Below are 54,920 nucleotides of genomic sequence, written 5' to 3'. Positions count from 1 at the left end.
GACGTCTCCGTGCCGGCCGGCGCGCTGGACGCCTATGTGGCGCGCATCGAGGCGGGGCTGAAGAAGCTCGACGCCTCATATGCGCCCTATGTCTACGGCCATCTCGCCGACGGCAATCTGCACATCTCCCTCAATTGCGAAGGGCCGGTTCCATATGAGCGGCATGAGGCGATCGAGGACGTGCTCTATGAGGGGCTGCGCGAGGCCGGCGGTTCGTTCTCAGCTGAGCATGGGGTGGGGCTGGAGAAACGCGAGGCCTATGAGCGGCATGCTGATCCGGTTAAGCGGGATTTGGCGAAGGCGATCAAAGAGTTGATCGATCCGGGCAATGTGATGAATCCGGGGAAGGTCGTGGGCTGAGTTTGGCGGGGGCGCGCGAGAGGCTAGAGCGAACCTGCCTGTGTCGCAGCCCCTCTCCGGTCGCTTCGCGATCACCTCTTCGCTGTCGCGGGCCAGAAACACTACTCGCACTGGCGGCGCGGGCCGCCGTCGAAGGGCTGGTAGGTGTTGTCCTGCGGATCGTAGGAGCGGTAGCGGCTGAAGCAATCGTCGATATGGGCGGCCGAGATCTGCCGGCCCTGTGCCCGCACGGCCCCGGCCTCGGGCGAGATCTCTTCCGGCGGGCCGCCATAGGTGGTGACGTAGCCGTCGCCCGACGGGGCGTAACCTTCCATCTCGGCCTGGTCGTCGCTCGTCTGATCATCGGCCGCGGCGGGTTGCCGATCATCCGCTACCGCTTGACCACCCTGGCCTTGCCGATCGTTTGAGCCGGTCGAGGCGGTGCGGTCGCCCATCGGGTCGTAATAGGGTGAGATGCAAGGGCGCAGCTCGCCGCTGTAGGCGCGGTAGCTGTTTTCCGCCGGACGGTAGCTGCGATAGCGGGCCGAGCACCATTGCAGATGGGCCACGGGCAATTGCTGCTCGGCCTGCCGATCGGCCGGAGCCGGCTGGGAAGGCTGGGTCGCGTCAGGCTCGGCCGCGGGCTGGTTCGGCTGAGCGGTCGTGGGCTGCAACTGCTGCGGCTGCGCGGGTGCGGTCGGCGCCGCGAGCGTCGCCGTCTGCACTGCGCTGTCGGTCTTGGCCGGCTCGCCCCCTGGGGCGGGCGCGACGGCAGCCTGCTGGGCGGGAATGCGCTGAAGATTCTGCTTTTGCGGATCGACCGGCTGAGCGTCCTTGGTCCAGAGCTCGGAAACGCCGATCGCCGGGGTCGCCTGGCGCACTGGCTTGGCGGCGAGCAGCCAGGTGGCGAAGGCGAGCCCGCTGGCGAACACGGCAAGGGTCAGCACGAAGCCGCCGACAATTCCCAACAAAGCCTTCATGCCGAACTCCTTTAGTCCCCGCTGATAGAATGCGAGGCGCGGAATCCGGTTCCCACAGCAAGAGGGCGATGTTGCGACCCGGCGGTAACAAACGAAGGCCCCGCGTGCTCCGGGGAGGAGCACGCGGGGCTTCGAGAGGATCGCTAGGTGAACCCAGCTGGGGACTAGGCAGCTAAGGGACTTTACGATGATCCAAACGGATCGATGACAGTGTCGCGCCTTTGCTACGACGCCGCATCGTGCAAACAGAGGAATAAAAGCAGGTCGTTCACATGGCAGTCCCACGCCTCGGACTCGCAGCCGGCGGCGGCCGGTCAGGCCCGGCAGAATGCCCCAACGAGGCGGCCGGGCCGCGCCCGAGCGGCATGCGGGCACTCAGCAGTCCGCCACCACCTCGCTGTAGCTCCTCGCCTTCCCGTCCTGGCCGCGAATGCGCCACGTTTCGCCGTCCCGCCCCTCGATATGGCTCGCCGCCAGCGGCACCTTGCCGCCGCCATCCGGCAGATCGATGACATAGGTCGGATTGCAGATTCCGGATAAGCGCCGGCGCAGTTCCGCGACCAGCGCCTGGCCGTGGGCAATCGTCGTGCGGCGATGCGCCATGCCGCGCGCGAGGTCGCCGTGGTGCAGGTAATAGGGTTTTACGCCGAGACGGTACATCAGCTCGCGGCAGAGCTCCTCCAGCACCTCGACCTTGTCGTTGACGCCTTTGAGGAGAACGCTTTGGTTGAGCAGCACGAAACCTGCCTGGCGCATCGTGCGGCAGGCCGCCTCGGCTTCGGCGGTGAGCTCGCGCGGATGGTTGAAGTGCGTGACAACCGTCACCATCAGCCGGCCCTGCAGCGCCTCGACCAAGCCGGAGGTTATGCGCGACGGCAGCGCCACGGGCACGCGGGTGTGGATGCGCAGAAGCCTGAGATGCGGGATCGCCTCCAGCCGGGCGCGGATCTCGGCCAGCGCCTTGTCCGGCAGCGACAGCGGATCGCCACCGGTCAGGATCGCCTCGCGGATTTCCGGGTGCCCGGCGATGTAGGCCAATGCCGGCTCCAGCGCTTCGCTTGTGTAGCCGCGGCCGATCGAGGTCAGCGATTCCTTGCGGAAGCAGAAGCGGCAATAGACCGCGCATTGATAGGTCGGGAACAAAAGCACGCGGTCGGCGTGGCGGTGCGTCAGGCGCGGCACCGGGCTGAAGGCATGATCGCCGATCGGGTCGTCGAGCTCGCCTTCGGTGGCGACGAGCTCGCCCGGCGACGGGATCGCCTGGGCGCGGATCGGATCGTTGGGGTCGCTCCAGTCGATCAGATCGAGATAGGGTTTGGGCACGCGCACCTTGTGCGCGGCGGCGGCTTGCTGCGCGGCTTCGCGCTCGGCGGGCGAGAGTGGCAGTGATGCAAGGTCGCGGACTTGGCGCACGCCGGCGCGGATGTCGTCCTGCCAGGCGGCGTCGGGCGCGGCCGGCAGTTTGAGATTAGTGGTCATTGCGGTTCTCTGGTTCGCCGTCCCTATCGGCCGGATGGTCGATGTGGTCAACCGCATACCGCCTTACGCCGTGTTGGGAACTTGGAACTCTCACCGCTTGAGCTTCGCAATCGCCTCCGCCGTCACCGGCGTGAAGCAAGCAGCTCGGCGAAATCCTCGGTGTAGACCGTGAGCTTGATGCCCGTGACTGTCTCGTAGAAGTCGACGAGCCGCTTGCCGCAAGGCATTCAACTGCCGCAAGGCTAGATATCGGCGTAGATCTCCAGCACATTGCCGTCGGGATCGCGAAAGAAAAGCGTGCGGTGACCCCAGGGCCGGTCGGTCGGCCCACTTTCGATCGCCACGCCCTTCTCACGCAACGTCTCGGCGCATTGGTCAACCTGGCTGGGCGTCACCCGGAAGGCGAGCTGCATGGAGAGCGCGCCCGCCGGGGTCGGCAAGTCGTTGAACATCACGCCGCGCTCAGTGAGCGCCAGCAGGCACGAGCCGACCTGGTAGGCGATCCAGCTCTCGCCCAGGCTGGAGTGGACGCGAAAGCCCATCACGTCCTCGTAGAAACGCCGCATCTCCTTCATGTCGCGGGCGAAGAGGACGGTGTAGTCGATATTCCTGATGTTTTTCAGCGCATTCATTTGCGGAATCCTTTGTCTGGCGCCGCGTTCCGACGCGGCGTGATTGTCGATGCGCTGCCTCATTATACTGGTAGCAAGGTGGTACAAGATGAGCGGCGCTGCTAGTAGCGTCGCCACCCCCTTCGAGGCACGAGCATGCTGGAACAGACCACCGAGATGGACAGGCGTAAGGAACTCGGCCGCTTCCTGCGCGCCATGCGCGAACGCGTCGAGCCGTCACGGCATGGCATCCGCACCGGCACTCGGCGCGCAAGCGGGCTGCTGCGTGAGGAAGTCGCGCTGCTCGCAGGGATTAGCGCCACCTGGTATACGTGGCTAGAACAGGGCCGCGAGGCCAATCCTTCCGCGCAGGTGCTCAATGCGCTGGCCAACGTGCTGGACCTCGTGCCTGTGGAACACCAGCACCTGTTCAAGCTCGCAAAGCCGGAATGGCGGCCTGAGGCGACGCCGCTCGAAGGCCCCTCGCCCGATCCGCGCATTGTCGGATTGCTCGCCACGCTCTCGCCCAACCCGGCCTATGCGCTCAACCGCGCCTGGGACTTCATTGCCTGGAACGACGAGGCGGCGGATTTGTTCGGCGGCTTCGATCAGGAGGATCCCGCAAGGCGCAACCTGTTGGCGCGATTCTTCCTCGATCCCGCCTGGCGCGGCCTGTTCGCCGACTGGGAAGTGGTAGCTCGCTCGGCGATCGCGCAATTCCGCGCCGCGACCGTCGAATACGCGTCTGCTGCCGACATCCGCGCCGTGCTCGACCCACTCAAGGCGCTGAGCCCCGACTTCGCGCGCCAATGGGCCGAGATGCGGGTCGAGGAAGCGCCGATCTGGTCGAAGCGGATGGTCGGTCCGAGCGGCGAAATCGTGGTCTATGATTATTTCATGCTGACGCCCGTGGGCGTGGGCAAGGAGATAACGCTGAGCCTTTATCGGAAGCGTGGATAAGGAGCTCCCCGGCACTACACGGGGAGAAAGACGCTGCCGCAATCGACCAGCGCCCTCCTTTCATGCAATCTCCTCCGGCGGCGATCATGGGAGATGATCCGCCGCCGAGGGAGGATTGCCATGACCGACACGCCAGCGGCGGTGCCGCGCTATGAGGATGCCGTTGCGCAATTCCGCATCGAGGACGAGATCGCGCGCCTCCACGGCGATCCGGCGACCGGCATCAACGCCTATGTCGAATGCTGCGGCCGCTATACCGGCGAAAACCGGCTGGCGCTGCGCGCGATCTCGGCTGCCGGTGAATTGCGCGAATACTCCTTCGACGATCTGGCCGACATGGCGGGCCGCGTCGGCACCCTGCTCAAAAGTCTCGGCGTGCGCCCTGGCGACGTCGTCGCCGGCATGCTGCCGCGCATCCCTGAATTGGTGGCGCTGATCCTCGGCACATGGCGAGTCGGCGCTGTGTACCAGCCGCTGTTCACCGCTTTCGGGCCGAAGGCTATCGAGCATCGCCTGAACTACAGCAAGGCGAAGCTGGTGGTGACCAACCCCGCAAACCGCGCCAAGCTCGACGAGGTGGAAAACCGTCCGCGCATCGCCACCATCGTTGGGCCCGGCGACGCCCTTGCAGCAGGCGACGTCGATTTCCGCGCGGCGCTCGCGGCTGCCTCCCTCGATAGCGAGCCGGTCATGCGCAAGGGCACCGACCTGTTCATGATGATGTCGACTTCCGGCACGACAGGACATCCGAAGGGGGTGCCGGTGCCGCTCAACGCGCTGCTTGCTTTCGGCGCCTATATGCGCGACGCGATCGGGCTTCGGCCCGACGACATCTTCTGGAATATCGCCGATCCCGGCTGGGCCTATGGGCTCTACTACGCCATCACCGGGCCTTTGCAGCTCGGCATCGCCACCACCTTTTACGAAGGCGCGTTCAACGCCAAATCGACCTACGACATCATCGAGCGTCTGGGCGTCACCAGCCTGGCCGGCTCGCCGACAGCCTATCGCCTGCTAATGGCGGAAGGGCCCGGGGCCGCGGCCCGCGTCAAGGGCATGCTGCGCGTGGTGAGCAGCGCCGGCGAGCCGCTCAATCCGGAGGTGATCCGCTGGTTCGACGCGCATCTTGCAGCGCCGATCCACGATCATTACGGCCAGACCGAGAATGGCATGATGGTCAACAACCATCATGGTCTGGCGCATACGGTCCGCGCCGGCTCGGCCGGCTTTGCCATGCCCGGCTACCGCATGGTGGTGCTGGACGAGGCAGGCAACGAACTCGGCCCCAACCAACCCGGCGTGCTGGCGGTCGATATCGCCAACTCGCCGCTGCGCTGGTTCGACGGCTACCACCAAGCGGAAACGCCGGCGATCGCGGGCGGCTACTACCGCACCGGCGACACGGTGGAATATGAGACGGACGGCTCGGTCTCCTCATCGGTCGGGCCGACGATGTCATCACCTCGTCCGGTTACCGCATCGGACCCTTCGATGTCGAAAGTGCGCTGATCGAGCATCCGGCGGTCAACGAGGCGGCCGTCGTCGGCGTGCCCGATCCGCAGCGCACGGAGATCGTCAAGGCGTTCGTAGTGCTGGCGCCCGCCTTCAAGGGCAGCGAGGCGCTAGCCGAGGAACTCGCCCAGCATGTGAAGAAGCGGCTGTCTGCGCATTCCTATCCGCGCGAGGTCGAGTTCGTCAGCGAACTGCCGAAGACACCGAGCGGCAAGATCCAGCGGTTCTTGTTGAGGAAGGCCGAGGTGGAGAAGCGCAAGGCGGAATAAAGATTTGGCTCTCCATGATTTCCGCCACGCAAAAGCCGCCAAGTCGGGCGATGGCTCCCAAGGGCTTTGATCGCTGATTTGGGGTTGCAGCATGCGGTTGGTCTTGACGCTTCTCATTGCGCTGGCGGGCAACGCGGCATATGCCGCCTCGCCGGAAGATGATTATATCGCCGCGCGCGACAAGGCGATCGCCGATATCACCGCGCAGGAAAGCGCCAATACGGCGATCGAAACTATCGATGCCCAGAACGAGAAGGCGCTAGCCGACCTCCAGCAGCGCCTCGCCACCATTCTCGGTCCGCTCTCCGTCAAAGGCTTTCCGGCGACCGGTACCATCAATGTTCAAAGCCTCAACGCTTCCGATATCGGCTACGGCATGCTGGACGGGCTGCGATATGCGCAGAGCGACGACGGCCCAAGCATCGTCGCCTCGACGCGCGGGTTGACCGAGCGCTGGCTCAAGTCCAAATCGTCCGAAGCGGAAGCGGATTTCAAGCTGCCCGCCGACATCGGAGCGGCGTTGAAGCTCGACAGTTTTTACACCCAGGCCATCGGCAGCGACGCGGCATTCTCGGGCACGCTCGACTTTTCGCTGAAGAAGCCCGACGGCGCCGATGCGGTGGTCGCGCGGCTCGGTGGCTGGACCCAGGATGTCGGACCGATCTACGATCAGCACGTCGTCGTGGCAGTCGTCAAAGGCGACCGCGTGCTGATTGCCGAGGCACCCGCCTCGCCCGCCGTGCCGAAGATCGCGGCCTGCGATTCAATCTGGGCAGCCGCCGACGCCGCCGCGCAGAAAGCCCAGCAGGCCGACCAGGGTTCGGACCAGGACGATCCGCAGGCCTCCGATCCCGCCAACGCCGCCTGGGAAAAGGGCGACGCCGACTACCGCGCCTGCATGGCCCAGCGCCTGCCCGGCGACCCGTCCTTCCCGGCGCTGCTCAAGCAGGCGCAGGACCTTGCCGACGACATGGCTGGGAAATAGTCCGCCAGGGCAATTCCAGGAAAGCGCAGCGGCTCTCGAAGTGAGCGGTTTCAAACCATAAGAGATAGAGCGGGCCGGCGCTGTCGAAGCCGAGCCGCTCGAAACCCTCAGCCTCCGTTCGCCCGCATGTTGCGCCGAGAAACGCGCCGCGCGACGGGGCGCGCCGCTTCCGCGATGATCCCGTTGGTTTGAGGCGCGGCATCCATGCGCGACCTTGCGTCGGTCACCCGATGCAGGCGCTCATAAGGCAGCAATTCCCGGATGCGGGCGTTGAGCACTTCGACTTCGGCGCGCAAATCCTCGCATTCCTGCTTCTGGATGTCGAGCTGGATCTGCTCCGACGCCTGCTGCAGCGAAAGCCGTGAGAAATTGGTGCTGACCTCGGACAGGTTCTTCTTGTCGGCTTCGCTCTCGTCCTTGAGAACGGCGAGCCTTTTCTCCGCAATCTGGCGTTCGGTGACGGCGTCGTTCAGCTGCGCCTTTAGCCTGGTGATCTCGTCCGTGGCTTCGCCATTGTCGGTCGAGATCTTGTCCAGACGCGACTGCAGTTCCTGGATCTCGGCACGCAAACCGCGCATTTCCGCGTGGCTGCGTGCCAATTCGGCGGTGCTGTCGCTCTCGGCGATCCGCGCCGCCTCGATTGTTTCGGCAAGCCTGGCCTGCGCTGCTTCGAGCGCTTTCTGCAGCCGGGTTTCTTCCTTTTCGTGGTTGCCGATTTGAGCCATCAGCTCGGCGATGTGGGCGGTTTCACTGGCGTGGGTTGCCGCGAACTCGTCGAACTTGTGCCGGGCCTCCGCCTCGCGCTTTTGCGCCTGCTCCAGATCGACCGAAAGGCCGACCTGCTTTTCGCGCAGCAGCTTGTTCTCGGCGCCGCGCCTGTCGACTTCGACGGTCTTGGCCGTCAGGGCTTTAACGATCTCGCCGAACTCCGTCTCGCGCCTGGCGGTCTCATTGCCCATCTCCACCAGCTCCAGGCGCACCGCCGCAAGCGCCGAGCGCAGCTGCTCCCGGTCCTGGACGAGGCTCGCCTCGCGCTGCTGCCACGCTTCGGCCGCGCCGTCGCGTTCGCGCTGCCGGCGGGCGGCGTCAAGCAATTGTTCCGACAATGTCTTGTGTTCGGCGGTGAGAGCGAGGTTTGCCAGCTCCAGCTCGTTGGAGCGCAACACGTCGCGATGGAAGACGTTGAGGACTTCGCGCGTCATATGATGCGCAGTGGCGATCTCCGCCAGCTTTGCCTCGATCTCCTGCAGATGGCCCTGCCCGTCCCGGAAAAGCCCGGTGACGGCCTCCAGGGCGGCCAGCCGCGTCTGGGTATGCGGTGTCAGCCGCGATGCCGATGCGTCGGACGGCTCTTCGGCCGGCGGATTCTCGTCGCTTGCAACCAGTTCCCGACCGGCGACGGCGTCGTCTTCCGACGGCGGCTGTTCGTCATCTTTGAGAACGTCCTCGAACGCCTCCGCCAGATCCGATTGGAGTTCCTGAAATTCCTTATCGACGTCCTCGGCCCGCTTGATCAGAGACTTGAAATTCATCACGGCACATCCCTTACGCTCGACGACACATCTTTTACGCTCGCCCCCGGGCGTACTTAACGAATTACTAATCTATCGCGTTACCTTCCGTTCGGGAAGCCTGTGCAAAGGAAACCAAAATTAAGGTTATCGCCGGTCCCAATCTGATGCGGATCCGCGCTAGGTGAGCCCCTCTCCCGTTCCTAACATATGTTAGCTTTCTCTCCGGATAGGTGCTGAAAGCATGCGCAGCAGAAGGGAAAGACAGCGAGCTGCTTGTCATCATTCAGATGAGCGATGCGAAGACTTCTGGACGGAAAAAAGAAGCTCCCGCCGTATAAATTTTCTCTTCCTCGGCCGCCCATGATCGATCGAGTGGAGTTGCTTGCGCGAGCATCCGGTTGCCGTGGCTCTATGGGAGTCGACGCGGGAGGCGGATGGGCCGACCTCCCGCGTCGGTGCATCAACTCTTGATGTCGATGCGCTTGACCTGCGACTGCGCCTTCTCGCTCTTCGGCAAGGTGACGGTCAGCACGCCGTTCTTGAAGCGGGCATCCACCTCGTCTTCCTTGACCTCGTAGCCGACCGGGATGCGGCGCTCGAAGCGGCCGTAATAGCGCTCGGAGAACTGCCTATCCTTGTCCTCCGTCTCGGAGCGCTTCTCGCCTCTCAGCGTCAGCACGCCGTCGTCGAGCAGGACCTCGATGTCTTTCTGTTCGAGGCCAGGCACCTCGGCCATCACCTTGATCTCCTTCTCGCCGTTGGAGATCTCGACGCTCGGCCAACCGGCGCCGAGGGCGGAGACACCGCCAAGTGACGGCAACCGGCTGTCGAAGCCGCGGAAAACGTCGTCAAACAGGCGGTTCACCTCGCGATGCAGCGACAGGAACGGATCGCGCTCACCGTCGCGGAATATGCTTGGAAGCTGGTTGCCGTTGCTCCGGCCCCAGGGGATCAGATCACGGACACTCATGGTTTGCTCCTTTCTGTTCATCGGCTCGAAAAGCTCCTACGCGCCGCGCAGTGCCCGGCGCGTAGCGCGGATGCGCTCACAGAAGCCCTCAGGCGGCGTGCTTCTCGCCTTCGATCTTCTTTGTCGTGCCTTTGAGCGTTGCCTTGTCGGCCGCGATCTCGATCCGCCGCGGTTTCATCTCTTCTGGAATTTCGCGCTTCAGATCGATCGTCAGCAGCCCATTGACCAAGCTGGCGCCAACGACCTTGACGTGGTCGGCAAGCTCGAAGCGGCGCTGGAATGCACGGCCGGCGATGCCACGATGCAGGTACTCACCCTTGTCCTCGCCGGCTTTCTGGCCAGAGACCATGAGCATGTTCTGCTCCTGGGTAATGGCCAGTTCGTCCTGCGAGAACCCAGCCACCGCCATATTGATGCGGTAGTCGTCTTCCGAAGTCTTGGCGATGTCGTAGGGTGGCCAATTGTCGACGGTCTCGATCCGGCTCGCCGTCTCGAGCGCGTTCAGCATTCGATCGAAGCCGATGCTCGACCGGAACAGGGGACTGAAGTCAAACGTGGTTCTCATAGCTACATCCTCCATTGAGCAACATAGATACGAGGGGCGCCAAGGAAGCGGCGCCCCTTGACCTTGCCGGTCTCTCTCAAGCACCGGCGTAATCGATCTGGGAATTCAACACGGGCACGTCAAGGCCCCGCTCCGAAGCCGCCTTCAAGGTCGTGAAAGTCAGTCCCTTCGTCTGCATGCAGGCAGGCAAATCATGAGTTGGAGGCGGCCGCACAACCACGACCGCCTCGGGGAGCTGATCTTCAATGGATCGCGATGATCCCGTCGACGGCCCCCCACTCCGACGCCCTGATGAGCCGATGGTGAGCGACACGGACAGAATGCAAGGCGCCAGCCAGCTCGCGCTGCCAAAAGCCCAGAAAGCCCCTCAGCGCCGGGAAATCCGGGGCAAGATCATAGTCCTGCCAGACGTAAAGCTGGAGCAGGCTGGGATGGTCGGGCAGATGATAATGGATCTCGGCAGTGGTCAAGCCATACCCATTCATCTGCAAGCGGAATTCCCTGCTGACCGCCATCGCCTTCGGGCCTTCACGCGCTCAGCCGGTCGACCACCTGCCGGTGGTCGTCATCGGCAGGGCCGCTGGGCGGCGGAGCCAGCGCATCAAGCCGGCGCAGCGCATCCATGATGTCGTCGAAGGAGACCGGCCGCTCGGTGCCCGGCGGCTGGCGCAGCGCCGGCATCGATTCTACGGCGCAAGCATCGGACGCCCAGGACGAAAGGATCGCCCGCTTTTCCCATATATCGAGCGAGCCGTCCTCCAGCACATCCCGCGGGTGCTGAAAATGCCTGGCCGGCGACAGCAGCCGGTCGAGCGAAAGGTCTGATAGTTCGGGAGCTAGGGAAGGAATGATCGGCGAAAGCGTCTGTCGGTCCATTTCTGTCCTCCGTCTCCAAAAACTCCTTGCTTCGGGTTCCAATTTCTCAGCGGTCCCGGCGCTGCCGGGCACCGATAATCTTGTTCAACTCAATCGCGAATTCAAGCCTCTCCGTTATCGGAGCGGGCCAATTTACCGCATGTTTTCAGCGCGCTAGCACTCAACGGTCGAGAGTGCCAAAAAATTTGCGGTACCCCCTTGAAAGTAGATGAAGGCAAAATTAGCTCGACATGCGCGCGATGCCGAAAGGGTCGCGCGAGCCCCGCTCCGGTCCTGCCGGTCCGGAGCGGAGGAACTGCTCGCAATCTGTTTGTCCTGAAGGAGAACGATATGACGTTCCGTCCATTGCATGACCGCGTGCTCGTGCGCCGCATCGAGGCCGAAGAGAAGACGGCCGGCGGTATCATCATCCCCGACACTGCCAAGGAAAAGCCGCAGGAAGGCGAAGTCATCGCCGTCGGCCCGGGGGCCCGCGACGAGAGCGGCAAGCTCGTGCCCCTCGACGTGAAGGTCGGCGACCGCATTTTGTTCGGCAAGTGGTCCGGCACCGAGATCAAGCTCAACGGCGAGGATCTGCTCATCATGAAGGAAAGCGATGTGATGGGCGTGATCGAGCAGGCCGCGACGCTGAAGAAAGCCGCCTGACCGGGGCTTCGATCGAACCGCAACCCAGTCAATGAAAGCTGCCTAAACAAGGAGTGATCCAATGGCTGCCAAGGAAGTCAAATTCCATTCCGACGCCCGCGAGCGCATGCTGCGCGGCGTCAATATCCTCGCCGACGCGGTGAAGGTGACGCTCGGTCCGAAGGGCCGCAACGTCGTCATCGACAAGTCGTTCGGCGCCCCGCGCATCACCAAGGACGGCGTCACCGTCGCCAAGGAGATCGAGCTCGAGGACAAGTTCGAGAACATGGGCGCCCAGATGGTTCGCGAAGTCGCTTCGAAGACCAGCGACCTCGCCGGCGACGGCACCACCACGGCCACCGTGCTTGCCCAGGCGATCGTTCGCGAAGGGGCCAAGGCCGTTGCGTCGGGCATGAACCCGATGGATCTCAAGCGCGGTATCGACAAGGCGGTGGATGCCGTCGTCGCCGAACTCAAGGTCAACGCCCGCAAGATCACCAGCAACGACGAGATCGCCCAGGTCGGCACGATCTCGGCCAATGGCGATGCCGAGATCGGCCGCTTCCTGGCCGAGGCTATGGAAAAAGTCGGCAACGAAGGCGTCATCACCGTCGAGGAGGCCAAGACGGCCGAGACCGAGCTGGAAGTCGTGGAAGGCATGCAGTTCGACCGCGGCTATCTCTCGCCCTATTTCATCACCAACCAGGACAAGATGCGCGTCGAGCTCGAAGAGCCATATGTCCTGATCCATGAGAAGAAGCTGGGCAATCTTCAGGCGTTGCTTCCCGTGCTGGAGGCCGTGGTGCAGTCCGGCAAGCCGCTGCTGATCATCGCCGAGGATGTCGAAGGCGAAGCTCTGGCCACGCTGGTGGTCAACAAGCTGCGCGGCGGGCTTAAGGTCGCCGCCGTCAAGGCTCCGGGTTTCGGTGACCGCCGCAAGGCCATGCTGGAGGACATCGCCATCCTGACCGGCGGCACGGCCATTAGCGAGGATCTCGGCATCAAGCTGGAGAATGTCACGCTGGAGATGCTCGGCCGTGCCAAGAAGGTCGCGATCGAGAAGGAGAACACCACCATCGTCGACGGCGCCGGCAAGAAGGAGGAGATCCAGGGCCGCATCACGCAAATCAAGGCGCAGATCGAGGAGACCACCTCCGACTATGATCGCGAGAAGCTGCAGGAGCGGCTGGCCAAGCTCGCCGGCGGCGTTGCCGTGATCCGCGTCGGCGGCGCAACGGAAGTGGAGGTCAAGGAGAAGAAGGACCGCGTCGACGACGCGCTGCACGCCACGCGCGCGGCGGTCGAGGAAGGTATCCTGCCCGGCGGCGGCGTTGCCCTGCTCAGGGCGGCCAAGGCGCTCGATACAGTCGCCGTCGACAACCCGGACCAGAGATACGGCGTCGATATCGTGCGGCGCGCGATCGAGGCTCCGGCGCGTCAGATCGCCGAGAACAGCGGGTCGGAAGGTTCGATCATCGTCGGCAAGCTGCGCGAGAAGACCGAATTCGCCTATGGCTGGAACGCCCAGACCGGCGAATATGGCGACCTCTACAAACAGGGCGTCATCGATCCCGCCAAGGTCGTGCGCACCGCGCTGCAGGATGCGGCCTCGGTTGCCGGACTGCTCGTCACCACCGAGGCCATGGTGGCCGAGAAGCCGAAGAAGGAGGCCGCTCCGGCCATGCCGGCCGGCGCCGGCATGGACTTCTGAGACGCCGACGGGAGCCCGCTTCTGGCAACGGGAGCGGGCGTTTCGAAACGCACGATGGGAGGCCCTTATGGATATGATGAGCGGCAATGGCTCGGTTCCGGCACCGACGCGCCCGGCAAGCGAATTCCTCGCTTATGAAGCCGAATGTCGAAGCGCATTGAAGCCGTTGCTGGCAGACTTGCTCGACACGGCCGAATCCGCCGGATGGAACCGGCGGACCGTCGCCTCAACGCTGATGTTTCTTGCCGCACAGCACGTGTCGGCCACCGAAACATCCGCGGGCGGCTAGCGAAATCGGGCCCCGCCTTCAAGGCGGGGCCCATGTGACTGCGAACGGACGAGGATTGCCATGATTGCAGGACGATTGCGCGAATGCCTGAGAATCTTGCGATGGGAAGCTGCCGACGTCGCCGAGGAGCTTGGCTGGCCCAGAAACGACGTGACGCGCTGGCTCGAGGGGCGCGCGCCGGTGCCGCTGGCGGTCGCCGCCTGGATCGAGGCCCTCGCCAAGGCACACAAGGCGCTGCCCCCGCCGCGCCTTAACCGGCAGAATTCAGCGACGCACACGCCGGCAGGCCCGGTGGTTGTGCAGGCGTTCAACGGCGTAGGCCAGCCGCGACCGCACGGCGTCGTCCTGCAACCGCCCTACCCGCGCCGACATGTGCTGGCCGGGACGACCGGCCTTCGCCCGGGCGCCATGAGCATCCACTCGAATGAGGGTTCTGACCATGAACCACGACCGCTTTGAAGAGCCTGTCACCATCCTTGTCGGAATGGGTTTGCCGGTCCGGCTCGAGACCATGATGGAAGCCTATGCCCTGCTGCAGGACTGGCCGGCTGCGAGCAGGAGCAGCGCATATGCGATCGCGCTCAACGCCTGCAAAGCTGGCATTGCCGGCGAGATCGACGCGGAAATGGTGCGGACAACCCTTGTTGCCTTCGCCCGCCGCCACGATATCCTGGCGCCGGACATGGTTTCGCTGGCGCCCGCAGCGCTGGCAGGGCGCGCGTCCACAAGCAACAATGGCTGAAGATTTGAAACCGGCGCGTGCTGGCGCGACGGACAAAATAACCGAACCCAGGAATTTTGAATGACGACGGACACCAAGGCGAAGGAAACCAGGACATTCGAGGCGGACGTCTCGCGGCTGCTGCATATGATGGTGCACTCGGTCTATTCGGACCGAGACGTTTTCCTGCGCGAGCTGATCTCCAACGCGGCGGATGCCTGCGAGAGGCTGCGCTTCGAGGCGGTGAGCCGGCCAGAGCTTCTGGGCGACGATGCCAAGCCACGCATCACGATTGCCGCCAATCCGGACAACAAGGAGCTTTCGGTCGAGGACAACGGCATCGGCATGAGCCGCGACGAGATGGCGGAGGCGCTGGGCACGATCGCGCGCTCCGGCACCCGCGCCTTCATGGAGCGCGTCGAAGCCGGCAAGGCGGCGGAAGACACGCAGCTGATCGGCCAGTTCGGCGTCGGGTTTTATTCGGCCTTCATGGTCGCAGACCGTGTCGACGTCATCAGCCGCCAGGCCGGCAGCGACGAGGCCTTCCGCTGGTCGTCCGACGGCAAGGGCACCTACGAGATCGCGCCGGCGCCGCTCGAGGCAGCACCCAAGCGCGGCACGCGCGTGGTGCTGCATCTGATGGAGGACGCCTCGTCCTACACCACGCCCTATCGGCTCGAGGGCTTGGCGAAGTCGCAGTCCGGGCATGTGCCGGTGCCAATCACATTTGTCGAAAAGCCCGGCGCCGAACCGCGCGACATCGCCGACGGCACGGCGCTTTGGGTGCGGCAAAAGAGCGAGATCAAGCCGGAGGAATATACCGACTTCTACCGCAGCATCGCCGGCCAGTATGACGAGCCCGCCTCGACCATCCATTTCCGCGCCGAGGGCCGGCAGGAATACAGCGTGCTCGCCTTCGTGCCGGGATCGCGGCCGTTCGACCTGTTTGACCAGGACCGCAAGGGCCGCATGAAGCTCTATGTGCGGCGCGTCTTCATCACCGACGAAGCCGATCTGCTGCCGCGCTACCTGCGCTTCGTGCGCGGCCTGGTCGATTCCGCCGACCTGCCGCTCAATGTCTCGCGCGAGATGATCCAGGAAAGCCCGTTGCTCGCAGCGATCCGCAAGGGCGTGACCAACCGCGTTCTCGGCGATCTCGCCAAGACGGCCGAAAACGATGCCGAAGCCTACGCCAAAATCTGGGAAAATTTCGGCGTCGTCCTCAAGGAAGGTCTCTATGAGGACTACGAGCGACGCGAGCAACTGCTGAAGCTTGCCCGCTTCCGTTCGACGACCTCAGGCGAAGACAGGCGCAGCCTTGCCGACTATGTCGCAGCGATGAAGGAAGGACAAAAAGCGATCTTCTTCATGGCCGGTGACGATCGCGCCCGGCTCGAAGCGTCGCCGCAGCTCGAAGGTTTTCGCGCACGCGGCATCGAGGTGCTGCTCCTCACCGATCCCGTCGACAGCTTCTGGGTGACGATAGCGCTGGAATTCGACGGCAAGCCGTTCAAGTCGGTGACGCAGGGCGCGGCCGAGCTCGCCGATATTGCGCTGCCCGAAGATGCGACGAAGCCCGACGCGGAGACGTCGTCGGATATCGCCGCCTTCCTGGCTTTCGTGAAAACGACGCTTGGCGAGGAGGTTTCGGACGTGAAGTCCTCCGACCGGCTGACCGAAAGCGCCGTCTGCCTCGTCGCGCCGGAGCATGGCCCGGACCGCCAGTTCGAGCGCCTGCTCAACGCCGCCGGCCGGCTCGACAAGGCGGCCAAGCCAATCCTCGAGATCAACCCGCGCCACGAGCGCGTGGCGGCGCTGGCAAAGCTCGGCGACGACGAGAAGGCGTTCAAGGAAGACGCCGCGCATCTGCTTTACGACGAGGCACGTGTGCTCGACGGCGACAAGCCGGCCGACGCCAAGGCGTTCTCGGCGCGGCTTGCGCGGCTGATCGATCGCGGGCTGGCGAGGGGGTAAGCGCCGGCGCTCGCCCGACAGGGGGAATGCGCCGCCGCCCATTGCGTAGGGTCTTGCCCTACCCCCTCAGCCCGGGCGCTTCCTGGCCGGTGCGGGCGACATATTCGGTGTAGCCGCCGCCGTAGGTGTGGACGCCGTCGGGCGTCAGCTCGAGCACGCGGTTCGACAGCGCCGCCAGGAAATGGCGGTCGTGCGAGACGAACAGCATCGTGCCTTCATATTGCGACAGCGCCTCGATCAGCATCTGCTTGGTGGTTATGTCGAGGTGGTTGGTCGGCTCGTCGAGCACCAGCAGGTTTGGCGGATCGAACAGCATCAGCGCCATCACCAGCCGGGCCTTCTCGCCTCCGGAAAGCACGCGGCACTTCTTTTCGATCTCGTCGCCGGAAAAACCGAAGCAGCCGGCCAAAGCCCTGAGCGGCGCCTGGCCGGCCTGCGGAAACGAGTCCTCCAGCGTCTGGAAAACGGTGCGCTCGCCATCGAGCAGCTCCATGGCGTGCTGGGCGAAATAGCCCATCTTGACGCTCGGGCCGCGCGCGACGGAGCCTTCGTCCGGCTCGGAGGCGCCGGCGACCAGCTTCAGAAGCGTCGACTTGCCGGCGCCGTTGACGCCCATCACACACCAGCGCTCGCGGCGGCGGATCTGGAAGTCGAGGCCTGAATAGATCGAGCGGCTGCCATAGGATTTGTGGATGCCCTTCAGCGTCGCCACGTCCTCGCCGCAGCGCGGCGCCGGCTGGAATTCGAAGGCCACCGTCTGGCGGCGCTTCGGCGGCTCGACGCGGTCGATCTTGTCGAGCTTCTTCACCCGGCTCTGCACCTGCGCCGCATGGGAGGCGCGCGCCTTGAAGCGCTCGATGAAGGCGATCTCCTTGGCCAGCATCGCCTGCTGGCGCTCGAACTGCGCCTGCAGTTGCTTGTCGGCCAGCGCACGCTGCTCCTGGTAGAATTCATAATTGCCGGAATAGGAGGTGAGCGCGCCGGCGTCGATCTCGATGATCTTGGTGACGATGCGGTTCATGAACTCGCGGTCGTGCGAGGTCATCAGCAGCGCGCCGTCGTAATCCTTGAGGAATTTCTCCAGCCAGATCAGGCTTTCGAGGTCGAGATGGTTCGACGGCTCGTCGAGCAGCATGACGTCGGGCCGCATCAACAGGATGCGGGCGAGTGCCACGCGCATCTTCCAGCCGCCGGAGAGTTTTGAGACGTCGCCGTCCATCATCTCCTGGCTGAAGCCGAGGCCGTCCAACACCTCGCGCGCCCGACCGTCGAGCGCATAGCCGTCAAGCTCCTCGAAGCGGTGCTGCAATTCGCCGTAGCGCTCGATGATCTGATCCATGTCGTTGGCGCGGTCGGGATCGCCCATGGCGTGCTCAAGCTCGCGCATCTCGGCAGCGACCGCGCTGACCGGTCCGGCGCCCTCCATGACCTCGGCGACGGCGCTCAAGCCGCCCATATCGCCGACATCCTGGCTGAAATAGCCGATGGTGACGCCGCGATCGACCGAGACCTGACCTTCATCGGGCTGCTCCTGGCCAATGATCATGCGGAACAGAGTCGTCTTGCCGGCGCCGTTCGGGCCGACAAGCCCGATCTTCTCGCCCTTCTGCAAGGCGGCGGAAGCTTCGATGAAGACGATCTGTCGGCCGTTCTGCTTGCCGATATTTTCGAGACGGATCATGGGACGGTCCGGGAAACTTCGCTGACGTGGCGGGGATTTGCCCGGGGCATTACGCGAATGCGGGCACGAGGGGAAGAGGCAGAAGCGCCGCATGCCGCGCTCGGCCTATTCCCTTCGGGGCAGAACCCAGCCGAGGTAAAATTGATTCGCGTCGCCGACAGATCGAGCGCTTAGTGCTGGAGCCAACCACTTGATGGGCTCTGGCAAGGGAGGTCAACCATGGCCATGTACCTGACGCGCTTCAGCTACACGCCCGAGACATGGGCGCGAATGATCGAAAACCCCGAAGATCGCCGCAAGGCAGCCAGCTCATACATAGAATCGGTGGGCGGAAAGCTGCACGGGTTCTGGTACGCGTTCGGCGAGCACGACGGCTGGAACCTGTGGGAGGCGCCGGACAATGTTTCGATGGCGTCCGTCGTGCTCGCCATCGGTGCCGGAGGGGCGCTCAGCTCCTGCGAGACCACCGTCCTCCTCAGCGTCGAGGAGACGATGGACGCGCTGGGCAGGGCGAAATCGATCCGTTATCGGCGGCCGGGAGCGTAAAAAAAACGCCGCCGCGGGGAGTGTCACCTCGCGTCATGGAAGATGATGCCGAGCGTATGTCGCCTGCCCGAGCGCAGGCGGCTAACGCCGTGGCGCAGGTTGACGCGATAGTAACCTCGCGTGCCCTCCACCGGCCGGTTGTGCACGGCGAAGATTACCGCATCGCCGCGCTTGAGCGGCACCACCTCGGCGCGGCTTTGCATGCGCGGGCGCTGCTCGGTGAGCACGAATTCGCCGCCGGTGAAATCCTCGCCGGGCTCGGACAGCAAGATCGCCACCTGCAACGGAAAGGCAAGCTCGCCGTAGAGATCCTGGTGCAGGCAGTTGAAATCGCCGGGGCCGTATTGCAGCAGAAGCGGCGTCGGCTTTACCTGCCCCTCGTCGTGGCAGCGTTTCAGGAAGGCGGCGTGCTCGGCCGGATAGCGCTGGGCAACGCCCATCTTCTCGTTCCAGTCATTGGCAACGGGGGCGAGGCGCGGGTAGAGCGCGGTGCGAAGGCCCTCGATCAGGTCCGGCAGCGGATATTTGAAATACCGATATTCGCCCTTGCCGAAGCCGTGGCGCGCCATCACGACATGGCTGCGGAAATGCTCTTCATGCGGGTAGAGCGCGGCGATATCGGCGCATTCTTCCGCCGACAGCATGCCGGGCATGACTGCACAGCCATGGGCGTTGAGGTCTGACACCAGCGCGCGCCAATCTTCTGCTGCGACGCGGGATTCGGCGGAGCGGCTGGCGCGCTTGGTGTTGAGGGAATGGATGGTCATGAGTTGGCTCCTTCGCTTGGTGTCAAAGTGGGGCGAAGGATGAGCGTCGGCCACCCGATTCCTGCGGGGGGCGCCGGCTTTCCCTTCTCCCCTTGCGGGAGAAGGTGGCCTCGCGCAGCGAGGTCGGATGAGGGGTGCTGGAAGGAATGAGGCGGCGGCGATTTCAATCTTATCGCCAAGCTGAAACACCCCTCATCCGTCTCGGCGCTAACGCGCCGATCCACCTTCTCCCACAGGGGGAGAAGGAGAAGTCGCGCCTCACTGCCTCCGATACATCTCCAGCTCCGGATCGAGATCCACCTTCACCGCATTGGTGAATACGCAGGTCGCCACCATGATGCCGGCGAAGGCGGTGAGGTTGACGAGCAGCGTCTCGTCGTAGCGCGCCTTGAGCGCGGCCCAGGTTTCTTCCGGGACGCCATTGGCATCGGCGGCGATTGCCATGCCGAAGGAAATCAGCAGCGTCTCGTCGGCGGTCGGTTCGATCGCTTCGGGGTCGAGCCCGTTGTCGATCAATGCGCGGCGAAAGAAGGTCACGGGAATCTCGGCGCGCATCGTTTCGGCGACCGCTTTCGACAACAGCCAGATGGCGCGGTCGTCGAGTGTGGGCTTGAGAAGGTCGCGCAGCGTGAACCATTCGGCGTAGATGCGGTGGGCGGCCGGCGAGTGGAGCAGGATGCGCTTCATGTTGGTCATGCGGCCGCGCAGCGCGAGCTCGCGGTCGTGCTCGGCGCGGATGTCGTCCGAGGCGGTCGCGTAGTCGATCGACGAAAGATACGCCATTGCGCTCACCCCAGCGTGGAACGAAGCGCGGGCGCGCCGCGCAGCGTGTTGGAGACGGTGCAGATGTTTTCCGCGTCCGCCAGGATCCGTTCTTTCATTGCGGCATCAAGGTCGCCGGTGATCTCCAGTTTGACGATGAATGCCTCGACCCGCGAGGGCTCGTCCTTCGCCTTCTCGCCGCTGACATCCGCCCTCACCTCGCCGAGCCGGTCGGCGACGCCGAGGCGGGTGGCGGCGATGCGGGCGCTGAGCACCATGCAGGCGGCTAAAGAAGCATGGAGCAGGTCGAGCGGGCTGAAGCCGGGCGCGCTGACCTGCGTGACCACATCGACGGTGCCACCGGTCGGGGTGGTGACCGCTGGCAGGCCGCCCGGCGGCAGGACGGCAAGCGCGCCGGCATTGCGGGTTCTGACTTTCAAGTCTGCCATCGTGTCGTCTCCAGTTTGGAGGCCATTGATAGCGGACGGGAATTCACTGAGGCAATCGCCGAGGCAGGCCGTGGGCGATTGGCGTTTCCTCGCCTCCATGAAATGGGGGAGAGGTGGCTCGGCGAAGCCGAGACGGAGAGGGGGAGCGCCCTGCGAAGCCCCCTCGCCGTCCACTTTGCGGACACCTCTCCCCCGCCTCTGGCGGGGGCGAGGAACCCGGGTTCTGAGAGGCTACTTCGTCAGATCGAGCGCTGCCGTCAAATCGCCCATCGGCGGCTGGTCGTGGTTGCGCAGCGCCTTGTCGCGGGCGACGATGCCGGGCAGCACAGGCAGGTCGTAGCGGGCGGTGATGAAACGCAGGATCGAGGTCGTGTCATACTGCGTGTGATCGACCATCCCCATCTTCGCATAGGGCGAGATGATGAAGGCCGGGATGCGGTTGCCCGGGCCCCAGCGATCGGCCTTGGGCGGCGCGACATGATCCCAGAAGCCGCCATTCTCGTCATAGGTGACGACCACCAGCATATGCGCCCATTGCGGGCTCTTCTCCAGATGCGCGACGAGGTCGGCCAGGTGCTGGTCGCCGGAGGTCACGTCGGCATAGCCGGCATGCTCGTTGAGGTTGCCCTGCGGCTTGTAGAAAGAGACCGCCGGCAGCTTGCCGTCATCGATCGCCTTGATGAACTCAGTGCCGCCGAGCCCGCCGTCCTTGAGGTGCTCGGCCCGCGCGGCCGTGCCCGGCGCATAAGCCGCGAAATAGTTGAAGGGCTGGTGGTGGAACTGGAAGTTCGGCACGGGCGTCGCGTTCTTGCCGTCGAGCGCCGCCTGCCAGGCGCCCGAATACCACGCCCAGGAAATGCCCTTGAGCGACAGCAGATCGCCGATGGTGATCTCGTGCTGCGGCGGCAGCGTGGTCGGCTGCGCCGGATCGGCCAGCGCCTTGTCGCCACCCTCGGCCGGCTTGTTGGCGCTTGGCTGGTAAGGCGGCTGCATGGTGTTGACGGCGTAGAAGTCGGGCGTGATGGCGCCGTCATTGGCGAATTTCGGCACGCCGCCCAGCGCCGAGGGCGGCGAATTGTCGGCCGGTTTCAGCGTCACGCCATCCGGCTCGACGACGGCAATCTGGGCCTTCACCGGGCTGGTGTCGGCATTTGGATAGTAAGGCACGCAGGCGCAGGCCAGCATGAAATGGTTGAGGAAGGAGCCGCCGAAGGCGCCCTGGAAGAAATTGTCCGCCAGCACGTATTTTTTGGCGATCGCCCACATCGGCAGGATCGAGCCGTCATAATGGCCCATCACCAGCGCGCCGGAATCGGCCCAGGCGACGAACTTGTCGTTCCGGCCGCCGTCGATCTGCATCTGCTCCTGATAGAAACGATGCCACAGATCATGGGTGATGACGCCGGTATTCTCGTTGAAGCCCTTGGGATCGTCGATGGCGAATGTCGCATTGGGCAGATGCGCGCTCTGCGCCTCCGTCACCGCCGGCGTGACGCCCTTGCCGGTCAGTCCGCCCCAGGCCGGCGGCAGTTCGGAAAGCGGCTTGCCGTCGCGGTCGAGCTGGCGCGCCTGGTCGGGCGAAACGTTGGCCAGGCCGTTCGCGCCGGGGAAGCCGCCATAAAGGTTATCGAAGCTGCGGTTCTCGGCGTAGATGACGACGACGGTGTCGATCTTGTCGTAACCGGCAGGCGCCGCTTGGGCAGCAGCAGAGAACGATGCCAGCGCCGTGAAGGCGAGGCAAAGGGAGAGAAAGGACCGGATCATGGAAAATGCCTCGTGGCTTGGGAATGGCTGGAGGACGGCAATGCAGGAACGCAACACTGCATCAATGCCCAGCTACTTCGACGCCTTGTCACCTTTGTGACAGTTCGGCCCCGGCCGAACACGGTTTCGTGAGCGGGAAGACCGGTCATCAATCCGTTGCACTCGATCCTTACGCCGCCAAAGAAACCGGGCGGAGAAATCAGGGATATCGCCGAAGACGATGGGATATCGGAAAAATCACGCGATCGCCATTGCAGCGGCCACGATCGTCGCCTCCACCACGCCCGCCAACACCGAGGAGCCATCCGGTGTCCATCCCGGCCCGATGACGCGGCAGGAAGCCTTCGCCCGCGCCGAGGCGCTGACGGCGCTGGGGCGACAGATGTTCTTCGACTCTTCGCTCTCGGCCTCGGGCAAGCAGGCCTGCTCATCCTGCCACGATCCCAACCATGCTTTCGGGCCGGCCTCGGCGGCACCGGTCGAAATGGGCGGAGCCAATCTTGACCAGCCCGGCGTTCGCGCCGTGCCGTCGCTGCGCTACCTGCAGGCGGCGCCCGCCTTCACCGAGCATTTCTACGACTCCGAGGACGAAGGCGACGAAAGCGTCGACAATGGCCCGACCGGGGGCCTGACCTGGGACGGCCGCGCCGACCACGGCAAGGACCAGGCAAGAATCCCGCTGCTGTCGTCCTTCGAGATGGGCAACAAGGACGCGGCCCAAGTGGTCGCCAGCCTGCGCAACGCGCCTTATGCCGGCGCCTTCAAGGCGGCCTTCGGCGCCGATGTCTTCGACCATCCGCAAGACGCCTTCGACGCCGCTGTGGAAGCGCTCGGCACCTTCGAGCAGAGCAGCGCCGATTTCTATCCCTATTCCAGCCGCTACGACGCTTTCCTTGCCGGCAAGGCGCAACTTTCCGCGCAGGAATTGCGCGGCCGCATGCTGTTCGAGGACGCAGCGAAGGGCAATTGCGCGAGCTGTCATCTCAGCGAACCGGCCAATGACGGCGAGCCGCCGCAATTCACTGATTACGGCCTGATCGCGATTGCCGTGCCGCGCAACCCGGCGATCCCCGCCAATGCCGATCCCAATTATGTCGACCTCGGCCTGTGCGGTCCGCTGCGCACCGATCTCAAGGACCGCGTCGAATATTGCGGCCTGTTCAAGACGCCGACGCTGCGCAACGTTGCCTTGCGGAAAAGCTTCTTCCACAACGGCTATTTCCACACGCTGCGCGACGCGGTCGCCTTCTACGCCAGCCGCGATACGGATCCTGGGCGCTGGTACCCGAAGAAGGCGGACGGAACGGTCGACAAATTCGACGATCTGCCAAAGGCTTACTGGGGAAACCTCAACACAGACCCGCCCTTCAATGGCAAAAAGCCCGGCGACAAGCCGGCGCTGACCGATGCCGAGATCGACGACATCGTCGCCTTCCTCGGCACGCTGACCGACGCCGACCAGGCGGGGCAGTAGGGCAAGCAGCCAAGGAGATTGGTGGCTTGCAGCCGCAGCGGTGCTATCCACCGTAAATGTGTGCCAATGTGAACCACATCATAGGAACGCCAAGTCGCGCCTGCTATATTGCCCATCTCTTCACAGATGGAGTCTCCGATGAGGTTCGTCCCGGTGCAGGAGCCGCCTGGCAGCAGCTGGACGGTGTTCGATGCGGCCAATGGCGCGCCGGCCGAATATGCCGGCCGGGTGCTTATCGGCCTGACATCGTGCGAAGCCCGCTGGTTTGCCGCCGTGGGCAACGGCCGCGCCGCTTGGCAGCGGTCCATCACGCCAGGCGTGCAGCTGCGGCTGGTCAGCGGGGGCGGTTGCCAACCCATCCGGGAAAGGCATGGCCAGACAGGTAGTTAGGACACCGCGTTGATTCAGGCAGAGCGATCTCCCATCGATTGCCTTCTCACCTCGCTGGCGCATAGCGGCTCACCACCATGCCGCAGGCATAGGGCTTGGAGCCGAGGAGCCTCAGCCTGCCAAAGCCGCCCTTGTCGAAAATGCGGCGGCCACTGCCCAGAACGGCCGGATTGATGAAGAGCTGGAACTCGTCGACAAGGCCGGCGGCGATCAGCGCCGAGGCGAAGCCGGCGCCGCCGAACACGGCGATGTCGCCGCCCTCGCCTTGCTTCAGCGCGTTGACCTCACGCGGCAAGTCGCCGCTTACGACGCGCGTTCGTTCCCAGCGCGAGGCGCCGAGCTTATCGCTCGCCACCACCTTTTCGGCCTCGACGATGCGCTGGGCGAAGGCAAAGAAGCGGTCCTTCGGATATTTCCTCGCCGCGTTGCCCCAATGGGTCATATAGCCTTCCTCAGCCATCTTGCGGCTCAACAGGATGGTGTCGATGGTCGTGAAAACGGCGTTGAAGTCCCGTTTAAGCTCCTCGTCCCATGCGCTGTCGTCGCCCCATTCCCAAAGCTGCCAGCGATGGCCCTCATTGGCGCCGACAAAACCGTCGACCGACATCTGCATCTGCAGGATAAGCTTCTTCATGTCCGGTCTCCCTCGTCAGGAATTGCTGCCTGTGAAGGCTCGGGCCGCGGCGGGCGAACGGGCGAAAGCCTGCGCCCAGGCTTCGAAGCTGGTCGGGGTGGCATTTTCGGCTGAGGGTGCTTCCAGCGCCCAGCGCTCGCCTCTGTTGAAGCTTGCCGCCGTCTCGCCCAGCGCATCGGCAAAACTCGCCGATATGCCATTGGCGACCATACCGGCCCGCGCATCGGCGAACGACGCTTCATGGTAGGCGACCTCCTTGCCGATCGCCCTGCCCAGGATCGCGGTAGCCTGTTCGAGCGTGTAGGAGCCGCCGCCGTGCAATTCGACAACGCGCTGGATCGGAAAGTGTTCGGCACTCAATAGAGCGGCGGCGCGTTCGCCAACGTCCTTGGCGGCAATCAGCGGCATCGGCAGGTCGCCGCGGAATGGCGAGGCGAAGACGCCGGACGCCGCCTGCTCGACGAAGCCCATGCCCTTGACGAAATTCTCCATGAAGAAGGAGGCGCGCAGATAAACGAGTTCCTCCAGGCCCAGCACTGCGAGCCGCTCTTCCATCAGCGCAGCGCCAAGCGAAGTGCCCATCCTGAGATGGGCATTGAGGCCGCTGAGCAGCACGATCCGGCGCAGGCCCGCCTTGGCGATGGAGGATGCCAGCCGTGCGCCGACCTCGTCCTCAAAGTGATGCAGATCGGGCGCGGTGACATCGAAGGGGATCATCACGTAAGCGCTGTCGGCACCCGAGAAGGCGGCGTCGAGCGCCGCCTGATCGTCGAGTGCGACGCCGAGGCTACGGGCGATGCCGCGCACCTTGTGCCCTGCCCCGGTCAGTCTGGCCGAGACCTCGGCGCCCACTTCGCCGGTTGCGCCGACGACCACCACCGTACGCTTGACTTGCCGGTTCATATCGATCTCCTCTCTCAAATGATTTACTTCTGGAACCATTTGACGCAAGGCAAGAACGATGTCAATAGTAAAGTGATTTAAAAATGGAACCATACTGATGTCGACCAAGGAACGATCCGGCTGCCCGATCAGCCTCTCGCTCGAACTACTCGGCGACCGCTGGACGCTGCTCATCATTCGCGACCTGGCCTTCGCCGGGAAAAGGCACTTTCGCGAGTTCCTGCAATCCGACGAAGGCATCTCGTCGCGCACGCTGGCCGAGCGGCTGCAGACGCTGGTCGACGAAGGCATTCTCACCCGCAGCGACGACCCGAGCCACGGTCTGAAGGCGATCTACCGGCTGACCGAGGCCGGCATCGACCTTTTGCCGGTTCTGGCAACGCTCGGCGCCTGGGGCAGCAAATACCGCAAGGCCGACGATAAGTTGGCCCGGGTCGCCAACGATCTGGCGGCCGGCGGTCCGCCGGCGCTTGAACGGATGAAAGAGAGGCTCAGAGCCGAGCACCAGGGATAGGTCTGTTCCGACCTCGGCGATTGGCGTGGCCCGGCTACTCCTCGCCCGTCAGCGAGCCCGCCCGTGTGGGAGCGGTCCGACTGGCTCTTCGGCCGGCGGCTCGCCCGGCAGCCCCAGTCGCAGCCGCTCCTCCTCGGCGAAGATCTCGGCCTGCGCGTGAATGTCGAACACTTGCTGCTTCAGCCTGCCGCCGTCGACGACGCGCACGATCCATTGGCCATTAACGGTTTTTACGCGGACACTGTCTGGCTCGCTTGTTACCATATACAGCTCCTGCTCTTCATTCGAAGAACTGCCTATCTTCGACCCGCAATACAATCTAGCGCGTCTGGAATTGCCGAAAAGCGTGGCTTATTGTTCTTTAGTGCAAGAGCACCCGCCGTTATTCGGCATATTTGCGAGTTTCACGAATAAAAGCGAGCACGGCGGGCGAAGGCATGCCCTTGCGCCTAGGTGCAGCCGAGTTCGACTTCGACATGGCGTTCGGTCTGCGAGACGATGCAGCAACGGAATTCGAAGGCGTCCGAGCGGTATTGCAGATTTAGGCAGTGCGGCAGTTGGCGGTGCGCGAGCGCGGAAGAATTCGCCGCATAGGCGGCGGCCCGGCAGCCTTGGGGGGGGTGATACTGGGTTCGGCGGCCGGGCCTGACCGGAGTTTGCGAGGCCGCCGGCTGCCACCAGCATGCGCTTGGGCCCGGCCAAGGACAAGAACGACCTAGGCCCTAGGACCAAAGCTGCAAGGAGGATGGTCGAGACGACAATTGCGCTTGGACCGACTGGAAATAGTGTGCCGAACGCCGGCCGCGTCAAAAGCCGAAGAAATGCCGGCCGATGAGATAGCCAAGCGCCGCGACGAGCAGCGGAAACAATGCCGGCGCTGCCTTGCCGAACAGCGAGGGGTTCATCTCCTTGGCAGGAGTGCTGGGTTTGGCATTGCCGAGGTTCTTGGTCATGGGCTCATTACCGGTTGGGGCTAGGGTAATTCCGGACGGAAAACCGTGACACACTTTTTCCTGGAATTGGCTCCAGCTGCCGGCTGAGCCATTAAATTAGAGGCCGCTTATTAAATTTCCGGCAAGCCCAAAACTACAATTCGCGGCAATTTATTCCGATTGCTGGGTACGCTCGGCGAGCGCGAAGGCCTGAAGGTTGCGCGACTTGCCGGGATCCTGGTCGGCGTTGGCGATAATGGCGTGGAAGGCCGCGCGGGCAATATCCCTCTTCTTGGCGTCCGGGTGCAGTTTTCGCACCGCCTTGAGCAGGTCTTTCGGTTTCATATCGGGGGTGACGACGCGCATCAGCGTATCGCCTATGGCCTGCAATTCGCTGGCATCCATAATGATGAACCCTGCTTTAGCGCATCCAGCCTGGCATATAGCGGTGAGAGCGCGTCATTTTTGTGATGCCCCTCGCGGACTCGGAGCCGCCTCTGTCAGAATCGCGAGGCGGCCAAGCCGCCGGCAGACGCTACGGCGGCCTGGAGGGGATTGTTCACAATGCGTCCATGTCGCCGCGGTCATCGCCCGGCTGGCCCTTGGCCCCGCCGGCGCCGCCTTGATGGAGGCGGCGCTCCGCAATGTCTCGCAAGCACTGACCTTGGGCGCACAACTCAGCGGCAAGACGAGGTTGGTCCCTGGTTCGGCTAAGGCGCGCCTCGCGCATCGTCTTCCGCGCGAATTTTCCCAAGCCTCGGCTGGACTGGCGTGGCAACCGATCGTCCGGCCGGATGCCATCCTGCTAGGCAGGTATCAAGACTGCGATGCGATGCACGCCCACCTCCTTGCTTGTATTCGTCGCCTCGTCGGTCTTGCCCTTGGAACAGGTGTACATGTCGCCTTCCTTGAGCTTGAATTCCTTGTCCTTTTTCTTGATCGTGAAAGCGCCCGACGTAATCGTGCATACCATGTCGTTGTCCATCACCATTGCGGGCGCGTGCGCTCCGGGCTGGAAGACCACGTCGACAATTGAAATGCTCTTGTAGGCGGGAATGTCGGAATTGCCGGTGCCGACCTCAACCACTCTGATGCCGGGCGCTATCTCCTTGCCATCCTTCGGACCGTATTTCTTGGTCTTTGCGGATGCCATCAGGGTGAACAAGGGCGTGACCGCGGCGGCCGTAATGCTGAGAGCAATTGCAGACCTGCGATTCATGGTTTTCATCGCATCCTCCCAATATGTTGGCTACGCACGAAAGTGCGTAATCGTTATATATTAGCACAGACGCAAGTATGATGCTGGGAATTCGGAAGCGCAGGCCCGCACCGTGTTGGTTAGGAACATTCCGCTAAAAGCAGCGTCCTGACGTGGTTCGGCCAGTCCGTTGGTCGGCGCGGCGTTGGGAACCCCGGCATTGTCGCCGAGTTTAGAGTCCAAGGCGAATTGCTATGGAAGACAGACCGCCAGCCGAAAACCCGAGAAGGACCCTCGTCACGGTGCTGGCAATCTGCGTTCTCATCATCGTCCTATTTTTTATCGGCTTCAAATTTTCGGGACCTGACCAGGGCGCTCTGATCGTGCCCGGGGCAGTACAGCAAGGCAGCAAGTGAATGACTGGCGAGCACCAAGGCCCGACCAAGCTAGGGCGAGCGCCTAGCAATCCTCGACGATTTCGCCCGGCTGCGAAGCCAGTGGGGTCGGGCTGACTGCTCTGTGCCGCAAGAGCTCGCCCCGCGTGCGGCGAGGATGACTTCTTTTGGGGCAAGCCGACTGCCATCGAACCCCTCTTCGCCTCGCCCACAGGTCTTGCAACTGAACGCATCCGGCCTCATTCGATTTTCCGCCGGAACTTCGAATGGCAGGTCGTGCAGTCCTGCAGAATGAGGTGCAGGAGATGCTCCGCCGGCATTTTTGCGGGATCGGCCTCGGCGACGCCCGGGCGCTTGCCAAGCAGGCTGCCGCCATCTGCGGGCGGTCCCGTCATTCGCATGTCGGCAGTAATCTCGGCGGGCGCGTTCCCGGCCTTCGCGGCGAGCGCATCGGCAAGCCGGCCGATATGGCGGGCGAGCGCCTCGAACTCCGGCCGGGCCTGGTCGATCTCCCGTTTGGCGGCCGACGGCGCGCCAACTGTGCCCCGCGGGAATCCTGCAATCAGAGCACCGCCGGTGCGGGCGCTGAGTGTGCCCGCCGCTGCCTTGAAGGCCGCCCGCTCATAGGCGCGCTTGCCGTCGAACATCTCGGCAATCGCCTTGGCTGCGGCGGCCATCTCCTTCATCGCGGCCTGGCGCGTCGTAACGATCGCGTTGTCCGGGTCCCGAGCCAGCGACGGTGCGGCTACCGGCAACACGGCGAGGGCCAGCACCGCGGCCGCGCAAACGATGCCAGACCTCATGCCTGCACGTCGACGACGCCCATCATACCCAGCTGCTCATGCTCGAGGATGTGGCAGTGATACATGCGCGTCCCTGGCCGCTCCTGGCGCGTGACGAGCCGCACCGTCTCCCCGCGCGCCACGTTGACCGTGTCCTTCCACGCCAGATAGGGCGGCTTCGAGACTTTGCCGTCGCGCTCGCGCTCGATGAGCTGGAACTGTGTGCCGTGGAGATGGAAAGGATGGTCCATGTCGGCCTGGTTGACGATCTCCCAGAGCTCGGTGTCGCCGGCCCTGGCGACGATATCGACACGCCCCATGTCGAACGCCATGCCGTTGATCAGAAAACCCATCTCCATACCGGTGGGCTTCATCGCCATGATCTCGGTGAAGACGAGACGGCGGCTAACCGTCGGCTGGCCAAATCGCGCGATCGGCCGCAGCCGCTCGGGCAGCGGCGGCATCGGCTCGGCCTGCGTGTCCGAGACGTCGGCCGTCAGCAGGGCGAGCCCCTTGTCCTCCGGCCGGCCCGGCCCCATCCAGCCGCGGTCGTAGTCGAGCGTGGTGAGGATTGCTGTCCCCGGCTTGTCGAAAGCGACGACCAGCTCGACGCGCTCGGCCGGGCTGAGCAGGATCTCGTCGGCCGCCACCGGCGCCTCAATCAGCCCGCCGTCGCTGCCGATCACCGTCATTGCCGCATTGACGAAAGCAAGCCTCAGGAAGCGCGCATTGGTGGCATTGTAGAGCCGCAAGCGCCGTTTCGTGCCCATTGCCACGGCGAGCCGCGGGTTCTTCTGGCCGTTGACCAGCACGTGATCGCCGACGCGGCCGTTCATCATGTCGGTCATGGTGTTTTCGGGCATTGAACCGTCGGCGGCGAGGCGAAGGTCGGTTAGGAAGAGCGTGGTGTCTCCATAGGCGGCCGGGATCGGATCGGCCTTGGCCTTGACGAGGAACGCACCGGCAAGGCCGCGATAAACCTGCTCGGCCGTCCGACCATGCGGATGCGGATGATACCAGTAGGAGCCGGCCGAGCCTTCGGGCAGTTCGAAGGCGTAGACACGGTCGGCGCCCGCCGCCACCGGGTCCATCGGATTGCCATCTTGGTCCGCCGGCACCGGCATGCCATGCCAGTGGATGGTGCTTGGCTCGCCCTCGATCCGGTTCGAGAAGGTGATCTCGACGCGGTCGCCCTCCTGGGTCTCGATCAGCGGTCCTGGGCTGATCCCGTTATAAGCAAGAATCGGCGTGTCCCGGTCGGCGGCAAAGCGCGCCGTGGCCGACTCTGCTGTCAGCCTCGCCTTGAACAGGCCGGGCCCGGCTGCTTCATTCGCCAGCAGCGGCAATTCGCGCAAGGGCTGGTTCTGGGGCAGCGCCACGGGGCCTTGACCCATCGCGCCCATGTCATGGCCGGCATGGTCCATACCGGGCATGTTCGACATGTCGTCCATCTTCATCTGCGCCAGCGCGCGCGGGCTCGCCAGAACCGTCGCCAGGCTTGCCGCCAGAAAACCGCGTCGATGCATTTTTCGCTCCTCGATCTCGATTGAGAGCCCGCCGCAGGCCTCGCCGCCGACGCTAAGGGTTCCAGTTGCTGGAAGGTCAAGCTCGATCGAAGGCTGGAGCCGCAAATTCCGCAAGATGGATCGTAGTGGCCCCGGCCGCGTTCATCCGCGGGGATGCAACCAGCCGTTTCATCGAGCAGAGGCCGCATCATGCTCATCCAACCGATCGATTATTTCCTCGTTGCCTGGTTCGTGCTCGCGGCCGCTTCGACGCTCTATGTCGGGTTCGACCAATACCGCAACAATCCCGAGCCGGTGGTGATGAAATGGGGCTTCATCCTGGTGACGCTCTATATGGGCCCGCTCGGCCTGCTGCTTTATGTGCTGGCCGACAAGGAACCGCGCCCCGGCGAGCATGAGGCCTTCACAAAGCCTCTTTGGAAGCAGGGCGTCGGCTCGACCATTCACTGTGTCGCCGGCGACGCCACCGGGATCATCCTTGCCGCGGTCGTCACCGCCACGCTCGGCCTGCCGATGTGGCTCGACCTCATCGTCGAATATCTCGCCGGCTTCGCCTTCGGCCTGTTCATCTTCCAATCGCTGTTCATGAAATCGATGATGGGCGGCAGCTATTGGGAGAATGTGAAGAAGAGCTTCCTGCCCGAGTTCATCTCCATGAACTTCATGATGGCCGGCATGGCGCCGGTCATGAGCTTCCTGATGATGGGCCGCGACATGCGCGCCATGGAGCCCACCGAACTTCTGTTCTGGGGCGTGATGTCGCTGGGCGTCATCGCCGGCTTCACGCTGGCCTATCCCGCCAATGTCTGGCTGGTCGCGCACGGCCTCAAACACGGGCTGATGACCGAGCGCCCGCAACAGGCCGAAGCGAGCGGGCACGGCCATGCCCGGCAGGGCCACGAACCGGCGGGCGAACAGCGCGCCGCCGGCCATCACATGCGCTCTGACGCGACCACACCGCAAATCGCGGCGCTCGGTACGGTGTCTGCGCTCGCCTTGGCGATCGGCATGGCGGCGCCTGCGAACTGGCTCAACCTCAGGCTCTCGGTCCGCGACGTCGGCGGAGTGATCATGCCTCAGGGCATGATCATGGACCGTGACACGTCGGCCGATACCATGCGCGACATGGCGGCGGCCGATCCTCGGCTGGTGAGCGCGTCTTACGGTCTGGCTGCGAAGGGCGACCAAGACCTGCCGTTCCGCATGGAAAACGGCGTGAAGGTGTTCGATCTCAGGCCGTCGGTGATCCGCTGGCACATCCTGCCGGACGTGACGGTCGACGCCTATGCCTACAACGGTCAGATTCCGGGCCCGCGCATCCACATCCGTCAGGGCGACCGGGTGCGCATCAACGTCACCAACGCCTTGCCGGAGGAAACAACGGTGCACTGGCATGGCCTGATCCTGCCCAATCAGATGGACGGGCCGGCCGAGATCACCCAGGCGCCGATCAAGCCCGGGCAGACCTATTCCTACGAGTTTACCGCCACCCAGCACGGCACTTACTTCTATCATCCGCATGCCAAGCCCGACCGCACTCAGGCACTCGGCCTTTATGGCGCGCTGATCATCGATCCTGCCAATCCCGCCGACGAGGTCGCCGCCGACCACGACTATGTCATCGAGCTGCAGGAATGGCTGGTCCGCGAAGGCCTGACCTATCCATCGATGCCGATGGACGGCGGCATGCCGAATTTCTTCACCATCAACGGCAAGGCCTATCCGTCGACCGATACGATTCATATGAAGGTCGGCGAGACGCTAAAGGTCCGCTTCATCGGCACCAACAACGGCTTCATACACCCGATGCACATCCATGGCGGCCCGTTCGAAGTGGTCGCCCGCGACGGCGAGACGATTCCCGCCGCCGCACGTTTTCTTGCCGATACGGTCAATGTCGGACCGGGCCAGCGATATGACGTCGTCTGGACAGCGAGGCGTCCGGGCAAGTGGCTGATTCACTGCCACATCCCGCATCACACCACGAATAACAATGCCGAGGAGAAGGGCGGCGGCGGTCTGATGGTCGTCATCGACGTTCGCTGATGAAGACCGAACCGTCGGTCGGCTACATTGGGACCGAACGGAGCACCGAAAAGCTTCTGCCGACAAACAGCCGAGCTTCGCGGTTCATTGGCGCAAAGACGTCGGCGCGGCGCTGCGAGCGGCCGGCGCGCAATGGAACATTCCACCGCCGCCGGGGTTTCATGTTCTCTGTCGCGGCTGGCCAGCTCCGTTGGGCAGGGTCGGTCGGCCCAGCTAGCTTGGAGGCGTCGCCATGACCCACTATCCGCGCAGCACGGCAAGCATCGGCGGCCATCCGATCCATCCGATGCTGATCCCCTTTCCCATCGCGTTTTTCGTCGCCACCTTGGTCTGCGACCTGATCTTCTGGCGAACGGGCAATCCCGGTTGGATGACAGGCTCGCTGTGGCTTCTCGGGGCCGGTCTGATCATGGCGGCCCTGGCCGCTGTTGCCGGCCTGACTGATGTGCTGGGCGATGACCAGGTCCGCAATCTTCGGGATGCATGGCTTCACGCCGGCGGCAATGTGATTGTCGTCCTGATCGAGCTCTACAACTGGTATTCGCGCTATGTTCATGGCGAGGCTGCGGTCATTCCGAGCGGTCTAATACTGTCGCTGCTCGTGGTCCTCATTCTTCTGTTCACCGGATGGAAGGGCTGGGAGATGGTCTATCGCCACCATGTCGGTGTCGCCGACAGCCCTGACGAACGGCGCTGACGTTTCCGGCTTTGTCGCTGCTCGGTCGGCAACCAACCCCACGGTAACGGCAAGGCCGCGAGAGTCGGTTGGCGTTCAGATCGCCCGCAGTCAGCGGGTGGCTTTTTAGGGCGATCCTCGCAATAAGGAGACCGCGCCGGCCGGCGGCACTCCCCAAAACCTGGTCCAAAGGTTCTGCGACTGGCTTGTTCCGCAATTCTTCAGATCGTCGCATTTTGACCCCAATCGGCCTCTAGCCGGCTGGAGATGCTGCGGTTCCAGCCTTCACGTTTTCTTGACAGAGGCCGGAAAAACGGGCAGCAAAGCGGGTGAGGAAGAGCATTTTTACCGTGGCATAGATCATGGAGGGCTCTTTTTTCGTATGGACCGTCGCCAAATCGGCGATTGGTGGAGGGATTGGTTAACCAACTTTGTCCATCTTTTGAATCAATCGGCAACAGACGCGTGAAGGTGCAGGGGGCACCAGCGAACTGTGATCGTGACGGGTGCCAGGTCCGCAAACCGGCATGCCGATTGAGAGTGGTCGTATGGCGTTTTTGCGTTTGAAGAACCGGGGTGACGCTCCTCATGGGGGGGTAACTTCGCAAAAGTCTGGTCATCGTTGGGTCGTGGTGCCTGCTGTCGGCGCCGCCCTCGTGCTGTGGTCCGCCGCCACCTTGGCGGGGCTCCATTCGGTGAGCGCCTCGCTGACCGCCGCTTCCAACGGATTGCCGCAAGGCCTGCTTTCGCCGCGCAACATCGCGCTTGGCGACCAGCGCCGGCAGATCGCCAACGCCTGGGCGCCGCACCTTGCCGTCAATGGCGGCTACAAGGCAGGCTCGCTCACCGGCGGCTGCGACTCCGGCTGCTTCAGCCTCGCGACAAGCTTCAGGCATGGCGGCCAAGCTCCTGAAAAATTGAAGAAAGAAGGCCACGCCGGCAAGACGGCGCGCCTCAAGCTGCCGGCGCCGGATAGCGTCGCGCATGAAAACGTCGTGGCGGCTTCGGCCGCCGGGGCCGTCGACCGCTTCGACGGCGTTGTAAAGCGCGCCGCGCTTTCGCCGCAAAAGCTTGCCGATGCCTTTGCCCGCGCCGAGAAGGCGCCGTTCCTGCTGGCCAGCCTGCCTTCGGCGAGCCGCTTCGGCGGCGCGCTGCCGGGAGCCCCGGCGGAAGCCCGCTTCGGTTCGCGGCCGGCCGAAATCGCCGGCGCTTCCGACTTGGCGCTGGCGCTTGCCAACATAGCGCCGGAGGACACGGCCGACCTTCCGACCGCCGTCGCGCTCGAAAACGCCGACGCGCCCGATGTCGCCGCCAAACCGGACAACGGCAAGGATGGCGCCTACCAGGTCGCCTCGCTGCCGCCGCAGGACGATCTGCCCGACACCATTGCCGTGCCCGGCCTTCGCCCGCGCGCCACGCTCGAACGCGCTACCGAAGCGCCCGAAGAAAACGCCGCCAGGACGCAGAAGCCCGAAACCGCGAAGCCGCAGGTTGCCAAGGCCAAGCCGCGGCCGGCCGCTGCCGATATCGCGCAAGGCGCACCGACGGCGGTCTCGCCGAGGAACGGCGACCAGGCCCTGCCGGGCGTGACAGACTCGAAACAGCTCGTGACCGACTCCAAGCCAGGCAAGCGCAAGGCACAGGCGTCCGAGATGCTCGCCTATGCCAAGCCGGACACGCCGGAGCGCGGCGGACTCGGCAGCGCGTTCCGCAACCTTTTCAATGGACCCACGACGGGCAATGGCGTTGCCGTCTACGATATTTCGGCGAGGACCGTTTACATGCCCGACGGCTCGAAACTGGAAGCGCATTCAGGGCTGGGCTCGATGGTCGACCAGCCGCGCTTCGTCAACCGCAAGAATGTCGGCCCGACGCCGCCCGACACCTACAATCTGTCGATGCGCGAGTCGCGCTTTCACGGGGTCGAGGCAATCAGGCTCACGCCGACCAGCGGCAACAACAAATACGGCCGCAACGGCCTGCTTGCGCACACCTATATGCTGCGCGGCGGCCGTGCGGAATCCAATGGCTGCGTCGTCTTCAAGGACTATCACCGCTTCCTTGCCGCCTACAAAAACGGCAAGATCAAGCGTCTCGTCGTCGTCCCGCGCCTCACAAGCTCCCCCACCCGGGTCGCCCAGGAAGGCCGCCAGGGTTAAACCCTATCCGGCCGGCGAGCTTGTCGCCGGCACTGGCCGATCCCCACTTGCCGATCCGAAGGGCTTCGCGCCGATCCGCGCGGATGCTTGGTATGTCATCGCCGCTTCGAATAGCGACGCGATCGCGACCTCAACCGAGGACGCGATAACGACCCTTCCCAGAAGATAGATATGGCGCAGCCCGGGCTTGCGGCAAGCCCCCGGCCATGGCGTATCAACGCTGCTCCGAAAAACGACACGGAGCATGGAATGCGTATCTTGTTATCGACTTATGGCTCGCGCGGCGACGTCGAGCCTTTGGCGGCGTTGGGCGCAGCGTTGCAGGCGCATGGCGTCGAGGCCAAGGTCAGCGCGCCGGGCGACGAGGAGTTTGCCGCCCTTCTGGCCCGCGCCGGCGTGCCGCTGGCACCGGCCTTCGCGCCGGTGCGCGAATGGGCGAAGGAAATGGTCAACCGGTCGCGATCGGCCTCGCCCGAGGACCGGGCCCGGCTCATTCCCGGCCAGGCGGCCGAGATCGTCGCCAGGCAATATGAGGCGCTGAGCGCGGCCGCCGAAGGCTGCGATGCAGTGGTGGCGTTCGGCCTCTTCCCGTCCTGCGCGGCCGCGCGGCTGGTCGCGGAACAACGCGGCATGCGTTACATGCTCGGCACGTTCTGCCCCATCTGGCTGCCCTCGCCGCACAACCGGCCGCATGAATATCCGGGCCATCCGCTGCCGGCCGGCGTGACCGACAACCGGCTGCTGTGGGAGCTGGACATCCGGACCAAGAACGCCCTCTTCGGCGAGGCGATCAACGGCCATCGCGCATCGCTCGGACTGCCCCCGGTGGAAAATGTCCGGGACTATGTCTACGGCAATCCCGTCCTGCTCGCCTGCGATCCGACGCTGGGACCTTGGCCAGGCTCGGACCTGATCGACGCCGTGCAGACCGGCGCCTTCATCCTGCCGGACGAGCGGCCCCTCCCCGACCGGCTCAAAGCCTTCCTCGATGCCGGCCCGCGGCCGGTCTATGTCGGCTTCGGTTCCATATCGGTCGCGAGCGAAGCCGGCCCCGCCGCCATTGAGGCGATCCGCGCCAAGGGCCTCCGTACGGTGCTCGCGCATGGCTGGGCAGAGTTGGCCCCCGTCGACGATCGCGACGACTGCTTTGCCGTCGGCGAGGTCAACCAGCAGGCGCTGTTCGGCCGCGTCGCCGCCGTCATCCATCACGGCGGCGCCGGCACGACCGTCGCCGCCGCACGGGCGGGAGCGCCGCAGGTGATCGTGCCGCAGATCGGAGACCAGCCCTATTGGGCAAGACGGGCGGCCGAGCTGGGCATCGGGGCCGCGCATGACGGCCAGGTGCCGACGGCGCAGTCGCTGTCGGCGGCGCTGGAGACGGCGCTGGCGGCCGGCGCCCGCGCGAGCACTATCGCCGGCATGATCCGCACCGACGGCGCCAAGGCAGCGGCGAGACTGCTGGTCGAATTGCTCGGCCAGCCCGGCCGGTAAACTCATTGCGTCGTCAGTTCAGCCAGCGCCCGTTGCAGGGGCGCTGGCGAGACCTGGATCGGGCCTGAGAACGGGCTGTCCATATCGACGATCAGATAGATAGCCGCGGCGACCAGCGCCCCGGAAACGAGGCAGGTGAAGACGATGGTGCCGTTGCGCGGCGCCCGGAAGCCGAAGCTGGCGAAGATCAGCGTCAGCCAGGCGACGAGCAGAACGATCAGTGGCGCGGGTATGGCGCCCTCGGACTGTTCGGCCAGTATCCAGCGCTGCTCGATCAGCTTCTGCAGTTGCTGTGTCGCGGCCTGTTGTGCGGCGGTCTGCCTGGCATCCGCCGGCGTCAATCCCGCCAGAATGTCGCCGACCTGATTGAGCAGCAGTTCCGCCAGCCTGTTCGGGACGACGGTCGTGTCGCTGTCGGCGGCAGAGGTGTCGACGACGCGCTGGACGTATGCGGTCAGCGATTGCCGGGCGCTGTCCGCTTCCGGTCCGTAACGTCGAAGCGTACGATCAAGCAGGATGAGATCGGTGGCGAAGGTGTGGACGTTGCCGTTGATGGCCTCGAATGTGTTCTTGGCTGAATTGATCATCAGGCCGAGCATAAGCGACGACATCACCACGAACAGGTTCGCGGCAAGCCGCACCACTGCGCTGGTGTCGTCCTGAAGGTGGTGAGCAGGGAAACGCTCGTGCACCATCAGGCTGACCAGCGAGGCCCCGGCCAGACAAGCAAAGATCGCTGCGCCTACAAGCACTTCGCCCATGGCCAATATTGCGCACGGGAAGGGAAGCTTGCCAATCGGCCTCGCGAACTCATCATCCAGCGCGAAGCAAGGAGCGTGGCGGCGCAGACCACAGGATGATGACTCCGCCGGCATTCACCGCATTGCGAAAACCGCTTCCAATGCCGGGCGAAGGCGCTATCTATGGCGCGGGGCGGCTCCCAATCACTCACGAGGCAATCCATGACAATTCGCGCTGTCGTCTGGGGCGAGAACATCCATGAGCGGACCAATGAGGTGGTGGCCTCGATCTATCCGGAAGGCATGCACGCGACCATTGCCACGGCGTTGAACACCGACGCAGGCATATCAGCCTCGACCGCGACGCTGGAGCAGCCGGAGCACGGCCTGCCGGAATCCCGCCTCGCGGAAACCGACGTGCTGGTCTGGTGGGGCCACAAGGACCATGGCGCGGTGGCCGACGAAGTGGTCGAACGCGTTGCGAAGCGCGTCTTCCAAGGCATGGGGCTGATTATCCTCCATTCCGGCCATTTCTCGAAAATCTTCAAACGGCTGATGGGTACGCCCTGCACTTTGAAATGGCGCGAGGCCGGCGAGCGCGAGCGGCTCTGGGTGACGAGCCCCAGCCACCCCATCGCCGAAGGCGTCGGCGAGTTCTTCGAGCTCGAGAACGAGGAGATGTATGGCGAGCAGTTCGCCGTGCCCGAGCCGCTGGAAACCGTCTTCATCTCCTGGTTCCAGGGCGGCGAGGTGTTCCGCTCGGGCCTGACCTACCGGCGCGGCGCCGGCAATGTCTTCTACTTCCGCCCCGGACACGAAACCTATCCGTCCTATCACGACGCCACCGTGCAGAAGGTGCTGCGCAATGCGGTGAAGTGGGCGCACAACCCGCAAGGGGCGAAGCCCGCCATCCTCGACGCGCCGAACGTGCCGGTGGAAAAGGCGCTGGAGCCGATCGAGGAGCGCGGGCCCAGGCTGCATGCGCATGGCGAGGCCGGCTTCCGCTAAAAAGCGCCTCTCCGCTTCGTTTGGGATTGCGCCAAAACAGCGCCCGGGTCACATTCTCCCCCCGTTATTGAATCGAACCAAATCGCTCAAAGGGACAAAAAATGCGGCTTTTGATACTCGGCACCGGCTGGATGGCGCAGGAACATGCCCGCCGCTTCGGCGCGATCGAGGGCGTCGAGATCGTCGGCGCCGTCGATGTCGATGCGGCCCGCGTCGGCGAATATGCCGACGCCTACAAGATCCCGAAGCGCTTCACCTCGCTGGAGGCGGCGCTCGACTGGGGCGATTTCGACGCGGTCGCCAATGTCACGCCCGACCGCATCCATCATCCGACCACCATGGCGCTGGTCGCCGCCGGCAAGCCGGTACTGTGCGAGAAGCCGCTGGCGGAAAATTTCCGCAAAGCTAGCGAAATGGCCGATGCCGCAGAATCCGCCGGCATCGTCAACATGGTCAACCTCACCTATCGCAACGTCGCCGCGTTGCAGAAGGCGCGCCGGATGGTGCAGGCCGGCGAGATCGGCACGGTGCGCCATGTCGAGGCGTCCTACCTGCAGAGCTGGCTGGTGTCGAAATTCTGGGGCGACTGGCGCACCGATCCGAAATGGCTGTGGCGGCTGTCGCGCGGCCACGGCTCGAACGGCGTGCTCGGCGATGTCGGCATCCACATCCTCGATTTCGCCAGCTATGGCGCGGCGCTCGATATCGACCATGTCTTCTGCAGGCTGCGCGCCTTCGACAAGGCGCCAGGCAACCGCATCGGCGAGTACCAGCTCGACGCCAACGACAGTTTCGCCATGACGCTCGACTTCGCCAACGGCGCCTTCGGCGTGGTGCATGCCAGCCGCTGGGCCACCGGCCACATCAACGAGTTGCGCCTGCGCATCCATGGCGACAAGGGCGGGATCGAGGTGGTGCACAATCTCGACGGCTCGATGCTCAAGGCCTGCGTCGGCGACAATGTCGAGAACGCCAAATGGGAAGAGCTCGACGCCGGCACCGTCCCGACCAACTACCAGCGCTTTGTCGAGGCGGTGAAGAGCGGCGCGCAGACCGAGCCGACCTTCCGCCACGCGGCGGGTCTGCAGAAGGTGCTGGATCTTGCCGTTGTGTCGGATGAGAAGCGCGCCGAGTTGAGGGCCATCGCGGATACGCAGTAGCGCTTTCCTCGCCCCCGCCAAAGGCGGGGGAGAGGTGTCCGCGAAGCGGACGGAGAGGGGGTCTCCGTAGGGCGCTCCCCCTCTCCGTCTCGGCTTCGCCGAGCCACCTCTCCCCCACTTCGTGGAGGCGAGGAACAAGATCACCGAGCGCGGTAAATCGCCACCGCCGCAGCCACCAACGCGGCGTTGCCGTCCGCCACGCTTCCATCCGGCAATTCCTTGCCGTCCTCCAGCCCGACCCGCGTCGACAACTTCCGCGCGGCCGCCCTTTCCACGAATGGCCAAACCGTGGCGTTCTCGCCGTGCAGCAGGATGGAGCGGCGGATGTCGGCGCGTTCCAGCACAGTCTCGATGCCATCTGCCACGGCAAAGGCTTCATCCAGCGCCTGCTCGGAAATCTCGACCAACACGCGCAGCACCCGCCCGCCATGGTCGAGACCGACGAGACGCTCGGCGTCGGCAATGGAAGCGAGCCCGGCTTCGATGGCGATGCCGCGCTGGCGCAGGCTTTCCATGACGACGGGCGCCGCCGTCTCGCTGAGATTGACCGAGGCATAATCGGGCAGCTCGCGCCAGCCGGAAATGGCAACCAGCGTGCGCAAATCGTCCTTCTCGATCCAGGCGCCGGTGGAGACGCCGATCAGCGTGCCTGGACAGGCGCGGCGGAGTGCTGCGACCGTGCTGTCCATCGCCTGCGGCGCCAGGCTCTCCCGACCATCGGCGCTGCGCGCGTGCACGTGCAGCTCGGCTGCGCCCGCCGCGATCGAGGCGGCGGCGTCGCGCGCCATCGCCTCGGGATCGAGCGGCAATGCGGGGTGGAAGCCAGCGGCTCGGGCGCCGTTGATGCAGGCCTGGACGATCATCGTTGCGGCAATCCTGTTTCGGCTGGCCGGAGCCTAGCGTAGGGCCAGGATGATCGGAACGGATATGACGAAGTCTCCTGACAAGCCGGGACTGCAAAAGAAATATCTCCCTGGCCCGACCGGCCAGGGCGTAGGCGTTCCCCTTCTGGAATTTCGGAGCTTCGAAATCCGTTACGCCGGCACGCGCTTCAGCGCCTGCGCCATGCAGTGAATGCCGCCGCCGGTCTTGGAGATTTCGCTCATGTCGACAGCGGCGACCTCAAAGCCGCGCGCCTTCAGCTGGCCGATCAGCGTCTTGCTCGACGTCGGCGCGATCACCCTGTCCTTGCCGAGCGACATGAAGTTGCAGCCGAGCGCCATCGTGTCCTGGAAGGGCACGTCGATGATCTCGTGGCCCTTTCCCTTCAGCCAGTCGACAATGCCTGGCTCGGTGCAGGCGAGGCAGACGGCGGTGAGCTTCTCGGCGATCGGCACCACCATCAGATCGATATGGACGTAATATTCGTCGATGAAGGCGAGCCGCGTCTCCCAGCCTTCCTTGTCGAACCAGGCCTGCACCTGACGCGCGCCTTCTTCCTGCGTGCGGGCGCCGCCGCAGCCGATCAGCACCACGCCCTCCTCGATGACGTTGAAATCGCCGCCCTCGAAGGTGCCGGCAGTCACCATGTCGTAGATCGGAATGCCGAGCTTTTCATAGGTACGGATGGCGGCGTAGTTCTCGCCGCGCCGCCACCAATTGGCCATGGCGGTGATGAAGGCGCCATAGGGAGTCATGACGCTGGAATCGCGCGAATAGACCTGCATCGGCAGCTCCGGCGTCGGCTCGTGCCAGTGGATGTTGACGCCGAAATGCTCGTAGGCAGCGACAAGGTCCTTATGCTGCGCCTGCGCGATCTGGATGTTGCAAGGCGCCTCGCGCAGATGCTTGCGCGAGAGCGAGCTGGTCGACAGGTGGCGCAGGAAGTTCGGCGAGCCGAGCAGCACGTCGGTCAGCACATCGGTCTCGTTGGCAAAGCCCCAGGCGGTCAGCGGCTTGGTGCCGCCATTGGGGTTGCGGCGCTGCAGCGAGAACGGCTCGGCGACGATGCGGTCATGGACAGTCATGGTGTTCTCCTCTGGATTGTTCTGTTGACGGTCATGCGGTGGAGGCGGCCGGGATCCACCAGTCGCGCCCGCGCGGCGTGGTGACATATTCGGGCCAGCGGAAGTTGATCGGCGGTTCGTAGTCGCAGAGCGGCGCGATCCAGTTCGAGCCGCCGACGCCGCCGCCGGTTCGCTTGACGAACTCGTCCATCGCGGCCTCGCGCGCGGCCTTGTCCTCGAGCAAGCGCAGGGCGGTGAGCGCAATCGTCTTGGCGGCGCAGGTGACCATCGGGTCGATGGTCGCCGGAATGCCGCCCAGCGCGTTCATCACCCAGGACGGATAAGCATGGCCCTTGGCCGCGCGCAGCGCCGGACGGGCGACATAGAAGCGCGACGTCGGCGCATGCCAGCTCATGTCGGTGTAATCGTCCGAGGTGGAGTTCACCTGCGAGGGCGGCAGGTCGCGGCGCAGGATCGCCTCGGCGTCCTGCGGCGAAATCAGCCGCTCCAATTCGTCGATGAACGGGTTCTCCGTCGCCTCGCCGCCGGCATTGACCTGGACCTCGCGGGCGATCGCCCTCGCCTCCTCGCTCCAGCGCGGCGCGCCGACGATCGAGAGTGACTGATAGGTGATGCCGGCCATGGCGTGGTTGGCCAGCCCCGGACGCGACTTCGACACCCAGTGGCGCTCGTAACGGCAGCCGCTCATCTTCGCCGCGGCTTCGGCGTTGCGGTCGAGAACGGCGGTCACCTGCTCGGCCATGGCAATGGTCGGCACGCGGATCATGTACTGGATCTCGGCAAGGCCGGCCGGAAGGTTGTCGGCGGTCGCTTGCCCTGCCGTCAGGATCGCCTCGCTGATCGACCAGCCGCCTTGATGCGTCAGCATGGAATCGCGCAGCGCCTTGGAGGCCATGTACATCATCATCAGCGCGTCATTGGCGCCGGGCGCCCTGACCGCCGAATGCGCCTGCGGGATGGGTGTTGCGTCGCTGGCGCGAACCCAATTTTCCGGCTCGTCGCAGACGAAGCGATAGATCATCGAATAGGCGGCGCCGCAATGCGTGTCCCAGCGCGCGGTGTTGCAGAGCGGCAGCATGTAGAAGGGATGGAAGGAGATCATGCCGGCAAGGCCGTCATAATAGCCCTTGGCAGCATGGATAGGCTTGGAGCCCCGCACCTTCTCGGCCGGCTCGCCGGTGAAGCGCAGCGTGCCTTTGATGCCGTGCTCCAGCATCGCCGCCTTGGTGGCCAAAAGCCCGCCGAGGCTGCCGATGCCGAGGCCCGAATGCGGATCGGTATGGCCACCCGCCTCCTGCCCAAGGCCCGGCCGCGCGCGTTTCACCGTCGCTGCGTCCTGGCAATTGCCGGGCACGGCGTCGTATTCGCCATACATGCCGATCACGGGGCCGTCGCCATTCGTCCAATGGGCGCAGAAGGCAGTGGGCATGCCGCCCGAGCCTTCCTCGATCGAAAAGCCTTCGCGCTTCAGCCGATCCACATACCAGGCCGCCGACTGGTACTCGCGCCAGGCGGTTTCGCCAAAGTCGAAGATGGTGCGCGTCCAGGCCGAGAGCAGCGGCTGGATGCTGTCGATGCAGGCTAAAGCGGTTTCTTGCGCCGAGGTCGTCACCGGTTTGTCCATGCCTAAAAGAAAGCAGTGAAGCCGCGCATCAAAAAGTGATATGTTTTCCCGGCTCGTGCAAATTCGGTTCACCTGAGGCCTCTTGCGAATACCATCCACGCAGGCGCTGCGCGCCCTCGACAGCTTTGCCCGTCACGGCAGCGTCTGGCGCGCCGCCGACGAACTCCACCTCACCCGCAGCGCGGTTTCGCATCAGCTGAGGCTGCTTGAGCGCGACCTCGGCTTCGATCTCCTGCAGCGCATCGGCAAGGGCGTGGCGCTGACGCCGCGCGGCCAGCGCTACGCGGCCGACGTCCGAAAGGCGCTGACCGTGCTTGGCGATGCGAGGACTCAGAACAGCGGCGCCGGCGTCGGCGGCTCCTTCGCTATCTCCTGCCCGCCGGGCTTCGCCTCAATGTTTTTGTGCACGCATATCGGCGAGTTCCAGCAGATGTACCCGGACGTGACGCTCTCGGTGCTCACGCCGCGGCGGCTCGACGATGTCAGCAATCCGGATGCCGACGCCTTCATCGCCTTCGGCGTCGGCAACTGGCCGAACCGGGCGGTGGAACTGCTGTGCGAGGTCTCCTTCACGCCGCTTTGCAGCCCGAGACTGCTCAACAAGGTCGGCGGTTTTTCCAAACCCGCCGACGTGCTGCGCGCCAACCTCCTGCATCTTTCCGACACCGAGGACTGGGCGCGCTGGCTGGCGCTGTCCAAGGTGGAAAATCCCGATACCGAAGGCGGCATCTTCTTTTCCGATATGAATCTGGTCTTTTCGGCGGCAATCGCCGGCCAGGGGATTGCGCTCGGCGACGAGCTGACCGGCCGCCAGGCGCTGAGCGAAGGCCGGCTGGTCAAGCCGTTCGAGGCGACCGTCCCGTCGCCGCGCTCCTATTTTCTGGTCTTCGAGCACGCCAAGGCGGGGCACCCGGTGCTCAATGCCTTCGGCGACTGGCTGAGGGCGAAGCTGTCGGAGAGCAGCCTGGCTAAGTATTGAGATTGGCGCTGCCGCGTCGCCGCTCCGCACCACGCGTGAATCAAATTTGCCGATCAGGCGAAAACTATTCGGTTGCGGTGAGCCGCAGCCGTGCCTACGATTTGGCTTGACGGTGAGGATAGAGGCAGGATGCAGCAACCCGGCCGGGCCGCAGAGATCAAGGCGAACGGGATCGGCAAGAGCTTCGGCTCGTTCCGGGCGCTGGATAATCTGACGCTCGATATCGGCCGCGGCGAATTCCTGACGCTGCTCGGACCATCCGGTTCCGGCAAGACCACCTTCCTGATGATCCTCGCCGGCTTCGTGCAGCCGAGCGAAGGCAAGCTTTTCAGCGACGGTGTCGACATCACCAACCGGCCGGCCGAGCAACGCGCCGCCGGCATGGTGTTCCAAGGCTATGCTTTGTTCCCGCATATGAGCGTGGAACAGAACATCGCCTTCCCGCTCAAGGTGCGCAAGAAATCCGCCGCAGAGATCAAAAGCCGTGTCGGCGAGATGATCGAACGCGTCGGACTGAAGGGTCACGAGAAGAAGCTGCCGGCGCAGCTTTCCGGCGGCCAGCAGCAGCGTGTGGCGCTGGCCCGCGCGCTGGTATTCGAGCCGGGCGTGCTCTTGCTCGACGAGCCGTTCTCGGCGCTGGACAAGAGCCTGCGCGGCCAGATGCAGGCCGAGATGAAGCGGCTGCACCAGGAGACCGGCACCACCTTCGTCTTCGTTACGCACGACCAGAGCGAGGCGCTGGCGCTGTCGTCGCGCGTCGCCATCTTCAATCACGGCAAGCTGTTGCAGGTCGGCAGGCCTGACGAGGTCTATAACCGGCCGACCAACCGCTTCGTCGCCGAGTTCCTGGGCGAGATCAACATGCTGCCGGTGAAAGGCGTGCGCCCCGCCGACAATGGCGCGACCGGGCTCTGCGAAGACCGCGCGGTCAACATGCGCTGCAAGGCCGAGGCGATCAAAGGCGACGCCATCCTCGCCATCCGCCCCGAAGACATGTCGATCGCGCCGGAAGCGTTCGCCAACCAAAACGGCATCGCGGCGACCGCTGTCGCCTCGACCTATCTCGGTGCCGCGACCAAGCTCGACCTCACCACGCGCCAGGGCGCCAAGGTCACCGTATCGGTGCCGAACGAGGTCGCGGCCGCGGCGCTGAGCAAGGGCAATTCCGTCTGGCTGACCTGGCCGGCGGAGAAGGGCTTCCTCCTTCCGGACGGAGGACAATAAGCACCCGCCGCCGCGGCCCGAAATCGCCGCGCCGGCTTCCGGTTCAATCAACGACAACAAGGGGAACTGACATGACGAACGAAACCAAGAAACAAACAATCGAATCCCTCGCCGAGCGGACCAGGCGCGGTGAGATCTCGCGCCGGCAGTTCGCGCAGCTTGCGGGGCTCGTGCTCGCCGGCACGCCGATGCTTTTGCGCTCGACCGGCGCTCAAGCCGAGACCAAAGGGCTGGTGCTGGTGAACTGGGGCGGCGACGCCATAACGGCTTACGATGCCGCTTACGGCCAGGCCTTCACCAAGGAAACAGGCATCCCGGTCAAGATGGACGGCTCCGGCCCGACCGAAGGTGCTATCGCCGCGCAGTACAAGAGCGGCGCGCCGACCTGGGACCTGGTCGACGTCGATCCGTTCTCGGCCATCACACTCGGCGGCCAGGGCGTGCTCGAGCCGATCGACTACAAGGTCGTCGACAAGAGCAAGATGCGGCCGGGCTTCGGCTGGGAATATGCGGCTTCCACCTATTTCTTCTCCTATGTGATCGCCTACGACTCGCAGAAATTCGGCTCCAACGCGCCGACCGGCATGGCCGACTTCTTCGACGTGAAGAAATTCCCCGGTAAGCGCTCGCTCTACAAATGGGGCGTGTCGAGCTGGGAAGCGGCGCTGCTGGCAGACGGTGTGGCACCCGCCTCGCTCTATCCGCTCGATCTGAAGCGCGCGCATGACAAGATCGCCGCCTTCAAGGAAAACGTCGTCTCCTATTGGGGCGGCGGCGCCGAAAGCCAGAGCGTGCTGCTCAACGGCGAGGCTTCGATGGCGATCGTATGGTCGACCCGCGCCTCGTTGATCGAGCAGGACTCCGGCGGCCAGATCAAGTTCATCTGGGACCAGGGCCTGATCTCGCCCGGCGCGCTGGCGGTGCTGAAGAACAATCCCGGCGGCAAGGACGCGGCGATGAAGTTCATCGCCAGCACCCAGGATCCGCAGAAGGAGCTGGTGATGTTCGACAAGCTCGGACAGGGCCCGGCCAATCCGGCGGCCGATGCGCTGATCCCGGCCGACAAGAAGCGCATCAACCCGGTCGATCCGGACAACATGAAGAAGCAGATCCCGCTCGACATGGAGTGGTACGCCAAGAATTACGGCGCCGCGCTCGACGAATACACCAAGATCATCTCGGCCTGATCAGGCCGAGATTTCTGACCGATGAGAGGCCCCCTCTCCGACAGGATGGGCGCGGCGCTGTTGATGGCGCCGCTGCTCCTGTTTTTGATCCTTGCCTATGCCTGGCCCTTCCTCGGCGTGGTGAAGTGGAGTTTTACCCTCCCAACGCCAGGCCTCGGCCAGTACCACGCTTTGCTCACCGATGATCTGGTGCAGTCGGTTTTCATCCGCACGCTGCGCATCGCGGCGATTGTCACTGTGGTCTCGGTCACCGCCGCCTATGCCATCACCGTGGTCTGGGTGCGCGGCAGTCCGGTGCAGCGTGTGCTGGCCGAGTTCTGCATCCTGGTGCCGTTCTGGATCTCGGTGTTGACGCGCGCCTTCGGCTGGGTCGCGCTGCTCTCCAACCGCGGCCTGATCAACACCTGGCTGCAATCGGTCGGCTTCATCTCGGAGCCGCTGACTTTGGTGCGCAACGAGTTCGGCGTCATCGTCGGCATGTCGCATTTTCTCATCCCTTTCGCGGTGTTCCCGCTGGCATCCGCCATGCGCAGCCTGGACGAGCGCGTGCTGCTTGCGGCGCGCGGCCTCGGCTCCAGCCGCATGCGCACCTTCTGGACGGTGTTCGTGCCGATGACGCGCTCCGGCATCATCGGCTCGGCGCTGATCACCTTCGTCTTCTCGCTGGGCTTCTTCGTCACGCCGGCAATCCTCGGCGGCGGCCGCAGCGTGATGATCGCAGAGCTGATTTATCTGCGCATCTTCCAGAGCCCGGACTGGGGGCTGGGCGCGGCGATCAGCGTCGTGCTGGTGGTGTTCGTCGGCGCGCTGATGGCGCTGCTGTTCCGCTACGTCAAACCGAAGCAATTGGTGTAGCAGAGATGCCGACCTACCGCCCCGGCCCCGTCTCGCTGCTCCTCGCCGTGCTGGTGGCACTCTTCCTGCTGATGCCGCTGCTTGCCGTCATCCCGGTGTCGCTGACGCCGAGCCGGATGCTGACCATGCCGACGGGTGAACTGTCGCTGCGCCACTACCGCTCGCTGATCGAGGATCCGCGCTGGGTTGAGTCCATCCTGCTGTCGCTCAGGATCGGCATCGTCAGCAGCATCCTTTCCACCGCGCTTGCCCTCACCTTCAGCCTCGGCGTGTGGATGTTCCAGCCGCGCTTCACTGCCGCCCTTGTCGGCTTCGTGCTGTTGCCGATGGTGGTGCCGCCGGTGGTCTCGGCGGTGACGCTCTATTTCCTGCTCACCTCGGTTTCCGGCATCACCTCCTTCTTCGGGTATGATACCTGGCTGGGCGTCGCCATGGCGCATTCGGTGATGACCGTGCCTTTCGCCACGGTGCTCATCCTCGTGTCGCTCAGCCAGATCGACCGGCGCATCGACCTTGCCGCGCGCGGGCTCGGCGCCAGCGTGTGGGAGCGCGCGACGCGCGTCATCATGCCCAACGTCAAGTTCGGCATCGTCACCGCGGCGCTGCTCTCCTTCGTGCTCTCCTGGGAGGAGATCGGCGTGACGCTGTTCATCACCTCGGTCAACGCCATCACCCTGCCACGCCTGATGTGGATGGGCCTGCGCGACAACATCGACCCGGCGATCGCCGCGCTCTCGGTGATCCTGATCATTATCACCGTGCTGGTGCTCGCCCTGCGCAGCATCATCACAAGGCAGCGCGGCGCACGCTAGAGCGCGGCGTCGGCGGGCGGCAAGGCACATCGTCGGCCCGAAACGAAAGAGGCCCGCCGGAGCGGCGAGCCTCTTACGGAGCCGAAGTGGAAGCTTGGCGCCGTCATGATCCGGGGGTGTGGATCGACTCGAAATTTAGCCAACAGCGCCCGATCAGGCGACTTACAAATCTGTAATGTTCGGCTGAGCCAGACCCCGCTCATACACAAAAATCATTTACTATCAGCCGCCTGCAGCGGAAATCGGACGTCCAAGCGTCGCCTCTCAAACAAACGTGATGAACCGCCCGGCGAGCGGTATGGCAGCAGCGGTTCAAGGAATGTGGGCGGGTCACGATGCGGCCGCTTGCACGCGCCATGGAAGTGCACGCCGGACGAAGGCCCCCCGGCCTCGTCCGTGCGTGCCAGTCTGTTCAGGCGGCTTGCGGCCGCCGCATCCTTTCGACCAAGGCCTGCCTTGCCGGTCCGGCAAGCGGCTTGTCCGTCGTCAGCAGGCCATCGAGCAGTGTCAAAAGCTCGCGCGCTGCCGAAGACTTGCAGGAATAATAGACCATCTGACGATCGCGGCGGGTTTCGACAAGACCAAACCTGCGCAGTTTGGCCAGGTGTTGCGACAGCGCCGACTGGCTGAGTTCGACCTTGTCGGCGAGCACGCCGACCGAGAGTTCGCCCTCAGCGAGGTAGTTCATGATGAGCAGACGCTTCTCGTTGCCCATCACCGCAAGAAAGGCTGCCGCGCTTTCTGCGTTGGCGGTAAGTTTCTTGGTGACCATCGATTTCCCCATGGTTCATGCTCTTCCGAAGGCCACGGGGGCAATGGCTTCGGAGTTCCAGAGCGTTGACGGGCCTGCCCCGATTTGGACGGGACCTGCCCTGCTTCTTTTCGACCAGAACCCCTTCGTAACCCGGTTGCCACCACGTCGGGGTTGCTGGTCTCGGACAGAACGCACGGCGCTTTTCTCGACGCAAGTCAATGCAGACTCGGAAAAATTCCGTGCTGCTAATGCGTATCAGCGCAGCGCTCATTCGGCAAGAATATAACGAGGCCGGGAAAAACAGCGGTCAGCCGCAGCCGCGAAAGCAGGCCGGCCGAGGCGCCTGACCAAAGAGGCCTGCGGCTATGTACCAGCGACTCACTCCCGATCTTGAAGCATGCTAATATGTTAGCCGGGGCAGAGAGGGGCCGGGCTATAGGAGGAAGCCATGACCGCTGTGCGCAACACATTCACCCCTGACGAGACGGCCATGCTTGGCCGTGTCTACGCGAACGGCAATATCGAGGGCGAGACCGCCGAACAGAAGGAAGCGCGCGCTTCGCGCATCATCGCCAATTACATGGCGGGTATCACCGACGAGGCGGAATTGATGGAGCTTTCGCGGCGGCCGCTTGGCAGATGAGCAGCGTGCGCCGCCTTCGTGAGACGGCTTCACGTTAAGTTGACGTTCCGGATCGGAACCACGCGGCAAAATTTCGTGTTCCGACATATTTCGGGAGAGCTTTCGCGATGATCCAGGGATGGTTTTCCAGGCCGGTCGAAGTCGCCGTCGGCGTTTCCGGCTCTATCCGGCATATATCCAACGCGGAGCAAGCCGTCGAACTGCTGACCGGCCAATGGCGCGATGCCGGCAGCGCGCTGCATGGCGCGGCACTGCGCGCCTGCCGCCGGGCGATCCGCGGCGACATCGCGGCGGACAACGCCAGGGAGGCCTTTATCGTCGCCGCGCGCGAGGCGCATGTGCTGGTGGAATAGAGCGTTCCAAGGCCTTTGGTCGCGCGATTCAGCGGCCCGGATTGTGCGCCAGCCGGTGCCTTTGAGCCGGTCTGAACGCGGCCTGTCGCCACCTTAAGATTCTTCGGAACCTAATGCGCGATGGTTGGTTAACGCGCGGGTTCCGCATCGCCTCGCGAACCTGCATCGGGCGCCCATCCGGCGCCGATTGCTTGCTCTAAAGACAATCACAAGAACGGAGGAAGTGATGAACGATGTCTGGTTTTCCGAACCAGTCGTGATCGATTTCCAGCCAAACGGCCAGCGCAAGGTATCAAGCTGTTTCGAGGCGATGGAATGCCTCGACCAGCGCTGGCCGGGGCCGGCGCGCGGCGGCGCCTGGCGCTCGGCAAGCCGTGTCTGCCGCGATGCGCTCGACGGCCTGCGCAGCCCGGTGGAAGCCCGCAAGACACTGCGCAAGGCGGCCAAGGTCGCCGGCCTGCTGGCGTAGCCCTCGACTTTCCAATGGCGTCCCGCCGGGGGCGTCACCAAGCCCGTCGCGGTTTCCCATTGCCGCGGCGGGCTTTGTTTTCAATGAGGGCGAAGCGACGCCTGATCAGGCGAAATCGCCAAGCACTTCGGGAAACTGGACCGCCATTGCTCCTTCATCCGCCTGCCGGGCGTAGAGCCGATGCATCTTCGTGCCGTCATATCTGGCCCGGCGGCGCTGCACGTCCTTGCCGAAAAGACCGGCAACAGCATCGAAGCGCCGGAAGAAGCGCTTCATCACACCGCGCTCGAAGGGTATGCGCTGCTCGAACGGCTTGCCCCAAGGCGTGTCCTTTGCCAGGTCGCGCCATATCCTGAGAGCTTCAAGTTCGACGCCGACCTGATTGCCCCACGGCTTACCGCCCGCGAAATGCCTGGCCCAGGCTTGCGAGAAACGAAACTCTCTCGTTCCAAGCGATTGCAAATTCCAGTTGGGATGCATCGTCTGCCACTTGCCCTCGAAGACGACGTTCAGGGCATTTTGATCGTTCATCTGGCCTTCGACGGCGAGTCTCCGAGCCTCCTGCATGAGTCCCTGTTCGCGCACCGGCGGCATATTGAAGACGATGATGCCGGCATTGAAGTACGGCGCGCCCGGCTGCATGGACATCTTTTGCCGATAGGCTGGCCGGAAATACATGTAATCGTCATGCGCTGCGAGCAACGCGGCCTGAATAGGCTGCCCCACAAGGTCGGCAATGTCCCGGTTGAAAAGCACGTCGCAATCGATGTGCGCTATGCGGTCGTAAGGTGCAAACTCCGCAAACTGGTCGACAAAGAGACGGATGAACGTCGCAACGCTGCCCGGGCGAAAGCGGTAGCCGGATGCGGCCATGGATTCCGTTACATCAACAACTCGGACGCGATCTTTCAACAGCCGATCGGCGATGCTCTTGTCGGCGTCGCTCGCGCCGAGATGAAGAATGAAACCGTCCGTCGGTTTTTGTGCAACATCCAATATCCGGCGCGCCGCCAGGCAGGCATAAGGAAAGTACCCGGCGTCAGCCGCTATGAAAAAACATGATTTCGTCATCGCTGCCGTCTACCCCGACCGATTGAGGGCGGTGCCTGCCACAAAATGCTTCGCGACGAAAGCTTCGATGGGGCCAGTGAGCATGGCCGCCTCGCGTTTGACCTTGTCATCGTCCCAATGCCACCATTGGATCGCCTGCAGCTTCGAGATGATCTCTTCGGGAAAGCGGTATCTGATCAACCGAGCAGGAGACCCGCCGACGATCGCATAGGGGGGCACATTTTTGGTGACGACGGCCCCGGCGCCGACGATTGCACCGTCGCCGATCTCCACCCCTGGCAGGATCATCGCGCCATTGCCGATCCAAACGTCGTTGCCGATGGTGATGCCGGCCGGCTTGCCCCCATTGGGGATCGGCTCGGGCTGCTTCAGCAATCGGCTGTAGATTGGAAACGAGGTTGCGCTCTCGGTCGGGTGCTGGCCGGAGCACATGAAAAGCACCCGCCCGGCAACAGAGCAGAAGGCTCCGATTGTCAGCGGAGCGTCCTGCGAGGAAAACATGATCTTCTGCCGTTTCACACCGTAAGTGTGACGGCCAACGGTCACATGCTCCGGCAGTTTGGAACGGACTTCCCTCAGCCATTTGGAAAATGTCGACATCGCAAACCTCCCCTAGCCCATCAGCGACATAGCCGTACATAAGCCGAAGTAGCAAGCGCGAGGTCAGTGACGGGTCGCTCCTTTGCACCAGGTAACGAATCGAACGACTGTACCTTCCCGTCGCGTCGTGAAGGCATGGTTGATACTCGATCCAGCCAAGATTATACCCGCTTCGGTCAAAAGGCGGGTGGACTGTGTTACAGGAAAGTTATCTCGAATTCATACTGCGCTGGCATCTGTACCGCAGGTGGCATCGTCCGCCGCGCCCGAAGCGACAAGCCGAATTCAACTTTCATCAATTGATGAAAGCCACCTCCCCAAACGGCTTGTTTATCGATCTTGGCGCCAATGTCGGCGACGTCACGCGGCACGCCCTCAGCTATGGCATGAAGGTAATAGCTTTCGAGCCCGACCCAACCGCGCTCAAAATGCTGACGCGCCGGTTCGGCGACGACAAACGGGTGACGATCATTCCCAAAGCAGTTGGCGGGTCAGCGCGAAAGGCTACTCTCCATCAGAGACCGGACACTCAAAACATCCGAATGACAGAGTGGTCATCCCTATTCGAGGTGCCCGCACATGCGAAGGGAAGCGCTTTTGAAGTCGAAGTCGTCGATTTGGTGGAATTCCTGAAAGCAATTCGCGACCCCATTGCTATTGTGAAAATGGACATCGAGGGTGCCGAGGTGGAATGCATCGAGGCCATGCTGGACGAAGGAATCTATCGTTCGATAGGCCGCATCTTGGTCGAGACCCACGAGAGGTTGTCCCCCGATCTGGACGTCAGGATCCGAGCGCTTCGCGAACGCATTTCGCGAGAGAATATCGCTAATATCGATCTGGATTGGGGCTGAAGCAAAGCCCCAAACGCCTGCTGGTGGCTAAGCCAGCGTACCGCTCCAAGCTGCTTGATTTTCCAGCGATGCCGGGCAAAGAAAACATCGGGGCACAGCTATTGCGAGACAGCTTTGGCATTCAAACCGCTCGTTGACAGACTGAGCCGAAGCCGGACGGTTATCCGGTTAAGGGCGCTCAGGAACCAGGTGGTCTACAAGGTCTTCGAGCATCGCGGGCGCGCATCCGGGCGTCTTCTTGCGAAGGAATTGCAGGAGGCCGGAGTCTCGCGCGTGTGCGTCACGGTCGCCTTCAACGTGCCGTGGGTGATCGACGCGTTAACGAAGGCGTGGGAAATGCAACCGCCAGGAATGACCTTGGTCGTCGTCGACAATTCGACGAAGATTGCGGCAAGGGAGGTCATTGCCAATGTCTGCAAGATGCGCGGCGTGCCCTATCTTGCCCTGCCGATGCGGGTCGAAAAGCACCTGTCGAGATCGCACGGAACTGCAATCACATGGGCCTTCCACAACATCGTGCGCCACCTCAAGCCGGAGCTCTTCGGCTTCATCGATCATGACTGCTTCCCGGTAACGCCGTTCGACATTCCGTCCAAGCTGGACGGCAAAGCCGTATATGGCCGCAGGGCGTACGGCACCGAAAATCACGTTTACAAGGCCAAGCCGGGCGATCAGCACTGGAATTTATGGGCAGGCTACTGCTTTTATCGGTTCTCCGCCGTGGCCCATCGCAAGCTGAACTTCGAGCCGCGCTTGAACCTCGGCCTCGACACCGGCGGCGCAAACTGGGCGGTTCTCTATTCGAAACTCGCCGAGGCGGATGTCGCCGTCGCAACGCTGGAACAGCGGCCGATGACATTGGCGGGCGCGGTCGGGCGGCATGAGTTTATCGACGGCGCCTTCTTTCACCTCGCCGGCGTGTCATACCCGGAAAGGCCAGGATATCACCATCGAACGATGGAGCACCGGGAAATGCTTCGGGACTATGTGTGGAACACTTATCTCGGCGGCCCCGCCGGCCAGGCCGTGAGCGACTTCTGATCGGATCCGGAGCCGGCCGGATCTCATAAGCCACGTGCCCTTCCCGAGAGATGGGTGACAGTTCATTCCGGATAGATGGGTTACACTTTTGGCCCTTTGCAAGGAGAGCAA

At 63.9% G+C, this 54,920-nt stretch carries 57 protein-coding genes and 1 pseudogene (1 of these 58 running past the window's edge); 30 read left to right on the top strand and 28 right to left on the bottom strand.

Annotated elements, in window-relative coordinates; translation table 11 throughout:
• Positions 1-360: the 3' end of an FAD-binding oxidoreductase gene (locus tag LB523_RS23450; protein ID WP_224607367.1), read on the top strand. 1,020 nt of this gene lie to the left of the window's left edge; 360 of the gene's 1,380 nt are visible here — the last part of the coding sequence; the start codon falls outside the window, past its left edge; the stop codon is at positions 358-360.
• Positions 361-461: 101 nt separating this feature from the next.
• Here the strand turns inward: LB523_RS23450 and LB523_RS23445 are convergent, their stop codons facing one another.
• From LB523_RS23445 to LB523_RS23435, 3 genes are all read right to left on the bottom strand, one after another.
• Complete coding sequence (locus LB523_RS23445; RefSeq protein WP_224607365.1) at positions 462-1,319, bottom strand: BA14K family protein; 858 nt, start codon at positions 1,317-1,319, stop codon at positions 462-464.
• A gap of 375 nt (positions 1,320-1,694) precedes the next feature.
• Positions 1,695-2,798: a KamA family radical SAM protein gene (locus tag LB523_RS23440; RefSeq protein ID WP_224607363.1), complete on the bottom strand. Its 1,104-nt coding sequence runs from the start codon at positions 2,796-2,798 to the stop codon at positions 1,695-1,697.
• Positions 2,799-3,040: 242 nt separating this feature from the next.
• The gene (locus LB523_RS23435) at positions 3,041-3,430 is read right to left on the bottom strand and encodes a VOC family protein (protein WP_095767204.1); all 390 of its coding nucleotides are present in this window, start codon (positions 3,428-3,430) and stop codon (positions 3,041-3,043) included.
• Between the two features lie 135 nt (positions 3,431-3,565).
• Between LB523_RS23435 and LB523_RS23430 the strand changes: the two genes are divergently transcribed.
• The 3 genes and pseudogenes from LB523_RS23430 to LB523_RS23420 all read left to right on the top strand — a co-directional run bounded on the left by LB523_RS23430 (position 3,566) and on the right by LB523_RS23420 (position 7,135).
• On the top strand, positions 3,566-4,369 hold the full coding sequence (locus LB523_RS23430; protein WP_224607361.1) for a helix-turn-helix transcriptional regulator: 804 nt from the start codon (positions 3,566-3,568) through the stop codon (positions 4,367-4,369).
• 120 nt (positions 4,370-4,489) lie between these two features.
• Positions 4,490-6,150: pseudogene (locus LB523_RS23425) on the top strand (acyl-CoA synthetase).
• A gap of 91 nt (positions 6,151-6,241) precedes the next feature.
• Positions 6,242-7,135, top strand: coding sequence for a hypothetical protein (locus LB523_RS23420; protein WP_224607359.1), 894 nt, complete (start codon positions 6,242-6,244; stop codon positions 7,133-7,135).
• Between the two features lie 107 nt (positions 7,136-7,242).
• Here the strand turns inward: LB523_RS23420 and LB523_RS23415 are convergent, their stop codons facing one another.
• From LB523_RS23415 to LB523_RS23395, 5 genes are all read right to left on the bottom strand, one after another.
• Positions 7,243-8,667 (bottom strand): hypothetical protein, encoded by a 1,425-nt coding sequence (locus LB523_RS23415; RefSeq protein WP_224607356.1) that lies wholly within the window; start codon positions 8,665-8,667, stop codon positions 7,243-7,245.
• A 442-nt stretch (positions 8,668-9,109) separates the two neighbouring features.
• Positions 9,110-9,619, bottom strand: coding sequence for an Hsp20/alpha crystallin family protein (locus LB523_RS23410; RefSeq protein WP_224513219.1), 510 nt, complete (start codon positions 9,617-9,619; stop codon positions 9,110-9,112).
• A gap of 88 nt (positions 9,620-9,707) precedes the next feature.
• On the bottom strand, positions 9,708-10,184 hold the full coding sequence (locus tag LB523_RS23405) for an Hsp20 family protein (RefSeq protein WP_224607354.1): 477 nt from the start codon (positions 10,182-10,184) through the stop codon (positions 9,708-9,710).
• 242 nt (positions 10,185-10,426) lie between these two features.
• The gene (locus LB523_RS23400) at positions 10,427-10,699 is read right to left on the bottom strand and encodes an usg protein (protein WP_224607350.1); all 273 of its coding nucleotides are present in this window, start codon (positions 10,697-10,699) and stop codon (positions 10,427-10,429) included.
• 13 nt (positions 10,700-10,712) lie between these two features.
• Positions 10,713-11,060, bottom strand: a complete 348-nt coding sequence (locus tag LB523_RS23395; protein ID WP_224524793.1) for a hypothetical protein — start codon at positions 11,058-11,060, stop codon at positions 10,713-10,715.
• Between the two features lie 330 nt (positions 11,061-11,390).
• Between LB523_RS23395 and groES the strand changes: the two genes are divergently transcribed.
• From groES to htpG, 6 genes are all read left to right on the top strand, one after another.
• Positions 11,391-11,705, top strand: coding sequence for a co-chaperone GroES (groES, locus tag LB523_RS23390; RefSeq protein ID WP_040988406.1), 315 nt, complete (start codon positions 11,391-11,393; stop codon positions 11,703-11,705).
• 61 nt (positions 11,706-11,766) lie between these two features.
• Positions 11,767-13,395 (top strand): chaperonin GroEL, encoded by a 1,629-nt coding sequence (groL, locus tag LB523_RS23385; protein ID WP_095767138.1) that lies wholly within the window; start codon positions 11,767-11,769, stop codon positions 13,393-13,395.
• 67 nt (positions 13,396-13,462) lie between these two features.
• Positions 13,463-13,684 carry a hypothetical protein gene (locus LB523_RS23380; protein WP_095767137.1) on the top strand — a complete coding sequence of 74 codons (222 nt, stop codon included), beginning with the start codon at positions 13,463-13,465 and terminating at the stop codon, positions 13,682-13,684.
• Between the two features lie 60 nt (positions 13,685-13,744).
• Entirely contained in the window at positions 13,745-14,143 is a 399-nt protein-coding gene (locus tag LB523_RS23375) for a helix-turn-helix domain-containing protein (protein WP_224607347.1), read from the top strand.
• Positions 14,124-14,426, top strand: coding sequence for a DUF982 domain-containing protein (locus LB523_RS23370; RefSeq protein WP_224607344.1), 303 nt, complete (start codon positions 14,124-14,126; stop codon positions 14,424-14,426). The genes LB523_RS23375 and LB523_RS23370 overlap by 20 nt, the downstream gene beginning before the upstream one ends.
• A 60-nt stretch (positions 14,427-14,486) precedes the next feature.
• Complete coding sequence (gene htpG, locus LB523_RS23365; protein ID WP_224607341.1) at positions 14,487-16,379, top strand: molecular chaperone HtpG; 1,893 nt, start codon at positions 14,487-14,489, stop codon at positions 16,377-16,379.
• A gap of 58 nt (positions 16,380-16,437) precedes the next feature.
• Here the strand turns inward: htpG and LB523_RS23360 are convergent, their stop codons facing one another.
• Entirely contained in the window at positions 16,438-18,060 is a 1,623-nt protein-coding gene (locus tag LB523_RS23360) for an ABC-F family ATP-binding cassette domain-containing protein (RefSeq protein ID WP_224607339.1), read from the bottom strand.
• A gap of 219 nt (positions 18,061-18,279) precedes the next feature.
• Between LB523_RS23360 and LB523_RS23355 the strand changes: the two genes are divergently transcribed.
• Positions 18,280-18,606, top strand: a complete 327-nt coding sequence (locus tag LB523_RS23355; protein ID WP_176477003.1) for a GYD domain-containing protein — start codon at positions 18,280-18,282, stop codon at positions 18,604-18,606.
• A gap of 23 nt (positions 18,607-18,629) precedes the next feature.
• Here the strand turns inward: LB523_RS23355 and LB523_RS23350 are convergent, their stop codons facing one another.
• The 4 genes from LB523_RS23350 to LB523_RS23335 form a co-directional block, all read right to left on the bottom strand.
• Positions 18,630-19,373: a 2OG-Fe(II) oxygenase gene (locus LB523_RS23350; RefSeq protein WP_224607337.1), complete on the bottom strand. Its 744-nt coding sequence runs from the start codon at positions 19,371-19,373 to the stop codon at positions 18,630-18,632.
• Positions 19,374-19,631: 258 nt separating this feature from the next.
• Positions 19,632-20,156, bottom strand: a complete 525-nt coding sequence (locus LB523_RS23345; protein ID WP_224607335.1) for a hypothetical protein — start codon at positions 20,154-20,156, stop codon at positions 19,632-19,634.
• A 5-nt stretch (positions 20,157-20,161) separates the two neighbouring features.
• A complete protein-coding gene (locus LB523_RS23340) occupies positions 20,162-20,584 on the bottom strand; it encodes an OsmC family protein (RefSeq protein ID WP_224607333.1) in 423 nt (140 codons plus the stop codon).
• Between the two features lie 231 nt (positions 20,585-20,815).
• Positions 20,816-22,348, bottom strand: coding sequence for an acid phosphatase (locus tag LB523_RS23335; RefSeq protein WP_224607331.1), 1,533 nt, complete (start codon positions 22,346-22,348; stop codon positions 20,816-20,818).
• Positions 22,349-22,568: 220 nt separating this feature from the next.
• Here LB523_RS23335 and LB523_RS23330 point away from each other — a divergent pair, with 220 nt between their 5' ends.
• Together LB523_RS23330 and LB523_RS23325 are read left to right on the top strand one after the other, a co-directional pair.
• Positions 22,569-23,822, top strand: a complete 1,254-nt coding sequence (locus LB523_RS23330) for a cytochrome-c peroxidase (protein ID WP_224607330.1) — start codon at positions 22,569-22,571, stop codon at positions 23,820-23,822.
• A 138-nt stretch (positions 23,823-23,960) separates the two neighbouring features.
• Positions 23,961-24,212 (top strand): hypothetical protein, encoded by a 252-nt coding sequence (locus LB523_RS23325; protein ID WP_095767128.1) that lies wholly within the window; start codon positions 23,961-23,963, stop codon positions 24,210-24,212.
• Positions 24,213-24,258: 46 nt separating this feature from the next.
• On the opposite strand, the gene LB523_RS23320 is transcribed toward LB523_RS23325, so the two are convergent.
• Both LB523_RS23320 and LB523_RS23315 read right to left on the bottom strand, forming a co-directional pair.
• Positions 24,259-24,846: a dihydrofolate reductase family protein gene (locus LB523_RS23320; protein ID WP_224607328.1), complete on the bottom strand. Its 588-nt coding sequence runs from the start codon at positions 24,844-24,846 to the stop codon at positions 24,259-24,261.
• 15 nt (positions 24,847-24,861) lie between these two features.
• The gene (locus LB523_RS23315; RefSeq protein ID WP_224607325.1) at positions 24,862-25,749 is read right to left on the bottom strand and encodes an NmrA family NAD(P)-binding protein; all 888 of its coding nucleotides are present in this window, start codon (positions 25,747-25,749) and stop codon (positions 24,862-24,864) included.
• A 97-nt stretch (positions 25,750-25,846) separates the two neighbouring features.
• Here LB523_RS23315 and LB523_RS23310 point away from each other — a divergent pair, with 97 nt between their 5' ends.
• Positions 25,847-26,263, top strand: coding sequence for a winged helix-turn-helix transcriptional regulator (locus LB523_RS23310; protein ID WP_095767125.1), 417 nt, complete (start codon positions 25,847-25,849; stop codon positions 26,261-26,263).
• 48 nt (positions 26,264-26,311) lie between these two features.
• On the opposite strand, the gene LB523_RS23305 is transcribed toward LB523_RS23310, so the two are convergent.
• The 6 genes from LB523_RS23305 to LB523_RS23280 all read right to left on the bottom strand — a co-directional run bounded on the left by LB523_RS23305 (position 26,312) and on the right by LB523_RS23280 (position 31,096).
• Positions 26,312-26,527 (bottom strand): hypothetical protein, encoded by a 216-nt coding sequence (locus LB523_RS23305; RefSeq protein WP_141245335.1) that lies wholly within the window; start codon positions 26,525-26,527, stop codon positions 26,312-26,314.
• A gap of 542 nt (positions 26,528-27,069) precedes the next feature.
• Complete coding sequence (locus tag LB523_RS23300) at positions 27,070-27,216, bottom strand: hypothetical protein (RefSeq protein ID WP_224524826.1); 147 nt, start codon at positions 27,214-27,216, stop codon at positions 27,070-27,072.
• A gap of 150 nt (positions 27,217-27,366) precedes the next feature.
• Positions 27,367-27,600, bottom strand: a complete 234-nt coding sequence (locus LB523_RS23295) for a hypothetical protein (protein ID WP_095767121.1) — start codon at positions 27,598-27,600, stop codon at positions 27,367-27,369.
• Positions 27,601-28,000: 400 nt separating this feature from the next.
• Positions 28,001-28,423 (bottom strand): hypothetical protein, encoded by a 423-nt coding sequence (locus tag LB523_RS23290; protein ID WP_224607323.1) that lies wholly within the window; start codon positions 28,421-28,423, stop codon positions 28,001-28,003.
• 604 nt (positions 28,424-29,027) lie between these two features.
• On the bottom strand, positions 29,028-29,561 hold the full coding sequence (locus LB523_RS23285) for a cytochrome c (RefSeq protein WP_224607321.1): 534 nt from the start codon (positions 29,559-29,561) through the stop codon (positions 29,028-29,030).
• A gap of 26 nt (positions 29,562-29,587) precedes the next feature.
• A complete protein-coding gene (locus LB523_RS23280; protein WP_224607319.1) occupies positions 29,588-31,096 on the bottom strand; it encodes a multicopper oxidase family protein in 1,509 nt (502 codons plus the stop codon).
• 189 nt (positions 31,097-31,285) lie between these two features.
• On the opposite strand from LB523_RS23280, the gene LB523_RS23275 reads away from it, so the two are divergent.
• The 4 genes from LB523_RS23275 (at position 31,286) to LB523_RS23260 (ending at position 37,468) form a co-directional block, all read left to right on the top strand.
• Positions 31,286-33,142, top strand: coding sequence for a DUF4396 domain-containing protein (locus tag LB523_RS23275; RefSeq protein WP_224607317.1), 1,857 nt, complete (start codon positions 31,286-31,288; stop codon positions 33,140-33,142).
• Positions 33,143-33,374: 232 nt separating this feature from the next.
• The gene (locus tag LB523_RS23270) at positions 33,375-33,839 is read left to right on the top strand and encodes a DUF2231 domain-containing protein (protein ID WP_224607315.1); all 465 of its coding nucleotides are present in this window, start codon (positions 33,375-33,377) and stop codon (positions 33,837-33,839) included.
• A gap of 527 nt (positions 33,840-34,366) precedes the next feature.
• The gene (locus tag LB523_RS23265) at positions 34,367-35,977 is read left to right on the top strand and encodes a tlde1 domain-containing protein (protein WP_411966491.1); all 1,611 of its coding nucleotides are present in this window, start codon (positions 34,367-34,369) and stop codon (positions 35,975-35,977) included.
• A 249-nt stretch (positions 35,978-36,226) separates the two neighbouring features.
• Positions 36,227-37,468, top strand: coding sequence for a glycosyltransferase (locus LB523_RS23260; protein ID WP_224607310.1), 1,242 nt, complete (start codon positions 36,227-36,229; stop codon positions 37,466-37,468).
• A 2-nt stretch (positions 37,469-37,470) separates the two neighbouring features.
• Here the strand turns inward: LB523_RS23260 and LB523_RS23255 are convergent, their stop codons facing one another.
• Positions 37,471-38,229, bottom strand: coding sequence for a DUF4239 domain-containing protein (locus tag LB523_RS23255; protein WP_224607307.1), 759 nt, complete (start codon positions 38,227-38,229; stop codon positions 37,471-37,473).
• A gap of 201 nt (positions 38,230-38,430) precedes the next feature.
• Between LB523_RS23255 and LB523_RS23250 the strand changes: the two genes are divergently transcribed.
• On the top strand, positions 38,431-39,216 hold the full coding sequence (locus LB523_RS23250) for a ThuA domain-containing protein (RefSeq protein ID WP_224607304.1): 786 nt from the start codon (positions 38,431-38,433) through the stop codon (positions 39,214-39,216).
• Between the two features lie 101 nt (positions 39,217-39,317).
• Positions 39,318-40,376, top strand: coding sequence for a Gfo/Idh/MocA family protein (locus tag LB523_RS23245; RefSeq protein WP_224544000.1), 1,059 nt, complete (start codon positions 39,318-39,320; stop codon positions 40,374-40,376).
• A 140-nt stretch (positions 40,377-40,516) separates the two neighbouring features.
• On the opposite strand, the gene LB523_RS23240 is transcribed toward LB523_RS23245, so the two are convergent.
• From LB523_RS23240 to LB523_RS23230, 3 genes are all read right to left on the bottom strand, one after another.
• Positions 40,517-41,239, bottom strand: coding sequence for a 3-keto-5-aminohexanoate cleavage protein (locus LB523_RS23240; protein ID WP_224544001.1), 723 nt, complete (start codon positions 41,237-41,239; stop codon positions 40,517-40,519).
• Positions 41,240-41,410: 171 nt separating this feature from the next.
• On the bottom strand, positions 41,411-42,343 hold the full coding sequence (locus LB523_RS23235) for a dimethylarginine dimethylaminohydrolase family protein (protein ID WP_224544002.1): 933 nt from the start codon (positions 42,341-42,343) through the stop codon (positions 41,411-41,413).
• Positions 42,344-42,374: 31 nt separating this feature from the next.
• Positions 42,375-43,967: an amidohydrolase gene (locus tag LB523_RS23230; protein WP_224607301.1), complete on the bottom strand. Its 1,593-nt coding sequence runs from the start codon at positions 43,965-43,967 to the stop codon at positions 42,375-42,377.
• An 82-nt stretch (positions 43,968-44,049) separates the two neighbouring features.
• Here LB523_RS23230 and LB523_RS23225 point away from each other — a divergent pair, with 82 nt between their 5' ends.
• The 5 genes from LB523_RS23225 to LB523_RS23205 all read left to right on the top strand — a co-directional run bounded on the left by LB523_RS23225 (position 44,050) and on the right by LB523_RS23205 (position 49,024).
• Positions 44,050-44,946 carry a LysR substrate-binding domain-containing protein gene (locus LB523_RS23225; protein ID WP_095767109.1) on the top strand — a complete coding sequence of 299 codons (897 nt, stop codon included), beginning with the start codon at positions 44,050-44,052 and terminating at the stop codon, positions 44,944-44,946.
• Between the two features lie 129 nt (positions 44,947-45,075).
• A complete protein-coding gene (locus LB523_RS23220; RefSeq protein WP_224607298.1) occupies positions 45,076-46,170 on the top strand; it encodes an ABC transporter ATP-binding protein in 1,095 nt (364 codons plus the stop codon).
• 71 nt (positions 46,171-46,241) lie between these two features.
• Positions 46,242-47,357, top strand: a complete 1,116-nt coding sequence (locus LB523_RS23215; protein WP_224607295.1) for an ABC transporter substrate-binding protein — start codon at positions 46,242-46,244, stop codon at positions 47,355-47,357.
• 21 nt (positions 47,358-47,378) lie between these two features.
• Positions 47,379-48,212, top strand: coding sequence for an ABC transporter permease (locus LB523_RS23210; protein WP_095767106.1), 834 nt, complete (start codon positions 47,379-47,381; stop codon positions 48,210-48,212).
• 5 nt (positions 48,213-48,217) lie between these two features.
• Positions 48,218-49,024, top strand: coding sequence for an ABC transporter permease (locus tag LB523_RS23205; protein WP_224607292.1), 807 nt, complete (start codon positions 48,218-48,220; stop codon positions 49,022-49,024).
• A 412-nt stretch (positions 49,025-49,436) separates the two neighbouring features.
• On the opposite strand, the gene LB523_RS23200 is transcribed toward LB523_RS23205, so the two are convergent.
• Positions 49,437-49,796, bottom strand: coding sequence for an ArsR/SmtB family transcription factor (locus tag LB523_RS23200; RefSeq protein WP_095767198.1), 360 nt, complete (start codon positions 49,794-49,796; stop codon positions 49,437-49,439).
• A 430-nt stretch (positions 49,797-50,226) separates the two neighbouring features.
• Between LB523_RS23200 and LB523_RS23195 the strand changes: the two genes are divergently transcribed.
• The 3 genes from LB523_RS23195 to LB523_RS23185 all read left to right on the top strand — a co-directional run bounded on the left by LB523_RS23195 (position 50,227) and on the right by LB523_RS23185 (position 51,243).
• Positions 50,227-50,421 carry a hypothetical protein gene (locus LB523_RS23195; protein ID WP_140541087.1) on the top strand — a complete coding sequence of 65 codons (195 nt, stop codon included), beginning with the start codon at positions 50,227-50,229 and terminating at the stop codon, positions 50,419-50,421.
• Between the two features lie 107 nt (positions 50,422-50,528).
• Entirely contained in the window at positions 50,529-50,774 is a 246-nt protein-coding gene (locus LB523_RS23190) for a DUF982 domain-containing protein (RefSeq protein ID WP_095767103.1), read from the top strand.
• A gap of 226 nt (positions 50,775-51,000) precedes the next feature.
• Positions 51,001-51,243, top strand: a complete 243-nt coding sequence (locus LB523_RS23185; RefSeq protein WP_095767102.1) for a DUF982 domain-containing protein — start codon at positions 51,001-51,003, stop codon at positions 51,241-51,243.
• A 105-nt stretch (positions 51,244-51,348) separates the two neighbouring features.
• Here the strand turns inward: LB523_RS23185 and LB523_RS23180 are convergent, their stop codons facing one another.
• Together LB523_RS23180 and LB523_RS29410 are read right to left on the bottom strand one after the other, a co-directional pair.
• Positions 51,349-52,314 carry a glycosyltransferase family 8 protein gene (locus LB523_RS23180; protein ID WP_224607289.1) on the bottom strand — a complete coding sequence of 322 codons (966 nt, stop codon included), beginning with the start codon at positions 52,312-52,314 and terminating at the stop codon, positions 51,349-51,351.
• Positions 52,315-52,323: 9 nt separating this feature from the next.
• Complete coding sequence (locus tag LB523_RS29410) at positions 52,324-52,914, bottom strand: CatB-related O-acetyltransferase (protein WP_318011990.1); 591 nt, start codon at positions 52,912-52,914, stop codon at positions 52,324-52,326.
• 194 nt (positions 52,915-53,108) lie between these two features.
• Between LB523_RS29410 and LB523_RS23170 the strand changes: the two genes are divergently transcribed.
• Both LB523_RS23170 and LB523_RS23165 read left to right on the top strand, forming a co-directional pair.
• Positions 53,109-53,768 carry an FkbM family methyltransferase gene (locus tag LB523_RS23170; RefSeq protein WP_141245332.1) on the top strand — a complete coding sequence of 220 codons (660 nt, stop codon included), beginning with the start codon at positions 53,109-53,111 and terminating at the stop codon, positions 53,766-53,768.
• 189 nt (positions 53,769-53,957) lie between these two features.
• Complete coding sequence (locus LB523_RS23165) at positions 53,958-54,809, top strand: hypothetical protein (protein ID WP_224607287.1); 852 nt, start codon at positions 53,958-53,960, stop codon at positions 54,807-54,809.
• The last annotated feature ends 111 nt before the right edge of the window (positions 54,810-54,920 follow it).

Source organism: Mesorhizobium sp. ESP-6-4 (assembly GCF_020164735.1).
Taxonomy (GTDB): Bacteria; Pseudomonadota; Alphaproteobacteria; order Rhizobiales; family Rhizobiaceae; genus Mesorhizobium.
This window is presented reverse-complemented; position numbering and strand designations above follow the sequence as displayed.

What these genes read in the sequence shown, in the direction of transcription:
- LB523_RS23205 (WP_224607292.1), top strand. Translation starts at nt 48,218, where the DNA reads ATGCCGACCTACCGCCCCGGCCCCGTCTCGCTGCTCCTCGCCGTGCTG.
- LB523_RS23260 (WP_224607310.1), top strand. Translation starts at nt 36,227, where the DNA reads ATGCGTATCTTGTTATCGACTTATGGCTCGCGCGGCGACGTCGAGCCT.
- LB523_RS23315 (WP_224607325.1), bottom strand. Translation starts at nt 25,749, where the DNA reads ATGAACCGGCAAGTCAAGCGTACGGTGGTGGTCGTCGGCGCAACCGGC.
- LB523_RS23355 (WP_176477003.1), top strand. Translation starts at nt 18,280, where the DNA reads ATGGCCATGTACCTGACGCGCTTCAGCTACACGCCCGAGACATGGGCG.
- LB523_RS23335 (WP_224607331.1), bottom strand. Translation starts at nt 22,348, where the DNA reads ATGATCCGGTCCTTTCTCTCCCTTTGCCTCGCCTTCACGGCGCTGGCA.
- LB523_RS23415 (WP_224607356.1), bottom strand. Translation starts at nt 8,667, where the DNA reads ATGAATTTCAAGTCTCTGATCAAGCGGGCCGAGGACGTCGATAAGGAA.
- LB523_RS23215 (WP_224607295.1), top strand. Translation starts at nt 46,242, where the DNA reads ATGACGAACGAAACCAAGAAACAAACAATCGAATCCCTCGCCGAGCGG.
- LB523_RS29410 (WP_318011990.1), bottom strand. Translation starts at nt 52,914, where the DNA reads ATGTCGACATTTTCCAAATGGCTGAGGGAAGTCCGTTCCAAACTGCCG.
- LB523_RS23230 (WP_224607301.1), bottom strand. Translation starts at nt 43,967, where the DNA reads ATGGACAAACCGGTGACGACCTCGGCGCAAGAAACCGCTTTAGCCTGC.
- LB523_RS23190 (WP_095767103.1), top strand. Translation starts at nt 50,529, where the DNA reads ATGATCCAGGGATGGTTTTCCAGGCCGGTCGAAGTCGCCGTCGGCGTT.
- LB523_RS23300 (WP_224524826.1), bottom strand. Translation starts at nt 27,216, where the DNA reads ATGACCAAGAACCTCGGCAATGCCAAACCCAGCACTCCTGCCAAGGAG.
- LB523_RS23345 (WP_224607335.1), bottom strand. Translation starts at nt 20,156, where the DNA reads ATGGCGTATCTTTCGTCGATCGACTACGCGACCGCCTCGGACGACATC.
- LB523_RS23245 (WP_224544000.1), top strand. Translation starts at nt 39,318, where the DNA reads ATGCGGCTTTTGATACTCGGCACCGGCTGGATGGCGCAGGAACATGCC.
- LB523_RS23195 (WP_140541087.1), top strand. Translation starts at nt 50,227, where the DNA reads ATGACCGCTGTGCGCAACACATTCACCCCTGACGAGACGGCCATGCTT.
- LB523_RS23305 (WP_141245335.1), bottom strand. Translation starts at nt 26,527, where the DNA reads ATGGTAACAAGCGAGCCAGACAGTGTCCGCGTAAAAACCGTTAATGGC.
- LB523_RS23320 (WP_224607328.1), bottom strand. Translation starts at nt 24,846, where the DNA reads ATGAAGAAGCTTATCCTGCAGATGCAGATGTCGGTCGACGGTTTTGTC.
- LB523_RS23445 (WP_224607365.1), bottom strand. Translation starts at nt 1,319, where the DNA reads ATGAAGGCTTTGTTGGGAATTGTCGGCGGCTTCGTGCTGACCCTTGCC.
- LB523_RS23275 (WP_224607317.1), top strand. Translation starts at nt 31,286, where the DNA reads ATGCTCATCCAACCGATCGATTATTTCCTCGTTGCCTGGTTCGTGCTC.
- LB523_RS23310 (WP_095767125.1), top strand. Translation starts at nt 25,847, where the DNA reads ATGTCGACCAAGGAACGATCCGGCTGCCCGATCAGCCTCTCGCTCGAA.
- LB523_RS23350 (WP_224607337.1), bottom strand. Translation starts at nt 19,373, where the DNA reads ATGACCATCCATTCCCTCAACACCAAGCGCGCCAGCCGCTCCGCCGAA.
- LB523_RS23210 (WP_095767106.1), top strand. Translation starts at nt 47,379, where the DNA reads ATGAGAGGCCCCCTCTCCGACAGGATGGGCGCGGCGCTGTTGATGGCG.
- groL (WP_095767138.1), top strand. Translation starts at nt 11,767, where the DNA reads ATGGCTGCCAAGGAAGTCAAATTCCATTCCGACGCCCGCGAGCGCATG.
- htpG (WP_224607341.1), top strand. Translation starts at nt 14,487, where the DNA reads ATGACGACGGACACCAAGGCGAAGGAAACCAGGACATTCGAGGCGGAC.
- LB523_RS23200 (WP_095767198.1), bottom strand. Translation starts at nt 49,796, where the DNA reads ATGGTCACCAAGAAACTTACCGCCAACGCAGAAAGCGCGGCAGCCTTT.
- LB523_RS23270 (WP_224607315.1), top strand. Translation starts at nt 33,375, where the DNA reads ATGACCCACTATCCGCGCAGCACGGCAAGCATCGGCGGCCATCCGATC.
- LB523_RS23435 (WP_095767204.1), bottom strand. Translation starts at nt 3,430, where the DNA reads ATGAATGCGCTGAAAAACATCAGGAATATCGACTACACCGTCCTCTTC.
- LB523_RS23265 (WP_411966491.1), top strand. Translation starts at nt 34,367, where the DNA reads ATGGCGTTTTTGCGTTTGAAGAACCGGGGTGACGCTCCTCATGGGGGG.
- LB523_RS23360 (WP_224607339.1), bottom strand. Translation starts at nt 18,060, where the DNA reads ATGATCCGTCTCGAAAATATCGGCAAGCAGAACGGCCGACAGATCGTC.
- LB523_RS23250 (WP_224607304.1), top strand. Translation starts at nt 38,431, where the DNA reads ATGACAATTCGCGCTGTCGTCTGGGGCGAGAACATCCATGAGCGGACC.
- LB523_RS23430 (WP_224607361.1), top strand. Translation starts at nt 3,566, where the DNA reads ATGCTGGAACAGACCACCGAGATGGACAGGCGTAAGGAACTCGGCCGC.
- LB523_RS23295 (WP_095767121.1), bottom strand. Translation starts at nt 27,600, where the DNA reads ATGGATGCCAGCGAATTGCAGGCCATAGGCGATACGCTGATGCGCGTC.
- LB523_RS23290 (WP_224607323.1), bottom strand. Translation starts at nt 28,423, where the DNA reads ATGAAAACCATGAATCGCAGGTCTGCAATTGCTCTCAGCATTACGGCC.
- LB523_RS23340 (WP_224607333.1), bottom strand. Translation starts at nt 20,584, where the DNA reads ATGGCAGACTTGAAAGTCAGAACCCGCAATGCCGGCGCGCTTGCCGTC.
- LB523_RS23370 (WP_224607344.1), top strand. Translation starts at nt 14,124, where the DNA reads ATGAACCACGACCGCTTTGAAGAGCCTGTCACCATCCTTGTCGGAATG.
- LB523_RS23255 (WP_224607307.1), bottom strand. Translation starts at nt 38,229, where the DNA reads ATGGGCGAAGTGCTTGTAGGCGCAGCGATCTTTGCTTGTCTGGCCGGG.
- LB523_RS23395 (WP_224524793.1), bottom strand. Translation starts at nt 11,060, where the DNA reads ATGGACCGACAGACGCTTTCGCCGATCATTCCTTCCCTAGCTCCCGAA.
- LB523_RS23420 (WP_224607359.1), top strand. Translation starts at nt 6,242, where the DNA reads ATGCGGTTGGTCTTGACGCTTCTCATTGCGCTGGCGGGCAACGCGGCA.
- LB523_RS23440 (WP_224607363.1), bottom strand. Translation starts at nt 2,798, where the DNA reads ATGACCACTAATCTCAAACTGCCGGCCGCGCCCGACGCCGCCTGGCAG.
- LB523_RS23330 (WP_224607330.1), top strand. Translation starts at nt 22,569, where the DNA reads ATGGGATATCGGAAAAATCACGCGATCGCCATTGCAGCGGCCACGATC.
- LB523_RS23220 (WP_224607298.1), top strand. Translation starts at nt 45,076, where the DNA reads ATGCAGCAACCCGGCCGGGCCGCAGAGATCAAGGCGAACGGGATCGGC.
- LB523_RS23185 (WP_095767102.1), top strand. Translation starts at nt 51,001, where the DNA reads ATGAACGATGTCTGGTTTTCCGAACCAGTCGTGATCGATTTCCAGCCA.
- groES (WP_040988406.1), top strand. Translation starts at nt 11,391, where the DNA reads ATGACGTTCCGTCCATTGCATGACCGCGTGCTCGTGCGCCGCATCGAG.
- LB523_RS23400 (WP_224607350.1), bottom strand. Translation starts at nt 10,699, where the DNA reads ATGGCGGTCAGCAGGGAATTCCGCTTGCAGATGAATGGGTATGGCTTG.
- LB523_RS23280 (WP_224607319.1), bottom strand. Translation starts at nt 31,096, where the DNA reads ATGCATCGACGCGGTTTTCTGGCGGCAAGCCTGGCGACGGTTCTGGCG.
- LB523_RS23405 (WP_224607354.1), bottom strand. Translation starts at nt 10,184, where the DNA reads ATGAGAACCACGTTTGACTTCAGTCCCCTGTTCCGGTCGAGCATCGGC.
- LB523_RS23410 (WP_224513219.1), bottom strand. Translation starts at nt 9,619, where the DNA reads ATGAGTGTCCGTGATCTGATCCCCTGGGGCCGGAGCAACGGCAACCAG.
- LB523_RS23180 (WP_224607289.1), bottom strand. Translation starts at nt 52,314, where the DNA reads ATGACGAAATCATGTTTTTTCATAGCGGCTGACGCCGGGTACTTTCCT.
- LB523_RS23325 (WP_095767128.1), top strand. Translation starts at nt 23,961, where the DNA reads ATGAGGTTCGTCCCGGTGCAGGAGCCGCCTGGCAGCAGCTGGACGGTG.
- LB523_RS23240 (WP_224544001.1), bottom strand. Translation starts at nt 41,239, where the DNA reads ATGATCGTCCAGGCCTGCATCAACGGCGCCCGAGCCGCTGGCTTCCAC.
- LB523_RS23375 (WP_224607347.1), top strand. Translation starts at nt 13,745, where the DNA reads ATGATTGCAGGACGATTGCGCGAATGCCTGAGAATCTTGCGATGGGAA.
- LB523_RS23380 (WP_095767137.1), top strand. Translation starts at nt 13,463, where the DNA reads ATGGATATGATGAGCGGCAATGGCTCGGTTCCGGCACCGACGCGCCCG.
- LB523_RS23235 (WP_224544002.1), bottom strand. Translation starts at nt 42,343, where the DNA reads ATGACTGTCCATGACCGCATCGTCGCCGAGCCGTTCTCGCTGCAGCGC.